Source organism: Aeromonas popoffii (assembly GCF_037818705.1).
In the GTDB taxonomy this organism is placed as follows: Bacteria; Pseudomonadota; Gammaproteobacteria; order Enterobacterales; family Aeromonadaceae; genus Aeromonas; species Aeromonas popoffii.
In genome coordinates, this window is sequence record NZ_CP149129.1 from 699,881 (window position 1) to 755,586 (window position 55,706).

The window sequence follows — 55,706 nt, forward strand, 5'->3', positions numbered from 1 at the left end:
AAGGGCAGTGGCGGCACTACGCCGCCGGATGGCAACCCTCCTTACAAAGCAGGTACGGCCTACAAGGCGGGGGACAAGGTGAGCAATCAGGGGGGCAACTACCAGTGCAAGCCTCACCCCTACAGCGGCTGGTGCGCGGGTGCGGCCTGGGCCTATGAGCCTGGTAAGGGCACGGCCTGGGAGGATGCCTGGATCAAGCTGTGACGACTGTATTCGTTCAATAAAAAAGGCCCGTCAGGGCCTTTTGTCATGGGAGGACGCGTCATCAGAGCGGCTTTTGCCACAGGCTCAGCAGCAGATCCTGTTCCAGCTCGTCCGGTCCCTGCTGGGTAAAGGCGTGGCGCTGTTCACCGCTGGCGCGCCAGCCGAGGCGGCTGGTTTCCAGGATGAAGCTGCGCAGGGAGTGATCCATGGTCATGGCGAATTGGCAACGCTCCTGGCCCAGAGGGGTGAGGCCACCGAGAGTGGGCCAGCTCAGCGGGTGCTCCATGCTCACCGGGTTGAGGCTGACCCTCAGCTGCCACTGGTGGCGTGGGCCCGGTTGCAGGTAAAGCAGGTAACCACCCGGTGCCAGCCAGCTGACCAGCTGCTCTGTCTTGATCTTGAGATCGTTGACCAGCAGTACCTGGGCCGTGCCCGGTTGCAGCGGGGCGCGCGCCGGATCGGCGATGACGAACTGGCCCTGCGGTTGTACCTTGTTGGCGGCGAAGATGGCGTTCTTGGCCAGATCAAATCCGCCAAATTGCCACTCGGGCAGGCGTTCGGCCAGGGCGCGGCAGTAGTAGCCTTCGCCGCAACCCAGGTGGATCAGCTCGCGGGGGCCGAGCGGGGCGAGCAGGGCTGCCATGGCATCCACCAGCGGCGCCTGGTGACCCTGTTCCAGGAAGTTGCGCTTGGCGCGCATCAGGGCGCGGCTGTCACTGTCCTTGGGGTTCTTCTTGCCGGGAATGAGATCCAGATAGCCTTCCGGAGCCGGATCGAAATGGTGCTTGTTGTCGCAATAGACCCCGCGGGATGCTTCGTGAAGATGCAGGGGGCTGCGGCAAAGGGGACATTGAAGATGCATACACACTCGCTTGGTTGAGGCCGGGGAAGGGCGTGCAGGATTATAGGGGAGACGATCAGAAAAGGCTGCCGTGGCAGCCTTTTTTATCCAACGGTCCTGTGCTGAGCCGTCAGGGAACCCTGTCAGCGGGTGCCAAACACCACTATTGTCTTGCCGTGGGCGGAGATCAGCTCCTGCTCTTCGAGCATCTTGAGGATCCGGCCGACGGTTTCGCGGGAGCAGCCAACGATCTGGCCTATCTCCTGACGGGTGATCTTGATCTGCATACCATCCGGGTGGGTCATGGCATCCGGCTGTTTGGCCAGATTGAGCAGGGTCTGGGCGATCCGGCCGGTGACGTCCAGGAAGGCCAGGTTGCCGACTTTCTGACTGGTGTGCTGCAGTCGAGTCGCCATCTGAGCGGAGAGACGCATCAGGATTTCCGGATTGACCTGGATCAGCTGACGGAACTTCTTGTAGGAGATCTCGGCTACTTCACAGGAGCCCTTGGCGCGCACCCAGGCGGAACGCTCCGGAGTCTCGCTCTCCTCGAACATGCCCATCTCGCCCAGGAAGTCGCCCTGGTTCAGATAGGAGAGGATCATCTCCTTGCCTTCATCGTCCTTGATCAAGACGGCCACAGTGCCCTTGACGATGTAGTAGAGGGTTTCCGCTTTCTCACCCGCATGGATCAGGGTGCTCTTGGCGGGATACTTATGAATGTGGCAGTGCGACAAGAACCATTCCAGGGTGGGATCGCTTTGCGGTTTGCCAATGACCATGAGAATTCCTCTGTAGTGTCTTTTTATGGACTCGTGCGTCCGGGCAAGCTGCCAACCTTGCCATTCCTTGTATTAGTCGCAGTAGGATAAGAGCCTTTGTCTGTGCTGACAAGGATTTGAGGGCTTTTGCCAGATCCCCTTGTTGCCCATTGCGCTATCTCGCCCATTTTAGGGAAGATGGCGGCATCAGATGTTGATTTTGATCTAGTTAGCCTGCAAGTTCGCGAAAATAGCGGACATGTGCCGCTGCCGCGTCGTCTGGGGTATGCTATGTCACTCAGAACTGTCGTTATTTAAGAGGAAATGTGAGATGAAAGCCAAGGTCAGCTGGGTGGAAGGCATGAAGTTTGTCGGCGAGAGTGAGTCCGGTCATCAGGTGACTCTGGACGGCGCCAACCCCGGCGAAGGTGCCAGCCCGATGGAGATGATCCTGCTGGCGGTGGGCGGTTGCAGCTCAATCGACGTGGTCTCCATCCTGGAGAAGGCGCGTCAATCCGTGACCGCTTGCCATGTGGAGCTGGAAGGGCAGCGAGTGGAGTCGGTGCCGCGGGTATTCGAGAAGATCCACCTCAACTTCGTCGTGACCGGCAAGGGGCTGGCGGAGAAACAGGTGGCCCGTGCAGTGGATCTGTCGATGGAAAAGTACTGTTCCGTTTCCCTGATGTTGGAAAAAGCGGTAGAAATTACCCATAGTTATCAAATTCTTGAAGCCTGATAGCCACGACTCTGCCGATTGAATACCACCATGACATAAGGAAAGTGCAATGAAAAACATAACCCTGTTACTTCCTCTGCTGGGGCTGGCGGCCTGCAGCATGCCGCAACCAACCCAGTACCAGTACAGCCAGTACCAGTGCGGGGAAGAGCTGTTGGCCGTGGCCTATGATGCCCAGGCCGAGATGGTGCAGTTCCCCTATGCCGGTGTGTATCACAAGCTGGGACGGGTGGAAGCGGAGTCTGGTGACAAGTATTCCGACGGTGTCACCACCTTCTGGAGGCAGGAAAAGCAGGTCCTCCTCACGCAAAAAGGGGTGACCCTGCTGACCTGTCAGCGCAAGTGATTGTCATTGTGTGATCGCAACGGCCTGCTCGCGCAGGCCGTTCTGTTTTATGAGGAAGGGCTTCGAATCAGCGGGTCGGCAGGGTGTTCAGCATCTGGCTGGCCAGTTGCTGGCTCAGCTGGCGGCGTGACGCCTCCGGGATGGCCACATCGCTGGCGAGGGAGATGGTGCTGCTCCACACCGCCTGCTGGGTGCGCCGGTCGAGCAGCACTATGGCCAGGGTGCCCTTGCGATCGCCCGCTTTGGCCTGCAGCCCGGGGGTCATGCCGAGGCGGGCGAAGATCTCGCCATCGCTCAGATCCTTGCTGCCCGCGACGCCGATGGCGACCCAGACATCGGCCTCGGCGAGGGGCACACTTTGCCAGCCTTTGCTGCCGAGCGCCTGATTGACCGCCTGCTGCACCGGCTCCAGCCAGCCCTCGGCATTGTCACCCGCATACTGGAACTGCTCGGCCAGCGCGTAGCGCGGCGTCGCCCCGAACGGCCAGTTGGTCGCGGGTCGCACCACCATGGTGCCCGGCTCGACGGTCGGTGCGGCGGGGCCGCTGCTGCAACCGCCCAGCAGGGCGGCCAATACCACAGAGAGAAACGCTAGCCGCATCATAAACTCCTTGGCTCAGGTGATCTTGCCGGTTTCGAGCAGTTGCTGGATCAGCGGGCGCAGGATCAGCTCCATCGCAAAGCCCATCTTGCCGCCCGGTACCACTATGGTGTTCATCCGTGACATGAAGGCGCCATCTATCATCGACAGCAGGTAGGGGAAGTCCACTTGCTTGATGCCACGAAACCGTATCACCAGCATACTCTCGTCCAGACTCGGGATCACCTTGGCACTGAAGGGGTTTGAGGTATCCACGGTCGGCACCCGCTGGAAGTTGATGTGGGTGCGGGAAAACTGCGGTGTGATGAAATTGATGTAGTCATCCATGGAGCGGACGATCGAATCGGTCACCGCCTCGCGCGAATGCCCGCGCTCCGAGGTGTCGCGAATGAGCTTCTGGATCCACTCCAGGTTGACGATGGGCACCACGCCGATGAGAAAGTCCACGTGGCGGGCCACGTTGTGATCCTCGGTGACCACGCCGCCGTGCAGCCCCTCATAGAACAGCAGGTCGGTGTCGGCTGGCAGGTTCTGCCAGGGAGTGAAGGTGCCCGGCATCTGGTTGAAGGGCACCGCCTCGTCGAAGCTGTGCAGATAACGCCGATACTGACCGCTGCCGTTCTGGCCGTACTCCTGAAAGAAGGACTCCAGCAGGCCGAAGTCGTTGGCCTCGGGGCCGAAATAGCTGATGTGGCGCCCCTGTTCGCGCGCCTTGCGGATCGCTACGTCCATTTCCGGTCGGGTGTAGCGATGAAAACTGTCCCCTTCCACGACCGCCGCTTTGTAACCCAGCTGATGAAACATGGAGCGAAAGGCGTTGGTGGAGGTGGAGGTGCCGGCACCGGACGAACCGGTAACCGCAATAATGGGATGCTTGGCCGACATAGAATTCTCTCTTCCTTGGGCGTTCCGTTATAAAGGCATGTTCCGAGTGCGGTCAAGTGCGCCGCTTGTCAGTACAGCTGCCCGACTGGTTCTCTGGCGTGACACTTGTTCCTTGGCGCGCAGCGACGAAGGGGAGATGAGACGAGTAAGCAGGGGGATCCGCATTATAAGAAAAGGGCTGACGAAGCAGCCCTTACACAGGGAGGATAGGGGGTACCCACCCGTGATGGATTAATGTGAGTTGTGCTTCTTGCTCGCCGGTTTTATCCCCACCATCACGGCCCCCAGCAGGATGAAGATCACCCCCACCGCCTTGCCAGGCTCCAGCGGCTCGGCAAAGATGCTGACCGCCAGCAGGTAGACCAGCGCATAACTGGTGCTGAGCAGGGGGTAGGCAATGTTGAGCGGGGTGGAGTGCAGCGCCGCCAGCCAGCAGAGCAGCGACAGGGCGTAGCAGCCCACCCCGGCGAGGATGACCAGCAGCGGTAGCCGTTGCAGCAGGCAGATCCAGAGCAACATGCCGCTGCCGAGGGCCACCACGCTGGCGATGAGCCAAGGTGACAACAGCTTCTGCCATCTGCTGGATACTGGCCTCGTTGTCCGGGCTGCCGATGTTGATGATCTGGCCATCACAGCGGTTGCCCTTGTTCTCTATGATGCGAAACAGCGCCTCGATGCCGTCCTCTATGTCGGTGAAGCAGCGCTTCTGGGCCCCGCCATCCACCAGCTGGATCGGGGTGCCGTCCACCAGGTTCAGGATCAACTGGGTGATGGCGCGGGAGCTGCCGATGCGGGCGGAGTCGAGGCTGTCGAGGCGCGGCCCCATCCAGTTGAAGGGGCGGAACAGTGTGAAGCTGAGCCCCTCTTTCTTGCCATAGGCCCAGATCACCCGATCCAGCAGCTGCTTGGAGACGGAGTAGATCCAGCGCTGCTTGTGGATGGGGCCGACGATGAGGCGGGATTCATCTTCATCGAAGCTGTGATCGTCGCACATCCCGTACACCTCGGAGGTGGAGGGGAATATGATGCGTTTGTGGTACTTCACGCAGTAGCGGACGATCTTGAGGTTCTCTTCAAAATCGAGCTCGAACACGCGCAGCGGGTTGCGGGTGTATTCGATGGGGGTGGCGATGGCCACCAGCGGCAGGATCAGGTCGCACTTCTTGATGTGATACTCGATCCATTCGGTGTGGATGCTGATGTCCCCCTCTACGAAATGGAAGTTGGGATGGCCGATGAAGCGCTCCAGTGCGCTGGCGCCTATATCGAGCCCATAGACCTCATAACGGCCATCCTTGAGCAGGCGCTCGGTCAGGTGGTTGCCGATGAAGCCATTGACCCCGAGGATCAGCACCCGGGTCAATCGCTCCTTGCGCAGGGTATTGCTGGCCCTGGCGCCGAGCCGCATGCCTGCCACCAGACCCAGTTCACGGGCGAGCTGGGGGCCACGCACATAGAGGCCGCCTTCCATCTGGCCTGCCACGATTTCCAGCACCCCTTCACCACAGGCGATGCGCAGCGGATCCTGGCTGAGGATGGTGCCGGGCAGCTTGTCGCTGGTCTGCTCGAGATGAGTTGCCTTCCACACCGTCAGCTTGCGATCGCCGGCGAAGCTGAAGGCGCCCGGATAGGGCTGGGTGACGGCGCGCACCAGGTTGTAGAGCGCCCGGGCCGAGTGCTCCCAGTGCAGCTCGCCATCGGCCGGGGTGCGGCGGCCATAGTAGCTGGCCTTGCTCTCATCCTGCGGGGTGAGCGAGATGTCGCCAGCGCGCAGCTTCGGCAGCTCGGCCTCGAGCAAGGTCTTGGCGGCGAGGCGCACCTTACCGTGCAGGGTCAGCGCCGTGTCGGCGTCTTTTATCCCGACGGCCTGCTGGGCGACGATGTCACCGGCATCGGGCCGCGCCGTCATCTGGTGCAGCGTGATGCCGGTTTCGGTCTCGCCGTTGACCAGACACCAGTTGATGGGCGCACGGCCGCGGTAGGCGGGCAACAGGGAGCCGTGCAGGTTGAAGGCGCCGACGGTCGGAATGTCCAGGATCGCCTGCTTGAGCATGTTGCGATAGTAGAAGGAGAAGAGGGCTTGGGGCGCCAGCTCCTTGATGCGCTCGACCCAGAGCGGATGGTTGACATCCTCGGGGGAGTAGACCGGCAGATCGTGCTCGGCGCAGAGCTGGGCTACCGAGCCAAAGAAGCGGTGCTCGCCGGGATCGTCGGCGTGAGTGAAGACGGCCTGGATCCTGTAACCTGCCTCGAGCAGGGCCTCGATACCGGTACAGCCGATATCATGGTAAGCAAAGACGACAACGTTCATTATTCAGCTTCCTGTTGCGAAGGCGTGGAGGCGGTGCGCACGACCTGATGGATGAAGTAGCGGGGACGGGCGCGCACGTCTGTGTACATGCGGCCTATGTATTCCCCGAGCAGCCCCATGCCCAGCAGCTGTACGCCGACGAAGGTGAAGAGAATGGCAAAGAGGGTGAAGACGCCATCGGCCGCCCAGTCTGAGCCCATCACCAAGCGCATCAGGATCAGCAGGATGGAGAAGGTGAAACCTATGCCCGCCACCACGCTGCCGACGATGCTGAGCAGCCGCAGGGGGGTGGTGGTCATGCAGGTGACCAGGTCATACATCAGGTTGATGAGGTGCATCAGGCCGTATTTGGACTCCCCGTGGGCCCGCTCGGCATGGCCGACTTCCAGTTCTATGGTGCGGCGGGCGAAGCTGTTGGCCAGGATGGGGATGAAGGTGCTGTGTTCCTGGCAGCAGAGCATGGCGTCTATGATGTGGCGGCGGTAGGCCCGCAGCATGCAGCCGTAGTCGCTCATGTGCACGCCGGTGGCCTTCTGCACCGACTTGTTGATGAGTCGGGAGGCAGTCTTGCGAAACCAGGAGTCCTGGCGGTTGCGACGTACCGTGCCCACCACGTCATAGCCCTGCATGGCAGCCTCCACCAGACGGGGGATCTCCTCCGGCGGGTTCTGCAGATCCGCATCCAGGGTGATCACCAGATCCCCCTTGGCGGTCTCGAAGCCAGCCATGATGGCGGCATGCTGGCCATAGTTGCGATTGAGCAGCACCCCGACCAGCTTGCTGCCGGCTTTGGCTGCGGCCTCGTTGATGATCTCGGTGGAGCCGTCGTGGCTGCCGTCATCGATCAGGAGCACCTCGTAATCCTGGGGCAGCCGTTCGCAGGCGGCGGTGACCCGGCTCAGCAGCATGGGCAGGCTGGCCTCCTCGTTGTAGACGGGGATGATCACCGACACCAGCTTGATATCTGTGTTGTTCACGTGTCGTTACTCCAATATGTCGATGAGTGCCGCGACCACACGGTCAACGTCGGCCAGCGTCATGTCCGGGAAGAGTGGCAAGGTGCACAGGCGCGATGAGTTCCACTCGGTATGAGGCAGGCTGAGTGCCGGGTAGCGCTCGCGGTAGTATTTCTGGGTATGGGCGGCCCGAAAATGCAGCCCTGTGCCGATGCCGCGCTCCTGCAGCGCCTGCATCAGCTGATCCCGGTCCAGGTCGCAGCGCTCGGGGTCGACCCGCACCATGAACAGGTGCCAGGCGTGCAGATGGGAATAGGCGGGCACGGCGAGCGGCATCAGCGGCAGGCCGGCCAGTTTTTCCTGATAGCGGGCCACCAGCTCGGCCCGTTTGGCATTGAGCTCGGGCAGGCGCGCCAGCTGCACCAGGGCGATGGCGGCGTTGATGTCGGTCAGGTTGTACTTGAAGCCCGGGGTGATCACTTCCGCCTGTGGCTTGCGGCCCAGGCTCATGCGATCGAAGGCATCCACCCCCAGCCCGTGAAACTTCAGCATGCGGGCCCTGTCGGCCAGCGCCTTGTCATCGGTCACCAGCATGCCCCCTTCGGCGCAGGTCAGGTTTTTTGATGGCATGGAAGGAGAAGATGGCGGTGCCGGTGGCGCCAATCCAGCGATCCCGATAGCGGGTGCCGACCGCGTGGGCGGCATCTTCGATGACGGGGATGCTGTGCTGGCGTGCCAGGTCGAGGATTGGGTCCAGATCGACGGGGGCACCGGCGTAGTGGACTGGTATGATGGCACGGGTGTTGGCGGTAATGAGCGGCGCTATCAGTTCGGCGCTGGTCATCAGTGTGTCTTTGTCCACGTCGACGAAGACGGGCTCGGCGCCAAGCAGGGTGATGAGGTTGATGGTGGAGACCCAGGTCTGGGAAGGGGTGATCACCTCATCCCCCGGGCCTATGCCCAGCGCCATCAGGGTGACGTGCATGCCAGCGGTGGCAGAGTTGAGCGCAACGGCATACTGGCAGCCGTATGTGTCACAGAATTGCTGCTCCAGCTGGTGACTCTTCGGGCCCGTGGTGATCCATCCCGATTTCAGCACCTCACAGACAGCGCTTATTTCGGTGTCGCCGATGGCTGGCTTCGAAAATGGCAGAAAGTCTTGCATAAGAGATCCAACAATGAATATTAATCAGTGCCCATCAGAACAGGCGGCCTTAAACATTAATTTCAACATAGCGTATATAAAATTGGCCCCACAATGGCTCAGCAACAGCTGGTAACAATTCACTGTCAAAATCCATATAAAAGCGGGGTGGCAAGGGGGCAGAAACAGCTGGTAACAATTAAACACTGCGACCATTTATAGGGGTGTGGTAAATATTTAAAATCCGAAAAATGCTCATTTTTCAACACTGCATCATCTCTGACATTCTGGTTGTATCAATATGAACATTACTGTATTTGGAAGTGGTTACGTGGGGCTGGTGTTGGCCACTGTACTGGCCGATATTGGTCATCAGGTTATCTGTGTCGATGTCGATGAACAGAAGGTGGCTGACTTGATGGCCGGCCAGGTTCCCATCTATGAACCCGGGCTGGAAGCGCTGCTGCAGCGCAATATCAAGAGCGGTGCTCTGGTGTTTACCACGGATGTTGTGCTGGCCGTCAAACACGGTGAAGTGCAATTTCTGGCGGTGGGCACGCCGTCGGGGGACGATGGCTCCGCCGATCTTTGCCATGTGCTGGCGGTGGCCGAAACCATAGCCCTGCATCGCGATGCCCCCGTCATCATAGTCAACAAGTCGACCGTCCCGGTGGGCACGGCCGAGAAGGTGATGGCCAAGGTGAATGTCATCTTGCAGCAGCGGGATGTCTCCTTTGCCTTCGATGTGGTTTCCAACCCCGAATTTCTGAAGGAGGGCTCCGCCATTCAGGATTGCCTGCGGCCGGATCGCATCGTGGTCGGCACTCGCAACGAGGCTTCCCGCCAGCTGATGCGCGAGCTTTACGAGCCGTTCAATCGCAACCATGATCGCATCCTGTTCATGGATGCGCGCAGTGCCGAGCTGACCAAGTATGCCGCCAACTGCATGCTGGCCACCAAGATAAGTTTCATTAACGAGATGGCCGGTCTGGCCGAGCGGGTCGGCGCGGACATCGAGATGGTGCGCCAGGGCATAGGGTCGGATCAGCGTATCGGCTATCAGTTCATCTACCCTGGCTGTGGCTATGGCGGGTCCTGTTTCCCCAAGGATGTCAAAGCCTTGCTGGCAACTGCTCAGGAGCTGCAATATGACACGCCGCTGATCCGGGCGGTGGAACGGGTCAATGAGCAGCAAAAATCGCGGCTCTACGAGCTGTTGTCCGGCTTCTTCAGCGCCCAGGGCGACTCACTGGCGGGCAAGACCATCGCCCTGTGGGGGCTGGCGTTCAAACCCAATACCGATGACATGCGCGAGGCGCCGAGCCGCGCCCTGATGGAGGCACTCTGGCGCGCTGGCGCCACTGTGCAGGCCTATGATCCCGAGGCCATGCAGGAGGCCCAGTATCTCTATGGCAACTGTGACAACCTGAGGCTGATGGGCACCAAGGAGGCCGCCCTGTTCGGTGCGGATGCGCTGGTGATCTGCACCGAGTGGAACCACTTCAAGGCCCCCAACTTCGTCACCATCAAGCAGGCGTTGACATGGCCGCTGATCGTGGATGGCCGCAACCTGTTTGACCCGGGTCGCATGAAGGAGCATGGTTTTCATTACTACGGCATCGGTCGTGGCGAGTCGGTAAATAGATAATAGAGGCGGACGTTGAATGAAAATTTATCGCTCATCTCACCCATCTCTTTTTACCAACCAGCAGAGTCGGTTTTACCGTCAAAAATAAACAGAGACGCACCTGATCTGACCTGGCTGAATAACGCTATGAGCGTGAAATTCTATGAGGTTATGGCATGGTCACATCTTGTAAATAGGGTGATGTGAGCGCCTTCTTTATACTCATGTAATGGCTATGGATTATCCCCTGACCGGGAAATATGAGGGCAGGTTTATCCCGGGATGACCGGCATCTTATTTATCTGTCTTTCATCAGTGCGAATTTATTTATTCGGAAGGTGTGGTTCGCTTAATTACATTGTTATAAAGGTACTCATACTTACCCCAAATGGCCTGTCGATGATTCGGCGGGCCATTTTTATATCCGGGAACGGTCGGATTTGTGACGCCATCTTGCGGGTCGCTGGCAAGGTCATGATTGGGATGGCAATCACCTGGCTATTCCGGTATATCGTCCATCGGTGCGCTGCTGAAGGTCGCTTTTGACACTATGTTGATGCTCTCGTGCAGTTCGCTGTAGACGATCACGGCCAGGCCTTGTTGCAACTGTTGTCGGACATCGTCGACCTTGTCAGCCAGACTGACGTCATGCTCGCCGTACTCGGTGCCTTCCCGCAGGACGAAGTGTTCGAGCAGGTTGTTGAGGGTATCGGAGTCCAAGTCTTGCCAGGGGATAATCATGGGTTCATCTTCAGTGACCAGAGAGGGGTTATTGTCTATCTGTTGCCAGCAAGCGCAAGGGATTTATGGGGCTGTCAGCGGGTGTACGCAGGTTGTCTGATGAACAACGTCGCCTCTCCACTCACTTCGATCATCAGTTGTGCCAGTCACGCCGCCATGGCCTGAGCCAGGGGTTGCATTGGTTCTGGGCCGTCAACCAGCGGGCGATCCTGTTCCTGCTTGCCCGCTTCTATGTCTATCGGGATGACTATCTGGTGATCGCCTGCATGCAGCCCGGCGCCGTGATCTATCGGATCAAAGGGACGGGGCGCAACGGCTATCGACTCGCGCCCTGAGCCTGATCCTTCACCCATTGGCTGATGCGCTCTTCCAGCCAGAAGCGGGGGCGCCAGGGTGTGCCGTGCAGGAAGCCTACATGGCCGCCCCGTCGGCTCAACTCGTAACGCACCATGGGTGAGAGCTGCTCCGGCTGCGGGATCACGGCCTCTGTCATGAAGGGATCGTCGGCTGCATGGATCACCAGAGTGGGAATGGGAATGCGGGCCAGCAGCCCCAAGCCGGAACAGCGCTGGTAGTAGTGGTCGGCGTTGGCAAAGCCGTGCAGCGGGGCCGTGACCTGCTCGTCGAAGTCGCGCAGGGTGGCAATCTGTTGCACCTGCTGCAGCTGCCAACGTTTGCCCGCCTCGGCCTGGCGCCGGATCTTGTTTTGCAGGTTGTCGCGCATGGTGCGCAGCAGATAGCTCTGATAGACCCGGGAGAAGCCCTTATTGACCCGATCGGCGCAGCTGTCCAGTCGCAGCGGCGCCGAGATCACCACGGCCGCCTGCAGCTCACGCGGGCAGGCCCGTGCCAGCAGATTGACCAGCATGTTGCCTCCCAGCGAATAACCGATGGCGATCAGTGGCTTGCCGGGAAAGCGCTGGCCCAGTTCGGCGATCAGGGCCTGTGCATCCTCAATGGCGCCGGAGTGATAAGCCTGCAGGTGACGGTTGGGTTCGCCGCTGCAGCCACGAAAATGCATCAGTACGGCCTCGTCCCCCTGTCGTTGCAGATGGGCGAACAACCCCTTGGCATAGTGGGAGTGGATGCTCCCCTCCAGCCCGTGAAACAGCACCATCAGTGGCTGCGCGTTCTGGTGGATGTCGCCGCTCCAGGCGAGATCGACGAAATCCCCGTCCGCCAGTTCGAAACGCTCGGCCACGAAGCGGGCCGGCGCCCGTCGCAGCCACTTTGGCAATATGGTTTGCAGATGGGGATTGCGCGCCCACCAGGGGGCGTGGAAGTGACTCTCTATGAGCATGATGGGGTCCGAAACAGGCAACAAAGTACGGCGAGAAGGGGGCTTCTCGCCGCCTTGTCAGGCCAGCAGGCTGTCATGGTGCTCGGCACCGCGCAGCATGGCCTGGATCAGCTCGTTGGCCTCAAACTTGGTCAGCGCCTCGTGGGCGCCCACCTGGTGGGCCCGTTCCACGCTGATCTCGCTGGAGAGCGAGGTGTGCAATATGATGTAGGCTCCCGCCAGCGTCGCGTCGCTCTGCACCTCAAAGGCCAGCTCGTAGCCGTCGAGCCCCGGCATCTCTATGTCGCTCACCAGGATATCGATGGGGGTCTTCTGGCTGGCGCGAGCCTGCATCAGGACCAGCGCATCCTTGCCGTTGGTGCAGACCTCGTAGGGAATATTGATGTAGTCCAGCGCCGCCATCAGCTGGCGGCGGGCGACGGAGGAGTCGTCCACCAGCAGGATCCGCATCGGCTTGATCCGCTCACGCTGCACGTCGGTCAGCACTGGGTAGAGGTGGCTGGGATCGTCCGGGTAGACCCGTGACAGTATCAGCTCCACGTCCAGCAGCTGGATCAGCTGGTCGTTGACCCGGGTGACCCCGGTCACGAACACGTTATGGCCGAGCGCGGCGGGCGGGGATTCGATGTCTCGCCAGTTGCACTCGGTGATCTTGTCGATGCCGCGCACCAGAAAGCCCACCAGGGTGCGGCGGCAGTCGGTGATGATGATGAAGCAGTTTGGCATCTCCTCCTTGCTGATTGGGCGATAGCCCACCGCCATGGCCATGTCGATCACCGGAATGGTGGTGCCCCGCATGCTGGCGGCGCCGAGCACGGTCGGGTGCGAGTGTGGCATGGCCGTGAGCTGGGTGTAAGGCACTATCTCCTTCACCTTGAGGGTGCCGATGGCGAAGGATTGTTTGGCCGAGAGATGAAACAGCAACATGCCCTGGGATTGGTTGGCTTTGCTTTTCATGGCAGATGTCCTGTGAGTCAAAACGGTATCAGTCAATTCAGGCCCCTAGCATAAAGGATTATTGGAGAAATGACCCTCTTGTTATTAGCGGCCGCTTGCCGCAAAGCTGGACTCATTTAACCCATTTTTTTCGCCTGGCCTACCCGGTTTTTGGCCCGCCGGGTCAGGCGGGTTGCTGTTCATCTAGGCTGGCGCCAAGCCAGCGTTGGCAGGCCTGGGCGAGGGCCTCTTCGTCCCGGTAGCCGAGCTTGCTCACCACCTGCGCCCGCTTGCCGCCGCTCTTGAGCAGGCGCACCGCCTGCAGCAGCTGCCATTGGGCGCTCAGGGCATCGGCCGCGAGGCCCGGATCCGTGATCCCGCGCTGGGAGAGACAGGCTTGCCAGGCGGCGTCACTGCCTGCTTGCTGGCTGATCAGTGCCCGCCAAGCGCCTTGCAGCAGCTGATCCGCATGTTGCGACAGGGGGCAGGCCTGCAACTCGTCGAGTATCACCTGCAGACGGTGACCATAGGCCCCTTGCCAATCGCGGGGGCGCTGCCATTGGGCCAGGCTGTCGAACAGGGCATCCAGCAGCGGGGCCGGTTGCAACCAGCCCGCCTGGGCTGGCTGGGCAACCCGCAGGGAACAGGTCAGCAGATCATGGTGGCAGCCTGCCAGCGGGCTGAAGGCGGCGAGGGCATCGGCGCAGAGCCAGAAGCTGTTGCCCGCGGTCAGCAGCAATTCATGCTGGCCGAGTCGCAGCAGTGCCGCGCCCCGGGTTATCCGCAGCAACTGGCCTACCGGCGTGCGTTTGCGGCCGCCGACCTGCAGGTACGGGGAGGAAAAATGCTGGCATTCGATGGCGTGATGCATGTAAAAACCCTGATATGATGCTGCCTGGAGGTAACAAGAATGGAAACCAGACGTAAAAAACGCTTCATTGCCGGTGCGGTTTGTCCGGCGTGCGGCAAAATGGACACCATGATGCTGTATATGGAGCATGGAGTCGAGAAGGTGACTTGTGTCGACTGCGGGGACACCCAGGTGCAGACCCAGGCCGAGGTGGACAAGGTGACCCGGGAGACCAAACAGGTGATAGGCGTGTTTCGTCCCGATTGAGGACCCAGCCGCAATACCCGGGAATGAGGTGCGAGTCAGGCCTATGCGGTTTCACATTGATGACTTTTTCATCACGACTGAGTCGGGCTCACCATATGCTTGGCCACCTTTTTGAGGTATTCTGGGCCCGTTTTTTTCTATCCGCAGGATCCCTGACATGAAAGTAGCTCCCCTGAGCGTGGTTACGCTGGAATACACAGTCACCGACGAACACGGTGAAGTCATCGACACCACTGTCGGTAAAGAGCCTCTGGTGTATCTGCACGGTACCCGTTATCTGGTCTCCGGCCTTGAAGCCGAGCTGGAAGGCCGCAGTGTGGGCGAGGCGTTCGACGTCACGCTGGCACCGACCCAGGCCTATGGCGAATACGACGAAAGCCTGGTGCAAGAAGTACCTGGCGAGCTGTTTGACGGCATGGAAGTGTCTGAAGGGGATACTTTTGTGGCCGAGACTGACGATGGTCACCGCCCGGTGACTGTCATCGAAGTGTCCGAAGAGTTCATCAAGGTGGATGGCAACCATCCGCTGGCTGGTGTGACCCTGGGCTTCAAGGTCGAGATCAAGGACGTGCGTGCCGCCACGGCCGAAGAGCTGGCTCACGGCCACGTTCACGGTGCCGGTGGTTGCGGTCACGATCATGGTCACTACCATGACCACGATCACGGCCATGAGCACGGTGGTTGCTGCGGTGGTGGCCATGGCCACGATCACGGTCATGACCACGGCGACGAGCAGGGTCAGGGCGGTTGCTGCGGTGGTGGTGGCTGCGGTGGCAAGGGTCACCAGCACTGATCTGCGTTATGGGCATAGCCCGATAAAAAAACCCGCGTCTAACGCGGGTTTTTTATGGCTGGGTGGCGGTGCGCGTTGCAGCTCAATAGTGCGGGGGCGGCGTCTCTTCGGCCATGCTGGCGATCTGGCTCGGCTGCACGCTTTGCAGCTTGTCCACCAGCAGCTGGATCTGATGCTTGAGTCGATCCAGCTCACGGCCCTGGGTGGTAACCTCGTCGTTGAGCTGCTCTACTGTGTACTCGGCGAAGGCGAGGCGGCTTTCCAGGGTTTCGAGGCGATCGTTAAGTGGCTGACTCATGGGCCTTTGGGTCCTTACTTGATTGTCCAGATTTCGGCCAGGCCACTGGAGCTGGCGCTGACAAGGTGGCTATTGTCGCGCAAAGCCACGCCGTAGACCACTGCGCTCGGAGGTTTCACTCTGGGGTGGGGGGAGACGCGCCAGCTTTGCAGCAGGTTGCCATCGCTCACCCGCCACAGGGAGAGCCTGCGAGAAGGGGAGCCTGTGATGAGCCAGTTGCCGTCGTTTGCGAAGCGGGCGCTGGTGTAGACCTCGAAGCGGTGAGCGAACTGCAGCCGGCTCACCTCCTTGCCGGTGTTCAGATCCCAGATGCTGGCCTGGCTGCTGTCGGCGGTAAAGGCGAAACGGCCCTGGGGATCCAGCCTTGCTATCACCACCCGGCCGGCGTGGTTGAAACGCCATATGACCTGGCCGGAGCGGGTATCCCACAGATAGGCGCTGTAGTCGTTGCCGCCGGTGAGGGCGTAGTGGCCATTGGCGGAGAGATCCACCGTATTGACCTGCTCGGTGTGACCGAGGAATTGCAGCCTGCGGCCGGTGCGGGTATCGACCACCTCCGCCTTGCCATCTTGCCGGCCGATCAGCACCTGACGGCCATCGGCTGACAGGGCTATGTCCCTCAGCCTGGATTCAGGAAGCGAGTAGTAGCCTTGGGATTGACCATCTTGCAGACGCCAGATGGCGAAGGTATCCAAGGTCGCAGTGACGGCATGGCTGTTGTCTGGCGAGAAGCGGGTGATGATGACGAAGTTGTCCTGATTGTCGGATTGGCGCCAGCGCCAGCGCTCTTTGCCCTGCTCCAGGTCCCACACTACTGTGCCCTGGCCCAGGCTGGAGACGATGGCCTGCTTGCCGTCGCTGGTGAGATCGGCGCTCAGCAGTCCCTGGTTGGCGAGGGTAATTTGCCGGTCCGGTAGTGAGCTCTGTTCGCAACCTGTCAGTATCAGGCAAATACCGATGAAATAAATGGCACTTTTTATCATTTTTCCTGTCTCATGCTTTCGTTACCTGCGATCACGGCGTTAGTATAAGGCGCTTGTCACGATAAACCTCTCATTTCACGAAGGAACCGAGAGCGGTATTTAGAGTTTTGGAGAAACTGATGAACAATTTTCTGAAGGTGTCCCTGTTGGCTGCGGCAGTTGCCGTGAGTCTGACTGCTTGCCAAAAAGACGAGAAGACTGCTGCGAATACCGCAGAGGTCAAGGCAGAAGCCAGCAAGCCGGCCGAGGCCCCCAAGGCTGATGCCAAGAGCTTCGAAGAGCAATCCGGCTATGCAATTGGCCTCTCCATGGGTCGTTATATCGCCAATACCCTGGAACGTCAGCAGGAACTCGGCATCAAACTGGACAACAGCATCATCCTCAAGGGGGTGACTGATGGTCTGGGTAAAGAAGCCAGCATGACTGACGAGGAGATCCAGAAGGTTCTGCAGCAGTACGACGCCAAGATCAACGAGTTGACCAAGGCCAAGTCTGACAAGGATGCCGTGGATAACCAGAAGAAGGGCGAAGAGTACCTGGCTGCCAACGCCAAGAAAGAAGGCGTGAAGAGCACCGAATCCGGCCTGCAATACCTGGTCGAGAAGATGGGTACCGGCGCCAAGCCGAAGGCCACTGACATCGTCAAGGTCCACTACACTGGCACCCTGACCGACGGCACCAAGTTCGACAGTTCAGTCGATCGCGGCGAGCCGGCCACCTTCCCGCTCAACCAGGTGATCCCTGGCTGGACCGAAGGCGTGCAGCTGATGCCGGTGGGTTCCAAGTTCAAGTTCTTCCTGCCGTCCGAGCTGGCCTATGGTGAGCATGGTGCAGGTTCCATCCCGGCCAATGCCGTGCTGGTGTTCGATGTTGAGCTGCTGGCGATCGAGAAGCCGGCTGCTGATGGCGACAAAGCCAAGAAGTAAGCGCTCATCGTTGAAAAAAAACGGCTCCTTAAGGAGCCGTTTTTACTTGTATATCTTCGTAAATAGCGGGATAAAAGAGAGCGTCGCCAACTGTGCTAAGATGGCGGACAAGACCTGAAATAGACAACAAAATCAATTGCAAGGATGGCTCCCGTGGCTGAAAGCAAACCTCGAGTCCTGTTGGTGGAAGATACCCGCAGTCTGGCGGTGGTTTATGAACAGTATCTGGCCCAGGATGGCTATGAGGTGCTGCTGGCCGATTGTGGCCAGCAGGCGCTCGCACAGTTGTTGACCAGCCCGCCGCCTGTGGTGCTGCTTGACCTCGAACTGCCCGACATGTCCGGCATGGATATCCTGCAACAGATTACTGAGCAGCAACTGCCCTGCTCCGTGGTGGTGATCACGGCCCATGGCTCGGTGGATGTGGCGGTGGAGGCGATGCGCCTCGGCGCTTTCGACTTCCTGACCAAGCCGTTCGACGGCAAACGGCTGTGTGCCACCGCTCGTAACGCCCTCAAGCACCAGCAACTGAGTTCGCTGGTGGCCCAGTACCGGGAGAACTTCGAGCGCAGCTCGTTCGCCGGTTTCATCGGTGCCTCCATGCCGATGCAGGCCGTCTATCGCATCATAGAGAGCGCGGCGCCGAGCAAGGCGACCGTGTTCATCACAGGGGAGAGCGGCACCGGCAAAGAGGTGTGCGCCGAGGCCATTCACCAGTGCAGCCCCCGCAGCGAGCAGCCCTTTATCGCGCTCAACTGTGCCGCCATTCCCCACGATCTGATGGAGAGCGAGATCTTTGGCCATGTGAAGGGATCCTTTACCGGTGCCCAGGGGGATCGCAAGGGGGCTGCCAGTCTGGCGGACGGTGGCACCCTGTTTCTGGACGAGATCTGCGAGATGGATCTCGACCTGCAGAGCAAGCTGCTGCGCTTCATCCAGACCGGCACCCTGCAACGTGTCGGCAGCGGCAAGCTGGAGACAGTGGACGTGCGCTTCGTTTGCGCCACCAACCGGGATCCCCTGATAGAGGTGAAGGCGGGACGTTTTCGCGAGGATCTCTATTACCGTCTGCACGTGATCCCCCTCAGCCTGCCACCGCTGCGTGAGCGGGGCGAGGATATACTGCTGCTGGCACGCAGTCTGTTGCAGAGCTACACCAGAGAAGAGAACAAGCGCTTCAAGGATTTTGATGCCGAGGTGGCACGGGTGCTGCTCGATTACCCTTGGCCCGGCAACGTGCGCGAGCTGCAAAACGTAGTGCGCAACATAGTGGTGCTCAACGATCGCGAACTGGTGAATCTGGACATATTGCCACCGCCGCTCAGCGGCCGCAGGGGCGGGGTGGTGGCCATGGCGCCAGCCAGCACGGCCAGCGGTGTTGCCATGCCTTCGCTCAATACGCCGATCCGCCCACTCTGGCTGGTGGAAAAAGAGGTGATCGAGCAGGCCATCGCAAGCTGTGACGGCAATATCCCCAAGGCTGCGGCACTGCTGGAGATCAGCCCTTCCACTATTTATCGCAAGAAGCAGAGCTGGGAAGAGGCTAGCCTGGTTTGAGTGGCGAGGCATGGTCAATGTCCCGCCATCGAGCATGCAATCGCCAGTGGTAATGGTAATACTCCCAAGGCGGCGATTCTGCTGGAGATCAGCCCCTCCATCCTCTCATTTATCGCAAGAAGCAGAGCCGGGAAGAGGCTCGCCTGGTTTGAGGCAGGTGTCGGGATGGCATCCATGATCCCAGCTTGATGTGTATGCGTGCGGGGCGGGCAACTGGCCGCCCCGCTGCTTTGCTAGAGGCGGTTTGTCAGAGCTTGGCCAGCTGCTTGAGCCTGGCCAGCCGCTCTGCCCCGTTGGCCCTGAGCCAGCCATCCTGTGACAGCAGAAACCAGGCGCGGGCGAAGTATTCGGCGGCGGCCGGGTCAGACAGTACCAGTGCATTTTCCCCCAGCTCTTCGAACACATAGCCATCCTCGGGGGCGCCGGCGGCGGCTATATCGTCTTTCAGCTGTGTCAGCTCGGCATGCGCCTGTTCGTGCTGCCCCTGGGCCCGGCTCAGGCGGGCCAGACTCCAGCGGGCGATAAAAGCCTTGGCCTGGTTGTTGTGCTGCTCGTGCCAGGTCAGACACTTTTGCTGGGATATACTTGCCTCATCGAAACGACCCAGTTCGAACAGGGTCCAGCCCTGGTTGTTGTAGAGGGTGGCGAGCCAACCGCGTACCTGCTTGTCTTGGCTGCGCTCGGCCAGCTCCATCGCCAGCTGGTTCCAGCGGCTCTGCTCCTCCAGCGGGGCGGCGATGGCGATCATGTGCGCTGCATCGATGGCGAGAGACAGCTCCTTGTGCTTGAGCCCAAGCTGCCAGGCCTGTTCAAACTGCGTCTTGGCGCTGGCCTTGTCGCCGGTGGAATTGAAGGTGCGGCCGCGTTCCAGCAAGACGCGCAGGCGGGCCCGCGGGGTGGCCTCGGTGAGGCGGAGTTCGATGTCGTCGAGCAGCTGGTGCGCCTCGGCAAACTGGCGTTGCAGCGAATGGGTGCGGGCTATCTGGGTGAGCAGCTCCAGTTCGTACTGCAGATCGGTGGTGCGCGCCTCGGGAAGCAGAGTGTTAAAACGCAGGGCGCTGGCGGCGGGATCCCGATAATCCCACTGCGCCATGAAATCGGGTGGATTGTCCATTGGGCCTCCTTGCTGGCGATCCTGTCACCAAGATGCCTGCAGGCCACTATTTGCACAAGGGGCACCCGTCACAGAGTGCCTCTTGAGTCATGCCAACACCCGTTGTCGGCCGGTCAGTAGACCATGGCCAGGCTCATCAGCATCAGGCCGAGGGCGGCAAAGGCCCCCTCCTTGATGGCGAGGCGCGGCACCAGCGCCTTGGGCAGGGCCGGGAACAGGCTGAGGGCGAAGCCGAGCCCCGGCATCAGCCAGTGAAAGGCCGGGTTGCGCAGGCTCGGGTCTGCCGCACCATTGATGATGATCAGCAGGATGAAGAGGGTGAAGGCCGGCAGAATAAACCAGCGGGCGCTGCCAGCGGCAACGGCGCGCAGCGGCGAGATGCGATAGAGCACCAGGGTCACGATAAACAGCACCAGAGGTGCCAGCAGATAGAGCGGAGCCGGGTTCATGGTTGGTGTTCTCCAGACGGTGGGTAAGTGGGGTCGGGGTTCAGCCATCGCACAGAGCCGGCGGGATGAAATCAGCCCTGGCCGGCGAAAAGCGGTGGCGCGGGTTAAAGCTTGGAAGGAGAGCCTGGGCAAAACCTTGCCATCAGGGGATCAACGCAACCAGAACCAAGCGGCGGCAATGCCCAGCCAGCTCAGCAGCAAGAGTAACCAGGGCAGGGGATGCTGGCGGGAGACCTCAATCAGCTCGATCTCGCTCTCCTCTACCTGGTCGGCTTGCGGTTGCGGCTTTGCCTTGCTCTGCAACTTCTTCTGGCGACTGGCCTCCCGGGCCCGTGCCTTCATCTGTTTCTTGTACTCGTCTATGCCTTTCTGGATCCCTTGGGCGATGAGCTGGGTCTGCTCCTTGGTCTGTCCCGGCTTCTGATTGGCGCGGGCGATCTTCAGCGCATCCTGCTGGGTCTCTGGGGATATTTTGTCGTACTTCGCCATCAAAGGGTCTCCTCGGCATCGATTGGCGGGGAGTATGCCATAAAAACGGCGCCCTCAGGCGCCGTTGTAGCAGGTTGTGAGCCGGATCAGGGCTTGTAGTAGGTCACGGTCGCATAGGGCAGCGGATTAAGGGTGCCCAGGGACTCGGCGTACTCCATGAACATCTCGTTCTCACCGACGCCAGAGTCGACATAGTCACCCTTATTGGGCAGCTCTTCACGCTTGAGCAGACCACTGTAGCCATCCTTGCCGGAGGCGATATAGGTGTTGGCACCGACACGGTACACCTGGTCGTCGTCCAGCGGCTGCCACTGGCCGTTGGCGTCCAGCAGCTCCAGCTTGGTGATGCGGGAACCCTTGGGCAGTTTGCCGTCATAGGTGTAGCTCAGGTGGCCGACGTAAGGGAAAGCACCGCTGGAGGCGCCGATCCCTGTCTCGTGGCCGATGGAATAGTCAACGGCGTACTCCAGGGTGGCGCGCACGTCCTTGCCCTTGAGGTTGAAGGCTGCGATCTTGTTGCCAAACGGCAGCAAGGTGCCCATCACGTAACCGACGGAGAGCGGGCCCGCATTCACATCAGTGCGCACACCACCGGCGTTCTGGATGGTGAAGTCGACCTTGGTATTGAGCTTGTTGAGCTTCCAGTAGAGGGATTCGGCCACCAGAGGATCGATAAGACCCGCGCCATTCGGGGTGGTCGGCACGCGCACATGGGGCAACGGGGTCGGCACATCGGCGATGATCTTGGCCTCGAGCGCGGCCACGACCGGTTTGTACTCGGTGTCGATCACATCGCGCATGGCGGTGTTTTCCGGCACGATTTCGATGACGGGTGACTTGGTGATGAAATCGACCACGTTGGTCTGCTCGCTGCCGCTCAGGGGCTCTTTCTTCTTGGCCGCGTCCTTGGTGAAATCGTCGCCTGTCATCAGGGTGTTACGACCCTCACACTTGGTGATCTGGCCTTCCTTGCTCAGGGAGACGTTGACCAGGCCATAGCCTTTGGCCCATTCACCGGCCTGCACGATACAGGTCTTGCCACCGTCTGGGTTGCTCACCAGCTGGGCATAGGTGTTGTCGTCGTCCGGATTCTGGTTGTGGGCGGTGTAGCCTATGGTGTTGATCTCGTTAATGTCGCCGAGGAAGGTCTGGGAGTGACCACCGACAATCAGGTCGATACCGTTGACCGCCTTGGCGACGGCCTGGTCATTTTGCAGACCGATATGGGTGACCATGATGATTTTGTTGGCGCCTTTTGACTTGAGGGTGTCGACCATTTTTTGGGCGGTCTCAATCATCGGCAGGAATTGGGTATCGGTATCCGGTGAAGAGATATCATGCATATTTTCCAGCACCAGCCCGAAAATACCCACGCTCTCGCCATTTATTTCCTTAATGACATATTCATGAATATTTTCACTGTCTTTCAGGGTGGCGCTACTGGATTTCACCATGTTGGAAGCCAATACAGGGAAATTCACCCGTGAGGCGAAATCTTTAATGGCCTGATTGCCCAAATCAAATTCGTGGTTGCCCAGCACCATGGCATCTATGCCCATGTCGGAGAGCAGGCGAGACTCCTCTTCCCCCTTGAACTGGGTGAAGTAGAGGGTGCCCTGGAAGGCATCGCCGCCGTTGAGCACCATGAAGTTGCGGCCTTCATTGGCAGCTTGGCTGCGCAGCTCGTCCAGCTTGAACTTCAGGCGGGGATAGCCGCCCAGCTGGGCGTAGAATTTGAACAACTCTTGGCCGGTGGGCTGGATGGCCAGCGCATTTTCGGTCGGGTCCAGGTGGGCGTGGGTATCATTGATGTGGGCAATGGTCAGATCCAGCGGAATATGTTCCTTGCTGCTGTTTTCTGAATTGCAGGCGGTCAGCCCGAACAGGGTAATAGAGACGGTGACGGCCAGTAGCGTCTTCTTCATCGGTAATCATCCTCTTGTTGTTATTGTCCTGTATATCGTTCCCGCATGACAGGAGTGTGGCGATTCTAGGCAAAACGCAATAATTGGAAATAAAGAGAGCTGATTCCTTTGAGCTACTGCACATTTAATAAATGAGCAAACGTTTGCGATATTGCGTGATGCCATGACCACAGACTAATGACAAATGTCATATCGCCGTATCTGGGGCTGACTGTATCGGAGGATCAGGCTGTGCCGGGCCGCTTACTCGGTGGTGATGGCGGGCAGCAGTCGCAGAAACTGCGCGGGGGTCAGCGGGCGGCCATAGAGATAGCCCTGCAGGTAGTTGACGTTGCGCTCGGTCAGGAAGTCCGCCTGCTCCTGGGTCTCGACCCCTTCGGCTATGGTCTCCAGCCCCAACCGGGTGGCCAGGCTGATGGTGCTGTCCAGAATATGACGGGAGAGGGCATTGGTACCTATCATGGCGACGAAGCTCTGATCGATCTTGAGATAATCCACGTGGAACTGCTGCAGATAGGTGAGACTGGAATGGCCGGTGCCAAAGTCGTCCAGCCCTATCTTGACCCCCATCTGCCGCAGCTCGCCAAACAGCTGGTCAGTCAGCTGGCAGGGGGGGATCAGCTCCCGTTCGGTCAGCTCCAGCACCAGCGTGATCGGATTGTCGGCGAAGGCGGCGAGGAAGGTGCGGCAGTCATCGATCAGGCTCAGATCCTGACAGTGTTGGGCGCAGATGTTGAAGCTGAAGTGAAAGCGGGTCGGTAGCTGCGCCGCATGGGGGGCGAACTGCAGGCGTACTTGCTGCATCAGGGTCTGGGTCATGAGGATGATGAGGCCGCTCTCCTCTGCCAGTGGGATGAAGAGATCAGGCCGGATCAGCCCCTGGCGGTGGTGTTGCCAGCGCATCAGCACCTCGCAGCCATGCAGCTGGCCACTCTTGCTGAAGACAATGGGTTGCAGATAGGGGACGAACTCCTGCTTGATGATGGCGCGCTTGAGCTCCAGGGTCGGGGTCGAGATATGGCTCCACCAGCGATAGGTGGCGAGGCCAGCCAGGCCTCCCAGCGTCAGGATCAAGATGATGATGGAGCCCTGCGTTTGCAGGGGTAGGGCCAGCACGGCATGCAAGGGGAACCCTTGGTTGAGGCTGTAGTCGAATGCTGCCGAATTGAGCCGATAGTTGAATCCCCGCAATCTTGGGGGCTGGCCGTCGTGGATCTTGCCCTTGACGTCGAGCCACTGGTCGCCGATCTGCACCCAGCTATGGGCTCCGGCGAGCCGCCACTGCAAGGGGTTGCTCAGGTGATAAGGGTTGATGGCGACCAGCACCGAATGATCTCCTTCATTCAGGTGATAGAACAGCAGCGAGGGCTTGTTCCCGAGCCGGGTGACGGCGGTGAGCTTGAACCGCTCTTGCGGGCCGTCTTGCAGCTCATTGCTCAGGTCTATCTCGTCGAAGATGGAGGAGCAGTAGAGGCGGCCGTGGCGGGAGAGGTTGACCGAGCGCACATAGGGGGAGGTGGCGACCAGTACCCGCAGCTCGCGGGCAACCTCGACACAGGGCCTGTTCGCCAGTGGCAGGGCGGCCCTTGCCGCCAGGATCGAGTGGTGCAGGGCGCTGTCGATCTGCACCATGGCGCGCTCGGTGGCATTCTGGGCTTGCTGGCGAGTCAGAGCCCAGGCTTGCCAGTAGAGGGTGGCGAGGGAGATGAAGATCAACGAGGCGCAGCACAGCAGGCTGGCCAGCAGACGGGGCATGTTGCTGCGACGCAGAAAAGAGAGAGCCATGGACCACGCCTCAGTGAACGGAAATTGAACAAAAAAGGTCGGTCATACTACACAATCAGCCATCGTTCTCATAGCCACCACAGTGTGTCAATGGCAGGGGCCCGGGGGAGGGAGGCGGAGAGAGGAGATGGGGACTCAAAAATAACAGAGGCGGCCCAGGGCCGCCTCTGTTGTCATCGTAGACAAGGGAGTGCTTACAGCTGCTCGATGCCGACTATGTGCCAAGGTGCATTGTCCTTGGCCAGGTTGCGTTCGAGGTGCCACACCTCCTTGATGTCCTCCTCGACCTGCTCCTGGCGATCCATGTAGCGGCCGCTGAAGCGCACGCTGACCTGGGCCCAGTCGCTGCCGTAGTCGGCACGCACCAGCTGGGTATCCACATACATGACTTCGGTATGCTGCTCACCGGTCAGCTCGGCACGTTCCGCTTTGAGCTGTTCGAACAGCTCAGGGCTCACGTACTCGCGTACCTTTTCCAGATCGTTTTTATTCCAGGATTCTTGCAGGGTGCGGTAGTGATCACGGGCACCTGACAGGAAACCGTTCATGTCAAAACCTGGCGGCAGACGGAAGGGCACGTCGCTGTCGGCAAAGCCGGTCGCTTGCGGCGCACTGTTGCTCTGCTCGAACTGCTGGGGGGCGGCCGATGGCGGCTGATAGCCGGCGTAGGCGGCCTGTGGCTGGGGCGAGGCCGCCTTGCTCCTGCGCATGGCACGGAACAAGAAGACGGCGCCCAGCGCCAGGGCGGCGATCAGCAGCATGTCCATGCCTTGCAGACCTTCAAATGCACCGCTACCCAGCAGGTAGGCGAACAGACCACCGGCCAGCAGACCGCCGAGCAGACCACCCATCATGCCACCCTTCTTCGGTGCGGCCTGAGCCCCGACCGTCGGGTTCTTGCTGTCGACGGGCTTGGCCGCCGGCTGGGCCGGAGCTGTCTTGTAGTTCTTGCCAAAGGATTTACCGCCGCCAAACTTCTTGGCTTCGGCCATGGGTGCCCCCAGGCCAATGGCCAGGATCACGGCAAACAGGGTCAGCATTTTTTTCATTTTGACTCTTTTCACTCTCATCAGTGGGTGGGGCAAGCTCAGCGCGGCGCATGGCAGGCTGCCTGTCCCGCGTTGTATTGCAGCTTGCGACTATGATTAACATGCTTGTCATGAATTATTCATGAACAGATTGTCCCGATCGGGGGCATCAGAGGAGAAGCGCAATGAAAAGTCGACGACCGAGCCGCAAGGAGCGCAAGTTGCGCAACAAGGCGAGAGCCAAGCCCCATGACCAGATCCTGGTCTGGCCCTTTATCATGGTATGAGGCGGGGGTGAGCCCCTGGCATAGTTCATCGGCAAGTGGTGCCAGCCACCATCAGGAGGAGGGTTGCACCAGACAGAGGTGAATAGCGTGCATTAGCACTCGCGATGGCGGGGTTTCTTTTGTAAAATTCCCGTCCCCTTCCCGCTGCGGTTTTTATGTGTATGGCAGAGCAAGTGACGGCGAAAAAAGACGCCAAGACACAACAGCTGAAAGTTCCTCCCCACTCTTTTGAGGCCGAGCAGTCTGTACTGGGCGGCCTGATGCTGGATAACGACGCCTGGGATCGGGTCGCCGAACGGGTGATCGACAAGGATTTCTACAGCCGTCCGCACCGGCTGATCTTCCAGGCTATGACCCGCCTCTCCAATGTGGGCAACCCCATCGATCTCATCACGCTGCAAGAGGAGCTGGAACGCTCGGAGCAGCTGGAAGAGTCCGGTGGCTTCGCCTATCTGGTGGAGATCGCCAAGAACACCCCAAGTGCCGCCAACATCAACGCCTACGCCGAAATCGTGCGTGAGCGGGCGGTCGTGCGGGAGATGATCTCGGTCGCCAACGAGATAGTCGAAGCAGGCTATGAGCCGCAGGGACGCACTTCGGGCGATCTGCTCGATCTGGCCGAGAGCAAGGTGTTCCAGATCGCCGAGCAGCGCACCAGCGCCAACGAGGGGCCGCAGCCGCTCAAGCTGATCCTCGAGCAGACGGTCGACAAGATTGAAGAGCTGTTCAAGACCCCCCACAACGGGGTGACCGGGGTCTCCAGCGGTTATGGGGATCTCGACAAAATGACGGCAGGTTTGCAGCGATCGGATCTGATCATCGTGGCGGCCCGTCCCTCCATGGGCAAGACCACGTTTGCCATGAACCTGTGCGAGCATGCGGCGCTCACCGCCGAGAAGCCGGTACTCATCTTCTCGCTGGAGATGCCCTCCGAGCAGATCATCATGCGTATGCTCGCCTCGGTCGGGCGTATCGACCAGACCAAGGTGCGAACCGGTCAGCTCGACGACGAAGACTGGGCGCGCCTATCCTCCACCATGGGGCTGCTGCTCGAGAAGGGCAAGATGTATATCGATGACGCCTCCGGCCTCACCCCGACCGACGTGCGCTCCCGTGCGCGCCGCATTGCCCGTGAGCACGGCGGCCTATCCATGATCATGATCGACTACCTGCAGCTGATGCGGGTGCCCGCACTCTCCGACAACCGGACCCTGGAGATAGGTGAAATCTCCCGATCCCTCAAGGCCTTGGCAAAAGAGCTGCAGTGCCCCGTGGTGGCGCTCTCTCAGCTCAACCGAAGCCTGGAACAGCGCGCCGACAAGCGTCCGGTCAACTCGGATCTGCGGGAATCCGGCTCCATCGAGCAGGACGCGGATTTGATCATGTTTATCTACCGTGATGAGGTGTATCACGATGACAGTCCCGACAAGGGGATTGCCGAGATCATCATCGGCAAGCAGCGTAACGGCCCCATCGGGCGAGTGCGCCTCACCTTCCAGGGTCAGTTCTCCCGGTTCGATAACTATGCTGGTCCTGCTTTTGATGATGACTACTAATCCGGGGGATGGCGCTTGTGTGGGTGCCGCCTCCGGTTCCTGAAACAGTTTTCCCGGTTCGACAATTATGCCGGTCCGGCCTTAGACGATGACAATTAAGGGCTGACACCACACGGTGCCTGGTGCATTCACGCGCCATCATGCCCTCGTAAGGGAAAACAGATGAAAGCGGCTATTGCCCAAATCAATACAGCGGCCCTGCGCCACAACCTCGCCGTGGTCAAACGGCATGCCCCCGATTGCAAGATCATTGCCGTGGTCAAGGCCAATGCCTATGGCCATGGCCTGCTGCCGGTTGCCCGTACCCTGGTGGATGCGGATGCCTATGCGGTGGCCCGCATCGAAGAGGCGCTGATGCTGCGCTCCTGCGCCGTGGTCAAGCCTATCGTGCTGCTGGAGGGCTTCTTCTCCGCCGACGATCTGCCGGTGCTGGCGGCCAACAACCTGCAGACAGCGGTTCACACCTGGGAGCAGCTCGAAGCGCTGGAGCAGGTTGAGCTGCCTGCCCCCGTGGTGGCCTGGCTCAAGCTCGACACCGGCATGCACCGCCTCGGGGTGCGCAGCGATGAGATGCCCGCCTTTATCGCACGTCTCGCCAAGTGCAAGAACGTGGTGCAACCGTTCAACATCATGACCCACTTCAGCCGCTCCGATGAGCTCGATCAATCCACCACCCGCGAGCAGATTGATCTCTTCAGCCGTCTGACGGCGCCGTTGCTGGGTGAGCGGGCCATGGCCAACTCGGCGGGGATCCTGGCCTGGCCGGACTCCCACTGTGACTGGATCCGTCCCGGTGTCATCCTCTATGGCGTATCCCCCTTCCCCCATTCGGTGGCGGCGGATTACGACCTGCAACCTGTGATGACCCTCAAGACCCAGCTCATCGCTGTGCGCGATCACAAGGCGGGTGAGCCGGTAGGTTACGGTGCCAACTGGGTTTCTGATCGTGATACCCGGCTCGGTGTGATTGCCATCGGTTACGGCGATGGCTATCCGCGCATGGCGCCCAACGGCACCTCAGTGCTGGTCAATGGCCGCATAGTGCCGCTGGTGGGCCGCGTCTCTATGGACATGACCACAGTGGATCTGGGGCCGGGCGCTACCGACAAGGCCGGTGACGAAGCCGTGCTCTGGGGTGAGGGACTGCCGGTGGAGCGGGTTGCCGACGAGATTGGCACCATCCCCTACGAACTCATCACCAAGCTCACCTCCCGGGTCTTTATGGAATACGTCTAGGCACGGCAAGCACCAAACGTAAAGAAGCCCCGCATGCGGGGCTTCTTTACAACTGTCTGCAGGAGTTTTACTGCCTGTGCATCCGCACAAACTTCTCCAGCAACTGCGCTTCGGTCTCCACATGCGCGGGATCCCAGATGATGCAATCGATGGGGCAGACGCTGATGCAGGTCGGCTTCTCATAGTGACCGACGCACTCGGTACAGCGACTGGGGTCTATCTCGTAGATCTCCTCCCCCAAGCTGATGGCCTGGTTCGGACACTCGGGATCGCACATGTCACAGTTGATGCACTTGTCGGTGATGAGCAGGGACATATCAGGCCGCCGAGTGCGGCTGACGGGTGTCCTGGCGATCGCCGAGGTTGCGCAGCAGTATGCCGTAGTTGATGTCGATCTCTTTAGGAACAGGCACATAGACCACGTGACCGTTGCCCGGCGCTGTGTCGATGAGCTCGCCCTTGCGGTTCTGCATCTGCTCCAGGTTGAAGCTGACGTTGCCCTGCGGTGTCATCAGTTCCAGGCTGTTGCCCACCAGGAACTTGTTCTTCACTTCCACTTCCACCATGTCGCCCTGGCGACCAGTGATCTCGCCGACGAACTGCTGGGTGTCGGAGACGGAGTAGCCGTAGTCGTAGTTCTGGTACTCGCTGTGGTTGTGACGGCGCAGGAAGCCTTCGGTGTAGCCACGGTGAGCCAGGTTCTCGAGGGTGCCCATCAGGGTAGGATCGAACGGACGACCGGCGACCGCATCGTCGATGGCCTTGCGATAGACCTGAGCGGTGCGGGCGCAGTAGTAGAAGGACTTGGTGCGGCCTTCAATTTTCAGCGAATGCACGCCCATTTTGGTCAGGCGCTCGACGTGCTCGACGGCGCGTAAGTCCTTGGAGTTCATGATGTAGGTGCCGTGCTCATCCTCGAACGCCGTCATGTATTCACCGGGACGGTTGGACTCTTCCAGCAACACCAGCGCGTCGCTCGGCTTGCCAAGGCCCAAAGTGTTGTCCGGACGCACGGCGATGGGCTCCTGACGGTGGACTATCTGGCCCACGTCATCTTCCTTGCCCTCGTGCACCTTGTACTCCCAGCGGCAGGAGTTGGTGCAGGTGCCCTGGTTGGGGTCACGCTTGTTGATATAGCCGGAGAGCAGGCAGCGGCCGGAGTAGGCCATGCACAGGGCGCCGTGGACGAAGACTTCCAGCTCCATCTCCGGTACCTGCATGCGGATCTCTTCGATCTCGTCGAGGGACAATTCGCGGGAGAGAATGGCACGGGTCAGGCCCATCTGATGCCAGAACTTCACCGTGGCCCAGTTGACTGCGTTGGCCTGCACCGAGAGGTGAACCGGCATCTCCGGGAAGGCTTCGCGCATCATCATGATGAGGCCCGGGTCTGACATGATCAGCGCATCCGGCTTCATTTCCACCACGGGACGCATGTCGCGGATGAAGGTCTTGAGCTTGGAGTTGTGGGGCTGGATGTTGGCCACCACATAGAACTGCTTGCCCAGCGCATGGGCTTCGTTAATGCCGAGCTGTAGATTCTCGTGATCGAATTCGTTGTTGCGTACCCGCAGGCTGTAACGCGGCTGGCCCGCATAGACGGCGTCGGCGCCATAGGCATAGGCGTAACGCATATTCTTGAGGGTTCCGGCGGGGGAGAGCAATTCTGGTCTGAACATGTTGGACTCTTAGTATCTGATTGCAAATCAGGACGGCGCCACCTGATGGCGCCGGATTGGTTGAGCCGTGGTACGAGACGGCGCTCGCGACACAACTACCCGATGGCGTACATCATTATGCAAGATTGCATGGGATGCACCTGATATACGGGGTGCGAGATTGTACTCGCCCCCACGCCATCATGCAATTTGACAGGCAATGGTTGCCGGCGCGAGCCGTGAGTAATGTCAGGGTCCGATCAGGCCCAGCGAGAGAGGGGGCATGGCGTAGGCGTAGCCCTGCTGGTAGTCGCGGCCGATTCGATATGTTGCAGTGTCTCGACCCCCTTCACATACCCCCTTCATACCGAGTCGCGGCAGGTATTCCACCAGACCGGTCAGCATCCGCCGCTCCTGGGTGCCGAAGTCATCGCAGGCGATGTGGGCACCATGAGCACGCAGTACCTCGATCAGCGCCCTGAGCTTGCTGTGCAGCGGGGCGTGCTCCAGCACCTCGAACCAGATCTTCATGCCCACCTTGTGCGTCTGGCTCTGCACCAGCAGCAAGACGGTGTTGGCGAACTGGGTGCATCGTCAGGCTGGCACCATCATCCATGATGATGGTGCGCGATCTGGCGCAGCAAGCATGGCATCTGGAGGAGAAGATCCGCAGGGAGGGAGCCGGGCAGTGTTAAGCCGAGTTGGCGGATTTCAGGGCTCTGTTACAGCAGATAGTCGATGAGCTGACCGGGTTGTTTGCCCGGTCTTGAAAGGGGATATCAGCGGGAGACGGCGTCTAGATAGGAGAGCATGGGTTCCCTGCCCGGGTCGGTAGCGTGCACGGCTTGTGCCAGCCAGGCCCAGTCGAGCAGGGGCCTGTCCGCTTTGAAGCGCTGATAGGCCAACCCCTGATCGACAGTCAGGAACAGGGTCGTCGGCAGTCCGATGCGATTGGTGTAGCGCACCATGACTTCACCTCGATAACTGGTCAGCCGTTGCTGCAATTGTGGTAGCGTCAAGTCGTTTGCCTGTCCTGCCTCATCCCAAATTTCAAACATGGTTATCCATGACTCCGAACTGTGTGAGCACTACTGTTTCCAAAAAGAGCAGCCGATGCAATTGTCAGATCTGACAGTGCCAAATGGAGTCATTTTTACAAAGCAAAAACCCGGCGCTAGGCCGGGTCTTCTAAAGGATGGTGGAGGGAGAAGGATTCGAACCTTCGAAGGCAGAGCCGTCAGATTTACAGTCTGATCCCTTTGGCCGCTCGGGAACCCCTCCACAGGGGTAAAGCATAGGTTATTCAGCCATTTCAATCGGGAAAATGGTGGAGGGAGAAGGATTCGAACCTTCGAAGGCAGAGCCGTCAGATTTACAGTCTGATCCCTTTGGCCGCTCGGGAACCCCTCCACGGGGTATTTCCTGATTGTCACTACTTTTGCACTTGAATGGTGGAGGGAGAAGGATTCGAACCTTCGAAGGCAGAGCCGTCAGATTTACAGTCTGATCCCTTTGGCCGCTCGGGAACCCCTCCCCAAGTGCGAGGCGCATACTATCAGATCCGGCAGCTTTGTGAACCCCTTCTGGTGATATCTGGCGACAAAAAAGTGCGAGCCGGTCATTTTTTGATATGTTTCGCTCATTTTTCATCCTTATCAACGACTTCTATGTCGATTCCCGGCATGAATACGGCGAGAGCCCCGTGCCGGCAGGTACTGATGAGGCAGGTGGGTTCTGCACCGAACCTCAGCATTTTATACTGAAAATATGACCTCATCTTGTCACTGTGATGGTTGACTGGTTCATGGATGGAGATTGCGGCTACCGCATCTTACTCTCACTATGTTGTTTAAATGTTGAATTGGACGGTGGGCTCTTCATATGCAGGCTCTCGATATCGCTGTGTTGCGCGGCCAGTTTCCCGCCCTCAATCAACTGGTTGATGGCAAGATCCCATCTTTTTCGACGGCAAGGGTAGCGTTCGGATTCATCATGCCGTGATCACGGCCATGACCGACTATCTCGGCCACTTCAGACCGAGATGGTCGAGTATCTTGGCCAGCATCAGGTATGCAGCTGGGCCGGCCACTTCTATGTGCTGGCTGATGTGCAAGTGCAGCTAGCGGCCCACTATAGCGTGGTGAATGTCCTGCAGCGGCAGTATGTGGCGGACAGCCCCGAGCTTGATGGCCTCCTTGGGCATGCCGAATACCACGCAGGAGGTCTCATCCTGGGCGAAGGTGTTGGCGCCCGCCTCCAGCATTTCTCTTAGCCCGCGTGCACCATCATCCCCCATTCCCGTCATGATGATGCCGGTGGCATTGCCACCGGCAAATTTGGCCACAGAGCGAAACAGCACGTCCACCGAAGGGCGGTGACGGTTGATGAGAGGGCCATCGATCACATCGACGTGATAGTAGGCCCCGCTGCGCTTGAGCATCATGTGCTTGCCCCCCGGCGCTATGAGCGCCAGACCCGGAATGACCCTGTCATTGCTCTTTGCTTCCCGCACTTCTATCTGGCACAGGTTGTTGAGTCGCTCGGCGAAGGAGGCGGTAAATTTCTCCGGCATGTGTTGCACTATGACGATGCCGGGACAGACGCGAGGCAGAGTCGTCAGCACGGCTTCCAGTGCCTGGGTGCCGCCGGTAGAGGTGCCGATCGCCACGATCCGCTCCGTGGTCTGGGCCATGGCATGCGGGCTGGCTGCGGGCATGATGGCGTCGGCATTGAGTTTGGCGGCGACAGTGGCCAAAGGCGCCTTGCCCAGTCGTTTGACATTGGCCTGGGCGGCGGCACGCACTGCCATGGCCAGCGCTTGCGCCGACTCCTGCAGAAAATTTTTGAGCCCGACCGTGGGTTTGGTGATGATGTCCACTGCGCCGGCAGCCATGGCCTGCAGCGTGGTTTCCGCCCCCTTCTCGGTCAGGGAAGAGCAGATCACTACAGGGGTCGGGTGCTCGGCCATGATCTTGGTGAGGAAGGTGATGCCATCCATGCGCGGCATCTCCACATCCAGCACTATCACGTCGGGCCACTCTTTTTTCAGCTTCTCCAGTGCAAACAGCGGGTCAGACGCGGTGGCAATCACCTTGATATCCGGTTCCTGTTCCAGAATGGCCTGCAACACCTGCCTGACCACGGCGGAGTCATCCACCAGCATGACTTTGATCTGTTTCATAGCCCAGTTCCCTTAACGATGAGGCAGCCGGTGGTGGCGTACCCAGACATTGCCGTTGGTCAGTTCAAAAATCAGGCTTCTGTGTCCTGCATGTCCGAGATGGTGGGCCTTGATCGACAGCCCCAGGTGCTGAGTCAGTTGCCAGGCCGCCTTGATGTTTTTAATTGCCACATTCATGGTGTTGAGTGTCTGCTGTTCGATAAACATGTTGCCGCCGCCGAACAACTTGACCTCGTATTCGTGAATGGGGGCGGGGTACTTGCTTATTTCATTGATAAACAACTGGATTGCCTCATCTGCATAGCGGCCATCCAGCACGTCATCGTTGTGACCACGGCTTGGCAGCATGTAGTGGCACATGCCACCCCGTTTCTGTTCCGGATGCCACATGGTAATGGCCACGCAGGAGCCAAGATGGGTGCGGATGATGGTGTTATCCTGACCAAAAAAGAACTTTCCCGGTTGCAGCACTATCTCTTTCATTTTGAAACCCTCAGGGTTTCAGATAGATGGAGGGTGATACCAGTTGCAAACCGTGGGGCAGGCCGTTCAGGCTCTCCGCATGGCTGACGATGAGATAGCCTCCCTTCTTCAAGCGTGGTACCAGGCGCTGTAGCACCTGCCCCTTGGTTTCCCGATTGAAATAGATCATCACATTGCGGATCAGAATGATGTCGAACATACCGATGTCAGGCAGATCCTGATTCAGGTTGATGTGGTGAAATTGCACCTTGTCCCTGAGCTTGCGGTCGATGATGAAGGTGCCCTCCTGAAAGCCGACGCCCTTCAGGCAGTACTTCATCAGGAAGGAGAGCGGAATATTATGGGCCCGCTCGATGGGATATTGCCCCGATCTGGCCTGCTCCAGCACCCGGGTCGAAATATCCGAAGCTATCACCTCCCAATTGCCCTGGCTCAAGGTGTCAGCCAGCGTCATGGCCAGACTGTAAGGCTCTTCGCCGGATGAGCTGGCCGCGCTCCAGATGCGCACCGCCCGCTCTTTTGGCAGCCGTGCCAGCACCTTTTCGCTGAGAAACTCGAAGTGCTTTGGTTCCCGGAAAAAGTAGGTCTCGTTGGTGGTGAGCAGGTCCAGTGCGATTTGCAGCTCTGTCCCCCGGTTATTCATGATCAGGCTGAAATAGTCGCCGTAGCTCTCCAGTTCGTAGTGACAGAGCCGTTTTGACAGCCGGCTGGCGACCAGCGCCTTCTTCGCCGGTGACAGATCGATGCCCGCCGTTTGGTGGAGCCAGCGTTGAAACTGTGTAAATTCATCATCATGCAACTGGGTCTGATACACGACCTGACTCCCTGTGGTGATCGGGGCGTAGCGGGTGAGCCATGCTCACCCGCTACCTTGCTTAGAACCGAACAAAATCAGCGTCGTTGTGGGGGCGAGGGGAACCATTGAAGCCATCTTGTCCATTGCCGTCGGTGATGAAACGTCCTCGGGTTGTGGCCCGGGGGGTTGTGGTTTTGTGACCCGTGCCGCCCTTGTGTTGCTCCAGGGTAAAGAACTCCATGGCCAGTTGCAGTTGCTCGGCCTGGCTGCTCATCTCCTCTGCTGTGGCCGCCAGCTCCTCGCTGCAGGATGCATTCTGCTGGGTCACCTGGCTTAGCTGATTCATGGCGATATTGATCTGGCTAACGCCGGTGGATTGTTCGGCGGAGGCCGCGCTGATCTCCTGTACCAGATCCGAAGTCTTGTTGATGGAGGGCACCATCTGATCGAGCAGGCGGCCCGCTTTTTCCGCCATGTCGACGCTGCTGGAGGCCAGCTCGCCTATCTCCTGAGCCGCCACCTGGCTGCGCTCCGCCAGTTTGCGGACCTCGGCGGCGACCACCGCAAAGCCCTTGCCGTGATCCCCCGCACGGGCGGCTTCGATGGCGGCGTTGAGGGCCAATAGATTGGTCTGGTAGGCGATGTCATCAATGATGCCGATTCGTTTGGCGATCTGTTTCATGGCATCGACCGTGAGCTTGACTGCTTCACCGCCTTCCACGGCCTCCTTGGCCGCCTTGCTGGCCATGCCATCCGTGACCTGAGCGTTGTCTGTGTTCTGGTTGATGCTGGCACTCATCTGTTCGATGGAGGCGCTGGTCTCCTCCATGCTGGATGCCTGCTCACTGCTCGACTGACTGATAGATTGGGCGGTGGCGCTGACTTGTTCCGAGGCACTGGAGAGGTTATCGGACGCGCTCCGCACCTCGGTCACTATGTTGGTCAGCGAGATGATGGTTTGATTGAGGGAGTCCTTGGTCGTGCCAAATACCCCGGGGTAGTCGGCCACGATCGTTTGGGTCAGATCTCCCCGAGCCAGGCATTGCACCACCCGGATCACGTCGTTGAGACTGGTGTCTATCACCTCTGCGATGCGGTTGATGCCTTCCCCCAGGGTCTGGAAGAAACCACTCTTGCCCACCAGATCCATGCGTTTGTGCAGCTCCCCGTTGATCACCGCCTGCACAATCTCCGACATCTCCCGCTCGATCGCGACCTCCTTGGTGCGATCAGACCACTCGACCACGGAGCCCAGCCGCTCGCCATCATCGCTGAACACTGGGTTGGCAATGAGCGAGAAGGTGCGGCCACCGAGCAGGATCTGGGTCTTGTAGGTATTGCTCAGCTTGGCCAGCATGCCGCGCTGATGGCCGGGATTTTTGTGAAAACTGTCGATGTTAGCCCCCATCAGGGTGGACGAATTGAAGCTGAAGAGATCCTTCTTGATGTCGGACTCGGCCAGGCTAAGCATCTCCTTGACCGATTCGTTCATGTAGATGATGTTCAAATCTGTGTCGGCAATCATCACGTTGGTACTGGCGCCATCCAGCGCTCTTTTGACTCGCAGGCTTTCGGCGGCGGCGAGTTTGGCCGCCGCGTTGGCCGCTTTCACCTCATTTTCGATGGCGATCTCCTTGGTGCGATCAGCCCACTCCACCACTGAACCGAGCCGCTCTCCGCTATCGTTGAAGACAGGGTTGGCGATCAGGGAGAAGATGCGGCCACCGACCGAGATCTGCGTGCGGTAGGTTTTGTCCAGCTTGGCCAGCATGCTGCGCTGGTGGGACGGATCCTTGTGAAAGGTGTCTATATTCTTGCCCATCAGCTGTCTGGTATCGAAGTTGGGCAGATCCTTGCGGATGTCGGACTCCGCCTGCCCCAGCATGGCGAGCACGGCTTCATTCATGTAGACGATGTCTAGGTTGGTATCGGCGATCATCACATTGGTCGAGGCACCATCCAGAGCCTTGCGCACCCGCAGGTTCTCGTCATACAGGGCCTGGTTGGCGCTGATGGCCGCCAGCCCGCTGTTGAGCCGCTGGCCCAGCAGCGTGATTACCTGGTTGAACTCCTGACAGAGTTCCCGCAGCGGGCCATCCAGTGTGCCCAGTTCCAGCAGGAACGGCTGTTCACCCTGCGCGATCCCCTGCGAAATAGTGCGAGTAGCCCCGATCAACTGGGTCAGTTGTGCTTGTTGCAAGGTATGAGCGCTACCGTTGCCGAAGAGATTGCCAAAGAATGATTGAGTCATGGGCCTGATCCTTGTGCGACATGTCATTGCTGTGTGGTGTGAGCGACACTCTCGTTGTTGTTGATGTTTGGGTTATGGCGTTGGCTGTTTCTGTTCCAGCAGCCGTTCCTGCTGCTGGGTCAGTTCACTTAGTTGTGTCATCTCGTCGATGGAGAGCACCTTCTCGGTATTGATGAGGATGACGAACTTGCCATTCACCTTGCCCATACCGCTGATGAAATCGGCCCGGATGAGGGCGCCAAAACTGGGCGGTGGCTCTATCTCGTTGCAGGGAATGGTCAGCACTTCCGAGACCGAATCCACCACGACCCCAATGTCCTGATTGCCGTGCTCGGGATCATCCGGGTGCATCCCTTCGATGATGACGATGCAACTACGGCGGGTGATGCTGGAGGGGGCATTGCCAAAGCGAGCGTTGAGGTCCACCACCGAGACCACTGCCCCCCTGAGGTTGATCACGCCGCGGATGAAGCTGGGCATCATGGGGATGGGAGTGATGTTGCCGTATTCGATGATTTCTTTGACCCCGAGAATGTTGATGGCAAACATCTCACCCTTGATCAGGAAGGTCAGATACTGGGCATCGCCCTGATTGTCATGAGCCAGCGTGACTGGCTGTGGGACCACTTCGGTTGACATGCTCATGAGTCTCTCCGGTTAAAAGCGGACAAAATCGGCTTCATCAACCTGGGGTTGAGGTACCGTGTTGCCGTGCAGCGGGTGGTGGGCGGGCATGACAAACGTGCCTCTGGGGGACGCTCCCCTGTGCGTACCCTCGCTGAGTTTTGAGGGCCTGACCAGGTTATCCAGCGAGAAGAAGTCCATGGTCTGCTGCAGCTCGTTGGCCTGGGAGCTCATCTCCTCGGCGGTGGCGGCCAGTTCCTCGCTGCTGGCCGCGTTCTGCTGGGTCACCTGATTGAGCTGGTTCATGGCCATGCTGATCTGGTTAGCCGCGCTGGCCTGCTCGCCGGACGCAGCATTGATCTCCTGGACCAGGTCGGATGTCTTGCGAATGGAAGGCACTATCTTGTCGAGCAGACTGCCCGCTTTCTCTGCGGTATCGACGCTGCTGGAGGATAGTTCCCCTATCTCCTGCGCCGCAATCTGGCTGCGTTCAGCCAATTTGCGTACCTCGGCGGCCACTACCGCAAAGCCCTTGCCATGTTCACCGGCGCGAGCCGCCTCTATGGCGGCATTGAGCGCCAGCAGGTTGGTCTGGTAGGCGATGTCATCGATAATGCTGACTTTACGGGCTATCTGTTGCATCGCCGCCACGGTTTGCTGTACCGAGTGACCCCCTTCGGTCGCTTCGAGGACGGCGCTGCTCGCCATGTTGTCGGTCACCTTGGCGTTGTCGGTGTTCTGGTTGATGCTGGCACTCATCTGCTCGATGGAGGCGCTGGTTTCTTCCACGCTCGCTGCCTGTTCACTGGTGGCCTGACTCAGGGACTGGGCCGTGGTGCTGACTTGGCTGGAGGCATTGGTGAGGTTGTCAGCGGCGTTGCGTACCTCTTCAATGATGGCTGTCAAGGCGTCTATGGTGCTGTTGAGACCATCTTTGGTCTGACCAAAAATCCCCGGGTAGGGCTGATCTATCTTTTGGGTGAGATCCCCGCGCGACAGGGCGGTGGCGATGCGCATGACATCCTTGAGGCTGGTATCTGTGACGTTGGACAAGCGGTTCAGCAGCTCGGACAAGCGTTTGGTATAACCCTGCCGATTGTCCAGCGCTATCTTGTAGCTGAAATCCCCTTGCTCGACGGCGGCGGTGACCAGGGTTTCTATGTCGTTGATGAGTGCTGTCAGCTTGTTGACCATATTCTGCATGGCCATCAAGAGTTGACCCGCTTCATCGTTGGTTCCTATGGTAATGGTGACGTCGAGGTTCCCCTCCGCCAGATGGTTGGCCACCTGCAGCGCCTGATTGATGGGGGCAATGATGCTGCGGATGAGCACTATACCAAGCCAGGCCGCCGCCACTATCCCTGCCGTGACCACTACCATCATGGTGAGCAGCATGGCGTCGTACCAGGATTGAGCCTGCTCATATTCGGCTTTGGCCACATCGAGTTGCAGAGTGACCAGCTCAGTTATCTTGTTGCCGATGGGATCGATAGAGCTGTAAAGCTTGCCGTCAAAATCATTGAGGGTACCGGCGATGACTCCGTGCTGGGTCGCTAGAAACTGCTCCAGTTTGGTGATATCGCGATCCGCCGCGTTGAACAGGGTGCCCGCCTCAGCCGATAGTTTCTGCTCGGCTGCGGTCAGCTTGGTGGACTGATAATGCTGCCACTCTTGCTTGATCTGCTGCTGGGCCCGCTGGACCTGTTGCAATGCCTCTTCGGCGCTGATGAGGCCCACATTGGCCTTGTTGACGTTGTCGATGACGGCGACGGCGTAGTTGTCTGAGATGGTTTTCAGCTGTTTGAGCGGCACCACGCGGTCGTTATAAACCCGTTGCAGGCCCTGGTTGCTGCTTTGCATGTTGTAGAGTCCTAGCCCGCCAACGCCTAGTAGCAGCAGGCATAGTAGGCAGAGCAGGATGGTGAGTCGCATTTTAATGGTGGAGTTTCTGAACATAATGGGCTCCTGGCGTTAATTGACTCTTGGTTGAGTTTGCTGGCGAGGAAGGGCGTACTGGCTCAGCTGGCTCAGTTCCTGATCGATGGCATGTTGAATGAGGGAGGGAATATCCAGGATCAGGGCAACCTCGCCACCGCCCAGAATGGTGGATCCGCTGATCCCTTGCAGGCGTTGAAACAGCTTGCCGAGCGGCTTGATCACGGTCTGAAACTCCCCCAGCAGTTCATCGACTACCAGCCCGGATTTTTTGCCGCCGTGACTGACGACCACTATGTTTTCCCTGCGCCCTCTCGCCCCTTCGATATCGAAGTATTGCTGGAGTCGTACGAATGGCAGCACCTCGCCGCGCAGGTTGAGGTAGTTGCGTCCCTGAGTATCGGCCAGCGCACTCTGGGTCAGCTCAACGCACTCGATTACCATGTCGAGGGGGATGACGTAATGTGTGGTGCTAACCCTGACCAAAAAGCCGTCGATGATTGCCAGGGTCAATGGCAACCTGATCTGCACTCGGGTGCCCTGTCCTGGCTTGCTGTCCAGCTCGACGCTGCCGCGCAGGGCCGTGATGTTGCGTTTGACCACGTCCATGCCAACCCCTCGACCCGAGAGGTTGGTGATTGTCTCTGCGGTGGAAAAACCGGGCTCGAAGATGAGCTGGTAGATCTCCTGATCTGTCAAGGCCGCATTGGCGGCGACCAAGCCCCGTTCTTGCGCCTTTTGCAGAATTCTTGCTTTGTTGAGTCCGGCGCCATCGTCCTTGATCTCGATGACGATGCTGCCGGAGTCGTGATAGGCATTGAGGGTCAAAGTGCCCCTCGCCGGTTTGCTGGCGGCGAGGCGCTGCCCCGCCGATTCGATGCCGTGATCCATGGAATTGCGAACCAGATGCATCAGGGGATCACCTATCTTTTCCACCACGGATTTGTCGAGTTCGGTGTCACCGCCTGTGATGACTAGCGCAATGTTCTTGTTCAGTTCTTGGCTTACGTCGCGCACGACGCGCTGGAAGCGGTTGAAGGTGTCCCCAATGGGTACCATGCGCAGGCGCAGGGCGCCATCCCGGATCTCCTCGACCAGCATGGCGATGGTGGAGTTGGCCTCCTGCAACTGGCTGTCCCGTGAGCGTTGGGCTAACAGACTGGCGCCCGAGCTGGCGACCACCAGCTCGCCAACCAGATTGATCAGATCATCCAGCTTGTCGGCATGTACTCGGACGTAGCGCCCCTCTTTGGTTTTATTCTCCTTGTTCTGGTGTTGTTTCTTGAGTGCGGCCTCTACGACCACTTCGTTGACTGCGCCCTGTGCAATCAGGATCTCCCCCAGCTTGCTGCTGTCTGTCTGCGGGCTGTCATGCTGGGTTTGCAGGCCGAGCGCTAGCTCGCTGGCGGTCAGAGCTCCCGTTTTGACCAACAATTGCCCCAGCATATCGTTGTCTTCTGGCAGGTCATTGATGAGCGCTATGTACTCGGCAATTTTGCTGTGAGGGGGCAGTATGGTGATGCGGCAGTCATCGCGTACGAATTCGAACACGTCGCTCAGGGCTCCCTTGTCGGCCTGGGTGTCGACATCGAGTTCATAACCGAGGTAGCAGTTCTCGGGATCGAAATGTTCCCAGTCGGGAAGGGCGTCGTGAAGGGTTTCGATGGCGCAGAGGGTGCCCATGGTGCCGAGGTAGCGCAGAAACGAGGTGGGATCCATGCCATTGCGCAGCACATCCGGGCCAAAGCGCAGCGAGATGTGCCACAACGAGGTGGTGCTGACATGACCCTCTTCCTTGCTGAGCGGCTCTGCGTCTGCTGATGGGGTGCATTCCGTCAACCCGGTCGGGCGGGTCGCCTGATGGCGTGCCAAATTTAGCCGCAATTGAGAGTCCAGAGCCTGTTCGTCACCCCCCAGAGACGCGCCTTGCTCTGCGACCAGATAGACCAGCCGCTCGATATGATCCCGGCTCTCCAGAAGATCCTTGATAAGCGTCGTGGTGATCGCCAGTTGCTGATTGCGCACCTGATCGAGCAAGTCTTCAACTATGTGGGTGAAACTGACGATGGGCTGCAAGCCAAACAGGCCGGCGGATCCCTTGATGGTATGTGCCGCCCGAAAGATAGCACCGATCAGCTCGCTGTTGTCCGGGTCGTTTTCCAACGTCAGCAGGGCGGACTCCATCTCTTCCAGCAGTTCGCGTGCCTCGGCGATGTAGGTTTGCAGGGCCTGATCAAGATTGATGCTCACGAATGACTCCTTGTCACTGGGACTGCCTAGGCGTGATCAGCGTGGGGCATGAGGGTTGGATCGCCAAAGAAGGCTGTCAGTTGACACAGCTCCAGCGCGTCGAGCACCGCATGGCTATGCATTATTAGGTGCAGTGGATAACCGCCCTGTTGCGCCGTTTTCTTGGCAGCCAGCAACAGCTGCAAGCCGGCACTATCCATCTCGGATACTTGGGACAGATCTAGCTCCAGCGCCTGCTGGCGGTAAAGCAGGGGGGTGAGTGCCAGCTTGAGATCGGCGGCTGTATAGATGGTCATATCCCCCGAGACTTTGACCAGCGTCTTGTGTTCACCCGTCTCTATGTGCAGCGGCATTGGTGGCTCCTGACTCAGGGCATGATGAGCTTGGCGACGGCCGCCAGCATCTGATCGGGTTGAAATGGCTTGACCACCCAGGCTTTGGCCCCTGCAGCCTGTCCCTCCTGCTTCTTGCTGTCTTGGGATTCGGTGGTCAGCATGATGACGGGGGTGAATTTGTAGCTTGCCAGTTTCTTGGCCTCCTTGACGAAGCTGATGCCATCCATGTTCGGCATGTTGACGTCGCTGATGATGAGATTGATCTTCTTGCCGTCGAGTTTCCTGAGGGCATCCTTACCATCGCAGGCTTCCATCACCTCGTAACCGGCTCCCTTGAGCGTCATGCCGACGACTTGGCGAATGGTTGCCGAGTCATCCACGATCAGGACTGTTTTGGACATATCTGTCTCCTAGAAAAAAGTAACGTCTGCGCTGCGGGATGAATTCACCATGGGCCGCTGACTGCGGCCATGATGAATGTTGCGTTGTTCATCTGTGGCGTAGGAGAGTTCCATGTCTGCCAGCCAGCTCTCCGCATCTATTTGGATGGGGCCGGACTGGTGTGTTCTATTACGTGAGGAAATCAGATGGTCATTGAGGCTGTCCATGTTCTGGCGTACATGGTTGAGGATTTGACTGACCCTATCCTGGAACTGTAGCGAAACGATGACATCGGAGATCTCGCGGTGGATCCCCGAGCTTTCGCTCTGCAGCAGGGCTGCCGACTCCGCCAAGCTGGTGGTGGCCATGCGAAAGCGCTCCAGCACCTGCTCGATAGCGTGCTCCGAGTCACTGACGGCTGCTTGATCCCGCGCGGCTGCGCTTTCTGCTATCTGGAAGGCTCGGCCAATGCCGCTATTGATGGTTTCGACCTTGTCCGTCATCTTCTGGGCCGTTTCGCTGGAGAGGCGCGACAGGGTGCGCACTTCATCGGCCACCACGGCGAAGCCGCGACCGGCCTCGCCAGCCCGAGCCGCCTCTATTGCAGCATTGAGCGCCAGCAAGTTGGTCTGGGAAGCAATTTTGGCCACATCGAGCGCCATGGTATTGAGCTCTATGGTGTAGGCGGTAAGCGTCTTGATTTCCGCCAGCATGGCATCGCGATTGGATTGCGCGGAATGCATGATGGCGAGCACCTGGTTGAGCTGAGCCTGGCTCTCGGCCAGTACGGCGGCCATGCCCGCCGATTTTGTCCCGCCCAGATTTCCGGCGGCATTGTGAGAGGCGGCTACCGCCTCTTCCAGCTTGGTGGTGAGCCCGGAGAAGCGCTGGGTCAGATCGATCATGGCCCCTTCGGTCTGCTGACGAGAGCTCTCAATTTGCTGTGACCAGATGGGGACGGCTTTCTCGCACACTTGCTCGAGCCCAATAATGGAATGGCTGAGCTGGGCGGCAGACCAGGTATGGGCAGCCTCCTCGTCGTGATGGCTTGCCTCCGGCTTGTTGTGATAGTGATGGGAGCACCAGAGGGCTGCGCCCAGGGCCAGCACGCCGTTGGCCAGCAGATAAGACAGAGGGCTGCCAGCGAGAACTAGCAGCAGGATGCTGAGCAGGCCTATGCCTAGGCAGCATGCCCAACTCACGGGGTCCCAGAATGCAATTGTCTCTGCCGTCTTGTGATCTGTCATACGCAAACTCATCCCTGCACGTGAGTCGAGGCGGGAGCAAGCTGTTATCCCACTGGTGTCAGAGAGGATGAACCACGCCCGAACCCATTAATTACAAATGGCTCAATAAGGTTAGCGCAAAAAAATAACTTGGTTGCAAGTCGCCCCAATTCAGCGGGGACTACTGATAAAGCTGGAATATGGAGGCAGCCGACGGGGGCTTTGGCGAAATGAGATCGCTGTGACGTGGCGGATAACGAAGCGTGGGGATAGCGGGGAGGCAAGCACAGATAAAAAGGAGCCTGATAACTCAGGCCCCTGATAAGGATTAGCCCTCGTTGGCGTGGGCCTTCTGGCAACCTTCTACCGCATGGGCAATCAGCTCAAGTGCGCTCTTGTTGCACGGGGGCAGTTCGGCATCACAGGAGTTGATGGGGGTGACGCGATCGCCCCACTTGATGATGGCAGCGCCCCAGGTCAGACCGGCACCGAATGCGGCGGTCAGCAGATAGGAATTCGGCTTGACGCGGCCTTGCTCCAGCGCTTCGCACAGGGCGATGGGGACTGTGGCAGCGGAGGTATTGCCGTAGTTCTCTATGTTGACCATCACCTTATCCATGGGCGCGTTCATGCGCTTGGCCAAGGTTTCGATGATGCGGATGTTGGCCTGGTGCGGCACGATGAGATCGATTTGCTCAGGTGTAATTCCGGCTTGGGTGAGTGCGCAACTGGTCGCTTCACCCATGCCGCGCACCGCGCGCTTGAAAATCTCCTGGCCTTCAAAGTTGAAGGTAAACAGACCGTCGATATCGGCAAAACGCACCCGATCGGTACCAAAGTTAGGTACGTGCAGGATCTCCCTTGCTTCGCTGTCACAGCCGAGTTTGTTGGCAATCAGGCCGCACTCCTGCTCGCTCGCCTCGATGATCACCGCACCAGCGCCATCACCAAACAGCACTGCGGTATCGCGGCGGGTCCAGTCCAGCAGGTAAGTCAGGCGCTCGGCACCGATCACCAGCACCTTCTTCATCATGCCGGTTTGCACTAATGAAGTGCCGACCGAGAGGGCGTAGACAAACCCGGTACAGGCCGCATTGAGGTCGAACACGGCCGCATTGACGGCGCCCAGTTTCTGCTGCACCGCAGAGGCTGCATTGGGCGCGAGCGTATCAGGTGTCGCCGTTGCCAAGATGATGCCATCGAGATCGCTGGCTGCCAGGCCTGCACAGGCCAGGGCGCGGCGACTGGCCAGGGTGGCGAGATCCGAGGTGCTGACATGGGAGATCCGGCGGGCCTTGATACCGGTACGCGGATAGATCCATTCATCCGACGTATCCATGATGGTGCTGAGGTCATCGTTGGTCAGCACTGAGGGAGGCAGACATTTGCCCCAACCGGTGATATTGGCGTATTTCATCTTGTTACCGCTTCTCAAAGTGGATCGCCCGCGGGCGGAAAATCGCGCAATTATGCCGCACGGACCAACCACTGTCATCTTGTGGCCATGGTTATCTGGCAGGGAAGAGGCGTAAAACCGCCGAAAATAGCGGGAGATTTTGCTTAAAGTCGAGGACTCGCCTGCCCTAAGATAGGGTTTTCCACCATCCTATGGGGCCGCCCCTTGCACAAAGCCAACCTCAATCTGCTGCCCACCCTCAAGGTGCTGCTGGAGACCCGTAACATCAGCCGGGCAGCTGAGCTGCTGCACCTTAGCCAGCCCTCCATCAGCAAGCAGCTAAGTCAGTTGCGCAACGAGTTTGGCGATGACTTGCTGGTGCGGGAGGGGCAGCGTTGGCTACTGACGCCACGGGCCGAGACGCTGGCGGCGGCCTTGGCGGATTCCCTCGGTGCGCTGGATCGGCTCTACGAAGCACCGGGTTTCGACCCCGGTCGCTGCGAGCGGGTGTTTCGGCTTGCCTCGTCCGATTACGTGGCCCAGCACATCCTGCCCGATATCTGCGCCGCGCTGGCCAAAGAGGCGCCGCTGGCGGCGCTGGAGTACAGCTTGTGGGACAAGCGCCAGTTGCCACAGCTGTGGCAGTCAGAGCTGGATCTGGTCTCCACCATCACGGATCTGGTGCCGGAGCAGATCCGTGGCCTGCATCAAGGAGAAGACCGGCTGGTGGTGCTGATGGGGAGTCACCATCCGTTGGCGGGCAAGGTGCTGAGTCTGGATCACTACCTCGCCTGGCCCCATCTGCAGGTGAGCGGCGGCGGCGACAAGGACAGCCCGGTGGAGCAGGTGCTGGCGCCGCAGGGGCTTACCCGGCGCTGGTTTGCCAGGGTGCCCTTCTTTCAGGCCGCAGTCGAGGTACTGCTGCGCACCGACTGTCTGATGACCACCCCGGCTCATATCGCCTGGCAACTTTCACGTGAGCACGATCTTACATTCTGTGATCTGCCGTTTGCCACCCGCCCCCAGCAGTATCATTTGCTGTGGCACCAGCGCCATCATCAGGATCCGGCTCACAAGTGGTTTCGCGATCTGGCCTACCCCTTCTTGCGCGAACACCTGCAAAGCACTGTCGCCGAGGGTCGCAAGCTGTTGGCTGGCGTCAGCTAACCGCAGTCGGTTGCGCCAACCTATAGCCAATGGCTATGGGATCTATTCATAACTTTCACTTCTGGCATAACTGGCCACCCCTTACCCTGAGCTCCGCTGCTGATATTCGGTTTACAGATAGGGAAAGATATGGAATTGACGAGTTGGCTGGCACTGGCCGCAATCTGCGTGATGGGGGCCATCAGCCCGGGGCCGAGCCTGGCGCTGATCATCCGTAACACGGTGCAGGGAGGGCAGGGCCACGGGGTGGCGACGGCCTTGGGTCATGGCTTCGGGGTCGGGATCTATGCACTGATTACCGCGCTGGGGCTCTCCGTGCTGATCACCCAGACCCCGCTGCTGTTTGATCTGATCCGCTACGGTGGCGCCGCGTTTCTCGCCTGGCTCGGCATCAAGGCGCTGCTTGCCAAGCCCGCCAGTGAGTCGGTCGAGGAGGTGGTACACCAGCTGCATGGTCGTCAGGGCGCCTTTGAAGGCTTTATGGTCGCCTTTCTCAACCCCCAGCTCGCCATCTTCTTTATCGCCCTCTTCAGCCAGTTCGTACGGGCCGACACCGGTTGGAACGAGGGGGGGATCATGATGCTCACCGCAGGTGGCATAGATGCTATCTGGTACGTGCTGGTGGCGCTGTTGCTCTCCCGCGGGCCGGTGCTGGCCTGGCTCAAGGCCAAGTCCTCCGTCATCGACAAGGTGAGCGGCCTGGTGCTGCTGGGGCTGGCCTTGAAGGTGGTGCTCTGAGGTTCACTTGTCAGTGGCTCGCGCGATGACAGGGCAGGGCTGCTGAATGAATATCCGGCTCCGCGGCAGGGACTGTGAGCACGGGACGCTGAATCCTGTATTTCGCAGTGATCTTAAGCGGGATCAAGGCAAGCAAAGGGTGACTGACCTAGAGTGACCGGCATTTTCTGTCTGCCGATAGACTCAGAGACCATGCACCCACAGACCCATAGCCACGTACTGAACCGCCTCGAACTGCTGGCTCCGGCCAAGAACCTCGCCTACGGCATCGAAGCCATCAACCATGGCGCCGATGCCGTTTACATGGGTGGCCCTGCCTTTGGCGCCCGCAGTGCGGCGGGCAACTCCCTCGAAGATATCGAAGCGCTGGCGCGCCACGCCCACCGTTTCGGCGCTCAGGTGTTTGTCGCCTTCAACACCCTGTTGCACGATCACGAGCTGGAGCAGGCCCGGCGCCTGACCCACCAGATTTTTGAGGCGGGGGCCGATGCGCTTATCGTGCAGGACATGGGGCTGCTGGCGCTGGACCTCCCTCCCATCGCACTCCATGCCAGTACCCAGACCGACAACCGCACGCCGGAAAAGGTGAAGTTTTTGCAGGATGTGGGCTTCTCCCAGGTGGTGCTGGCACGCGAACTGTCCCTTGCGCAGATCCGCGAGATCAGCGCGGCAACCAACGTGCAGCTGGAGTTCTTTATCCACGGCGCGCTCTGTGTCTCCTACAGCGGTCAGTGCAATATCAGCCACGCCCGTACCGGCCGCAGCGCCAACCGCGGTGAATGTGCCCAGCTCTGCCGTCTGCCCTGCTCGCTGCAAAAGCCGGACGGTGAAGTGCTGGTGGCCGACAGTCACCTGCTGTCGCTCAAGGATATGGACCAAACCGACAATCTGGAGGCGCTGATTGCCGCAGGCATTCGCTCGTTCAAGATTGAAGGGCGCCTCAAGGGGCTCGATTACGTCAAGAACGTCACCGCCTGGTATCGCAAGAAGCTCGACGCCATTCTGGAGCGCCGATCCGATCTGGTAGCTGCCTCAGCGGGGCGTTGCAGCTACAGCTTCAATCCGGATCCGAAAAAGAGCTTCAACCGTGGCAGCACTGACTACTTCCTCAATGGCCGAAAGCCGGGGATCGACTCCACCAAGAGCCCGAAATACGTGGGCGAACCGCTGGGGCGTGTCACCAGAGTCACCAAGGATGGCATAGAGATTGACGGCAAGCAGGTCAGCCTCAACAACGGCGACGGTCTGGGCTTCTTCAAGCCGAACAACGAGCTGGTGGGGATGCGCCTCAATAAAGTCGAAGAGAAGGCGGAGAGTAAGCTGTTGCTCCTGTCAGAACGTATGCCGGGGCTGAAGGTGGGCTCCGAGCTCTACCGCAACCACGATAGTGCGTTCAGCAAGATGCTGGAGAAGGCGAGCGCGGATCGCCGGATCCGGGTCGATATGGAGCTCTCCGAGTGCGATGAGGGCTTGTGCCTCACGCTCACCGACGAGCAGGGCATCAGTGTCGCGGTGACGCTTCCCTGCGACAAGCAGCCTGCCGACAATCCGGAGCGGGCACTGCAACAGGCGCGCGATCAGCTTGGCAAACTTGGTAACACCCTGTTTGTGGCGCGCAAGATTGAGTTGGTGGTAACGAGGCCGCTATTTATTGCGGCATCACAGCTTAACGGGCTGCGCCGGGATGGCATTGCCGCGCTGGAGGCCGCGCGTGTGGCCAGCTACCAGCGCCCAGAGCGACGCATCGCTCTGCGGGATATCAGCTATCCCCAGCACCGCCTCTCCTATCTGGGCAATGTGCTGAACAGCGCGGCCGAGCAGTTCTTCCGCGAGCATGGGGTCGAGCGCATTGCTCCCGCCTATGAGGCTAACAAGGAGGAGGGAGAAGTGGTGCTGATGATCACCAAGCACTGCATCCGCTACAGCCAGAACCTCTGCCCGAAAGAGGTGCCCGGTCTCAAGGCCGAGCCGCTGGAGCTCAAGATGGGTAAAGACACCTTCCGCCTGCGCTTTGATTGCAACCGCTGCGAAATGCAGGTGATGGGCAGCTTGAAACGCTGATCCAATTGCCCCTTTCTCCGTCCGGAAAAGGGGCAACTTTTTATCGCAGGCTCTCTGTCCACCCTCCTTTAATTGCCAACCTCCCTTTAATTGCCCCTTTCCAGCGCCAGCAGCGCCTTTTTAATCTCCAATCCCCCCGCATAGCCGGTCAGGCTGCCGTTTTGGCCGATCACCCGATGGCAGGGAACGATGATCGAGAGCGGATTGCGGCCATTCGCGGCGCCGACCGCGCGGCTCGCACTCGGTTTGCCGATGGCACGGGCAATCTCGCTGTAGCTGCGGGTCTCACCATAGGGGATGTCGCACAGCGCTTGCCACACCGACTGTTGAAAGGCGGTGCCACGGGCGGCAAGGGGCAGGGAGAACCGCTGCAAGCGGCCGGCAAAATAGGCGTCAAATTCGGCGAGGAAGGGGGCCAGCGCCGTGTGGTCTTGCTGCCAGCCACTCATATCGGGCAGTGCCCGCAGGCCCGCCACAAAGTCCACGTGCACCAGACCACGTTCATTGATGGCGACCAGCAGATCGCCAAAGCGGGTTGGCAGGATATCGTAGCGGATCATGGGGTTATCTCCTGTTGTTGGTTATCTGGCTGTTTTTCGTTGCCGGTGGCATGGATCAGCAAATTGGGCGCTTCACTCATGGCGTGCCACAGCCAGCTCGCCGCATAGCTGCGCCACGGTTGCCATGCTGCGCTTTGCGCCAACACCTCCTTCACCGGCAGTTTGGTGCCACCTCCGAGCGCTTTTTGCAGCACCAGATCGGAGGCGGGGAAAGCATCAGGATCCAGAGCGCAGCGCAGCCGCCAGTACGAGACCGTCCAGGGGCCTATGCCCGGTAGCGCCAGCAACTGCTCATCACTGGCTGTCGTGAGGGTCAGCTCGCCGCTGGCCAGCGCCTCTGCCACGCCCCGCAGGGTACGAATGCGGCTGCTGGGCATGCCGATGCCGTCGAGATCGAGTTCGCACAGCTGGGCGGGGATTGGCAGTTGCGCAACTCCGAATTGCGCCTCGGTGCGGGCCACCAGTCGCCCGAGCAGGGTGATGGCCCCCTTGACCGACACCTGCTGGCCGACGATGGCGCGCAGCATCACCTCGTACTCGTCCCAGCCACCCGGCAGCCGCACGCCGGGCCAGCGCGCCTGCAAACGGGCGAGCAGCGGATCCTGACCGAGCAGATCGCCGATCCGCTGCATGTCGGCATCGAGATCCCACATCCGGCGCACCCGATACAGCAGATCAGGCAGCGCTGCGAGCGGCAGATCATGGACGGTGAGCTGCAGGCTGTGCCCCTTGCCCTGCGCGATGCGCACCAGCGCGACCTGATCGCCGACCCGGTAGCGCCGCTCATACACCTCACCCTCTACCCGCTCCAGACCGGGGATCGCCCGCAGCCGGTAAAACGCCAGCATGGCCGCCACGTCATACGGGGGGCGATAGGGCAGTTGCAGCGTCAGGGTTGCGCCGCGCGGATCCGAGTGCATCTGGTCTGGTGCGTCATCGTGTGCCTCTTGTTGGCGCAGGGTGCGAGGGGCCAGCCCGTAGGCGTTCAGCCAGGCGTCGTTGAAACGGCGAATGCTGGCAAAACCTGCGGCAAACGCGATGTCCGTGATGGGCAGTGCGGTTTCGGTCAGCAGCCGTTTTGCGAGCAACAGGCGGCGCGTCTGCTCCACCTGTTTCGGTGACGCGCCGAGGTGCTGCTCGAACTGGCGGCGAAGGGTGCGTTCGCTGATCCCGGCCTCGTTAGCCAGTTCGGCGAGCGTACCGTCTGCCAGTTCGCCGCGATCGATCCGCATCAGCAAACGGGCGAGTTCGGGCGGCAGATCGCCACGGGCAGCGGGGGCCTGCTCGGGGCGACAGCGCAGGCAGGGGCGCAGGCCATGTTGCTCGGCAGCTGCGGCGCTTTGGAAGTAACGCACGTTGTGCTCGTGCGGTGGCCGTGCGGGGCAGACGGGGCGGCAATAGATGCCGGTGGAGAGCACGCCGGTAAAGAAGCGGCCATCGAAACGCGCATCGCGGGCGAGCCGGGCGGCGTGGCACTGTTCGCGGCTGAGGCTCGGGGTCCCCTCATCCTGATGGTTGTCACTGGCGGGTTGCGAGTTCATGGTCCGGGCGCTCTGTACTGGGTGCATGAATGAGAGAGTAAAGAGGAGAAAAGGCGGTGACTAGCCAGAAACGGACAGTGATTGAAATAAAGATGTCGCCGGGGGCGCCCCGAGCCACTTTGAATCCGGTTGTTTGTCAATGAAAAACGGGGCAGCCAAGCTGCCCCGTTCTCCTCTTCACTCGCTGGCGCTGCATCCGTTATTTCAGATAGCGCTGCTCCAGATGCTGGCGTAGCCAGCGCGGGTTCAACGCCTCGCCAGTCGCGCGGCGAATGAGCTCGTCCGTGCTGTGCTGGCTGCCCTGTGACCAGATGTGGCGGCCAAGCCACGCGAGTATCTCCGGCAGGCGACCCGCCTCGATCACGCTGCTCATGTTGCCCAGCTCCCGCTCCAGTGCGAAGCGCAATTGCGCCGCATACATGGCGCCGAGCGTGTAGCTCGGGAAGTAGCCGAACGAGCCGTCCGTCCAGTGAATGTCTTGCATGCAGCCATTCTGGTCGTTGCCCCTGGTAGAGAGGCCGAGCCACTGCTGCATCTTGGCATCCCACAGCTCGGGCAGATCGGCCACTTCGATGCGCCCCTCGATGAGGTCGCGCTCCAGCTCGTAGCGCAGGATCACGTGCGCCGGGTACGTCACCTCGTCCGCATCGACGCGGATAAGGCCGGGCTCGACCCGGTTGTAGAGCTTCGCCAGGTTCGCCGGCGCAAACGCCGCTTGCTCGCCAAAGTGCGCGCGGATGCGCGGCACCAGCAGAGCCAGGAAGGCTGCATCGTGGCCGAGCTGCATCTCGCAGAACAGGCTTTGGCTCTCGTGAATGCCCATGGACCGCGCCTCGGCCACCGGCTGGCCCAGCAGCTGGCGCGGCAGCCCCTGCTCGTAGCGCGCGTGACCCGTCTCGTGCACGATGCCCATCAGGCTGGAGACAAACTCCCGCTCGTTGTAGCGGGTGGTGATGCGCACGTCGGTTGGCACGCCGCCGCAGAACGGGTGGCTGCTCACATCGAGCCGGCCGTGGGCGAAATCAAAGCCGAGCAGCCCCATCACCTCCTGACCGAGCGCCTGCTGGCTTGCAATCGGGAAGGGGCCTTGCGGGATCAGCAAGGATTCGCTTTTCTGCTGTTCGCTCACCGTCTGGATCAGGCCCGGCAGCCAGCTGGTGAGATCACCGAAGATCTGATCCAGCCGCGCACTCGTCATGCCGGCTTCATACAGCGCCAGCATGGCGTCGTAGGGGCGCACCCCGAGTGCCTCGGCGCGAAGGTGCGCTACTTCCCGCGACAGGGCCACCACCTCCTTGAGATTGGGGGCGAAGCCTGCCCAGTCGTTATTTTTGCGCTGGCTGCGCCAGGCGTGCTCGCACTTGCTACCAGCCAGCGACAAGGCTTCTACCAGATCCGTGGGTAGCAGGCTCGCATCCTGCCAGTGGCGTTTTATCTCGGCGAGGTTCGCGCGTTGGAGCTCATTCAAGTACTCGCTCTCGGCCTTGGCGATCCAGTCGCCGAGCTCGGGAGCGGTGCGTTTTTGATGGATCAGCACGCCGAGTTCGGCCATGGCCTCGGCGCGTGCCTCGTTGCCGCCCTCCGGCATCATGGCGGCCTGATCCCAGCCACAGATGGCACTGAGGTGGGAGAGCCGGTGCAGCTGTTGCTGATGTTGTTCAAGTTTTTGATATGACATGGGATTGTCCTTGTTATCGTCCCTGATGGTATGCACCCCGTACCTGGCATGATCGGGGCCGTTCGATGCTAACACTGCCATCGCGCGTTTTACCACCCTGGCCGAAGGGGCCTGACCAGATGACAGGTGCTGACTAGCCGAGGCGCTTCTGGTGTCGCTCGCGGTTCTCCGCCTTCTGGCGCTCGCTTTTTTGCAGCAGCACATAGAGGGCGCCGCTGCCGCCGTGGCGGCGCTCGGCGCTGTGCATGGCCATCACGGCCGGCAGTTGTGGCAACCAGGTACTGACATGGCTTTTCAGCACCGCGCGCGGCGTGCTGCGCTCCCCCTTGCCGTGCAGGATCAGCAGGCAGCGGATGTCCCGCACCTCGCAATCCGCAATGAACTGCACCAGGCTCTGGCGCGCTTCGTTGAGTGTCTTCTGATGCAGATCCAAGCTTGCCTGCAGCTCGTATTTGCCGAGCCGCAGCTTCTTGTAGACCCCCTCCTGCACACCGTCGCGCTTGAAACCGACGATGGCGTGGGGATCGAGCATCTCGACCGCCTCCATGCTGAGGTGATCCAGGGTCAGTTGCTCGGCGGTCGCGGCCTGGCGGCGAGCCAGTTGCGCCTCGGTCGGGGCGGATGTGCCCGTGAGAGAGAGGGTGTTGTCGCTACGAATGGGCCGCACGTCGGCCACTTCCTGCAGAAACAGTGAGAGTTCGTCGTCATGAGACACGGCAGGCTCCCCGCATTGGAATGAGCGGGCATTATAGCGGGGGAGTCGGGGTCAGAAAATGGGGGCACAGCTAGCCAGTCTGGAGGACCACTGTCAGTCGTGCCGGACAGGCTGTCGTTGCCGGGCAAGCGTTAACAGGCGATCGCGGGATCGCCTGACGAGATGTGTTACTGCTCCTCTTTCGGCGGCTTGGCATTCATCACCTTGTAGATGAAATAGGCCGCGTAGGAACTGATCAGCAGGAAGGTACCGATAATCACCAACATGGACATGAGCCCCACGCTGTTGCCGAACATCAGGTTCATCCAAAATTCCATCTCATGCACTCCTGTCATCCCATTGATGACAAGCATGATAGATACCTCTTTGGGAGTGATGAGATGATCTCGATCAAGTCCCTTGGTGGTTATTTAATCGGCGGCCGGATCTGTGAGCCATCTCGCACTCGGCTAACCCGCTGGGCAGAGCCAGCGCTGCGATGGGGCCTCAATCGGTTGCCGTGCGTGGGCCCGGTGCTGTGAGTGGAGTGATGCGCCACCCCTGCTGCTCCAGCAGGGCGATCAGCCCCTGGTCACCATAAAGGTGCAGGGCACCTACCACAATAAAGCTCTCGTTCGGCAGGGTAGGCCACTTCTTCAGCCAGTTGTGGTTGCGCTCTGCCAGCAAGGTCTGCTCCAGCCAGGCTTGCAGCTTGGGTGGCGCCATCTCGGCTTTGAGCAGGTCGACCAGGGCTGCCTGATCCCCCTGCTGCCACGCCTTCATCACGTCGCGAAAGCCGGTTTCGAGCTGGGGCAGCTCATCCAGGGTGCTTTCCAGCATCAGGGTCTGGTTGTCACCGACACTGGCGAGGTAGCCGAGCTGTTCGAGCAGGGTCTCGAGGCCGATGATGGGCTTGCCGCTCTCGGTGGCGCGCTTGGCGAAGTGTTGATCCACCCCGAGCGCGCTGCTGAAATCGGTACGTTCCAGCGCCGCCTGGGTCAGAGTGATGGCCGCAAACCAGGGGCGCAGCGGGGCGATCATGTGCTCGGTCAGGCCATTCTGGCCGGCGGCTATGAGGGTGCGTTGATACAGATCGAGCGGCACGTGATCCTTGAGGGTTTTACCATCCACCAGCCGGGTGATGGCGCCCATCTCCTGCCACTGCGTCTGGCTGATGTGGGTGAGATCGACCTCCATCACCAGGGCACGGCTTTGTTGCCAGGCGCGTTCGACGGGATCGGGCAGCGGATAGAGCGAGGGTTTGCCCGCATGAATGGAGCCCAGCAGCCAGTGTTGCTGGTCACCCTTGCTCACCCGATAGAAGGCGGGGTCGGCAAAGGCGGTCAGCGGCAGCAGCAGGCAGAGCAGGAAGGCAATCAGCGTGCGGTGAAATTTCATGAGGCACCTTATGTTGGCGGGATGGCTTCTCTTCATAACATTAAGCCCTATGATAAGTCCTCATTCGTCACAGCCAAGAGGTTTCCCATGCCACATCTTCGTTTTCGGGCCGTTTCCGTCGATACCCTGCAGCAGATAAGCACGCCTTTGCTGGCGGATCTGTGCGCCCTGACCGGCGGCAAGCCCGAGTTTGTCACCCTGGAGCGGGTCGAGAGTACCTGGGTACGCAGCGGGGCGGTCGAAGCCGGTTTTCCGTTTGTGGAGCTGGTCTGGTTCGAACGACCGCAGGAGCTGCAAGATGCCGCCGCGGCGCTCATCACCCGTCATCTGAAGGCGGTGCTGGGGGAGCAGACCTATGTGGTGGTGCAGGTGCTGCCCATGGTCAAAAGCCACTACTACAGCGACGGTCAGCACTATTGAA

Annotated in this window: 52 protein-coding genes, 3 tRNA genes and 6 pseudogenes (1 of these 61 cut by a window edge); 17 read left to right on the forward strand and 44 right to left on the reverse strand. The window is 59.8% G+C overall.

Going from position 1 to position 55,706, the window contains the following annotated elements:
- Positions 1-204 carry the 3' portion of a glycoside hydrolase family 19 protein gene (locus WJM78_RS03300; RefSeq protein WP_339013558.1) on the forward strand. It extends 1,713 nt beyond the left edge of the window, so 204 of the gene's 1,917 nt are visible here — the last part of the coding sequence; its start codon lies beyond the left edge, outside the window; the stop codon is at positions 202-204.
- Positions 205-265: 61 nt separating this feature from the next.
- Here WJM78_RS03300 and WJM78_RS03305 read toward each other — a convergent pair whose 3' ends face one another.
- A complete protein-coding gene (locus WJM78_RS03305; protein WP_042035045.1) occupies positions 266-1,066 on the reverse strand; it encodes a putative RNA methyltransferase in 801 nt (266 codons plus the stop codon).
- A 122-nt stretch (positions 1,067-1,188) separates the two neighbouring features.
- Entirely contained in the window at positions 1,189-1,827 is a 639-nt protein-coding gene (gene crp, locus WJM78_RS03310; protein WP_042035044.1) for a cAMP-activated global transcriptional regulator CRP, read from the reverse strand.
- Positions 1,828-2,137: 310 nt separating this feature from the next.
- On the opposite strand from crp, the gene WJM78_RS03315 reads away from it, so the two are divergent.
- Both WJM78_RS03315 and WJM78_RS03320 read left to right on the forward strand, forming a co-directional pair.
- Positions 2,138-2,542, forward strand: a complete 405-nt coding sequence (locus WJM78_RS03315) for an OsmC family protein (protein ID WP_005311765.1) — start codon at positions 2,138-2,140, stop codon at positions 2,540-2,542.
- Between the two features lie 49 nt (positions 2,543-2,591).
- Positions 2,592-2,888: an MliC family protein gene (locus tag WJM78_RS03320; RefSeq protein WP_339013563.1), complete on the forward strand. Its 297-nt coding sequence runs from the start codon at positions 2,592-2,594 to the stop codon at positions 2,886-2,888.
- 67 nt (positions 2,889-2,955) lie between these two features.
- Here the strand turns inward: WJM78_RS03320 and WJM78_RS03325 are convergent, their stop codons facing one another.
- The 6 genes and pseudogenes from WJM78_RS03325 to arnB form a co-directional block, all read right to left on the reverse strand.
- Complete coding sequence (locus WJM78_RS03325) at positions 2,956-3,489, reverse strand: DUF4136 domain-containing protein (RefSeq protein WP_339015739.1); 534 nt, start codon at positions 3,487-3,489, stop codon at positions 2,956-2,958.
- A 15-nt stretch (positions 3,490-3,504) separates the two neighbouring features.
- Positions 3,505-4,374 (reverse strand): phosphoribulokinase, encoded by an 870-nt coding sequence (locus WJM78_RS03330; RefSeq protein ID WP_339013566.1) that lies wholly within the window; start codon positions 4,372-4,374, stop codon positions 3,505-3,507.
- A gap of 231 nt (positions 4,375-4,605) precedes the next feature.
- Positions 4,606-4,866, reverse strand: a pseudogene (locus WJM78_RS03335) (EamA family transporter); the annotation flags it as partial.
- Between the two features lie 64 nt (positions 4,867-4,930).
- A pseudogene (gene arnA, locus WJM78_RS03340) lies at positions 4,931-6,685 on the reverse strand (bifunctional UDP-4-amino-4-deoxy-L-arabinose formyltransferase/UDP-glucuronic acid oxidase ArnA); the annotation flags it as partial.
- Positions 6,685-7,662, reverse strand: a complete 978-nt coding sequence (gene arnC / locus WJM78_RS03345) for an undecaprenyl-phosphate 4-deoxy-4-formamido-L-arabinose transferase (protein ID WP_339013569.1) — start codon at positions 7,660-7,662, stop codon at positions 6,685-6,687. The gene arnC and the pseudogene arnA, both read right to left, overlap by 1 nt.
- A gap of 6 nt (positions 7,663-7,668) precedes the next feature.
- Positions 7,669-8,806: pseudogene (gene arnB, locus WJM78_RS03350) on the reverse strand (UDP-4-amino-4-deoxy-L-arabinose aminotransferase).
- 280 nt (positions 8,807-9,086) lie between these two features.
- Between arnB and WJM78_RS03355 the strand changes: the two are divergent.
- Positions 9,087-10,433 carry a UDP-glucose/GDP-mannose dehydrogenase family protein gene (locus WJM78_RS03355; RefSeq protein WP_339013571.1) on the forward strand — a complete coding sequence of 449 codons (1,347 nt, stop codon included), beginning with the start codon at positions 9,087-9,089 and terminating at the stop codon, positions 10,431-10,433.
- Positions 10,434-10,910: 477 nt separating this feature from the next.
- Here WJM78_RS03355 and WJM78_RS03360 read toward each other — a convergent pair whose 3' ends face one another.
- On the reverse strand, positions 10,911-11,153 hold the full coding sequence (locus WJM78_RS03360) for a YheU family protein (RefSeq protein WP_339013573.1): 243 nt from the start codon (positions 11,151-11,153) through the stop codon (positions 10,911-10,913).
- Positions 11,154-11,245: 92 nt separating this feature from the next.
- Here WJM78_RS03360 and WJM78_RS03365 point away from each other — a divergent pair, with 92 nt between their 5' ends.
- On the forward strand, positions 11,246-11,488 hold the full coding sequence (locus WJM78_RS03365) for a hypothetical protein (protein ID WP_339013575.1): 243 nt from the start codon (positions 11,246-11,248) through the stop codon (positions 11,486-11,488).
- On the opposite strand, the gene WJM78_RS03370 is transcribed toward WJM78_RS03365, so the two are convergent.
- From WJM78_RS03370 to WJM78_RS03380, 3 genes are all read right to left on the reverse strand, one after another.
- Positions 11,470-12,453 (reverse strand): hydrolase, encoded by a 984-nt coding sequence (locus tag WJM78_RS03370; protein ID WP_339013578.1) that lies wholly within the window; start codon positions 12,451-12,453, stop codon positions 11,470-11,472. The two genes, WJM78_RS03365 and WJM78_RS03370, sit on opposite strands and share 19 nt — an antisense overlap.
- A 57-nt stretch (positions 12,454-12,510) precedes the next feature.
- Positions 12,511-13,410: a chemotaxis protein gene (locus tag WJM78_RS03375; RefSeq protein ID WP_042035022.1), complete on the reverse strand. Its 900-nt coding sequence runs from the start codon at positions 13,408-13,410 to the stop codon at positions 12,511-12,513.
- Positions 13,411-13,573: 163 nt separating this feature from the next.
- Positions 13,574-14,260 (reverse strand): hypothetical protein, encoded by a 687-nt coding sequence (locus WJM78_RS03380; protein ID WP_339013581.1) that lies wholly within the window; start codon positions 14,258-14,260, stop codon positions 13,574-13,576.
- A 39-nt stretch (positions 14,261-14,299) separates the two neighbouring features.
- Between WJM78_RS03380 and WJM78_RS03385 the strand changes: the two genes are divergently transcribed.
- Positions 14,300-14,506: a YheV family putative zinc ribbon protein gene (locus tag WJM78_RS03385; RefSeq protein WP_339013584.1), complete on the forward strand. Its 207-nt coding sequence runs from the start codon at positions 14,300-14,302 to the stop codon at positions 14,504-14,506.
- Between the two features lie 157 nt (positions 14,507-14,663).
- Entirely contained in the window at positions 14,664-15,299 is a 636-nt protein-coding gene (locus WJM78_RS03390) for a peptidylprolyl isomerase (protein ID WP_339013587.1), read from the forward strand.
- An 82-nt stretch (positions 15,300-15,381) separates the two neighbouring features.
- On the opposite strand, the gene WJM78_RS03395 is transcribed toward WJM78_RS03390, so the two are convergent.
- Entirely contained in the window at positions 15,382-15,597 is a 216-nt protein-coding gene (locus WJM78_RS03395) for a SlyX family protein (RefSeq protein ID WP_042035015.1), read from the reverse strand.
- Between the two features lie 14 nt (positions 15,598-15,611).
- The gene (locus WJM78_RS03400; protein WP_339013591.1) at positions 15,612-16,580 is read right to left on the reverse strand and encodes a PQQ-binding-like beta-propeller repeat protein; all 969 of its coding nucleotides are present in this window, start codon (positions 16,578-16,580) and stop codon (positions 15,612-15,614) included.
- Between the two features lie 119 nt (positions 16,581-16,699).
- Here WJM78_RS03400 and fkpA point away from each other — a divergent pair, with 119 nt between their 5' ends.
- Both fkpA and WJM78_RS03410 read left to right on the forward strand, forming a co-directional pair.
- Positions 16,700-17,506: an FKBP-type peptidyl-prolyl cis-trans isomerase gene (gene fkpA / locus WJM78_RS03405; RefSeq protein ID WP_339013593.1), complete on the forward strand. Its 807-nt coding sequence runs from the start codon at positions 16,700-16,702 to the stop codon at positions 17,504-17,506.
- A gap of 153 nt (positions 17,507-17,659) precedes the next feature.
- Entirely contained in the window at positions 17,660-19,063 is a 1,404-nt protein-coding gene (locus WJM78_RS03410; protein WP_042035011.1) for a sigma-54-dependent transcriptional regulator, read from the forward strand.
- A 247-nt stretch (positions 19,064-19,310) separates the two neighbouring features.
- On the opposite strand, the gene WJM78_RS03415 is transcribed toward WJM78_RS03410, so the two are convergent.
- The 6 genes from WJM78_RS03415 to WJM78_RS03440 form a co-directional block, all read right to left on the reverse strand.
- Complete coding sequence (locus WJM78_RS03415; protein WP_339013597.1) at positions 19,311-20,177, reverse strand: tetratricopeptide repeat protein; 867 nt, start codon at positions 20,175-20,177, stop codon at positions 19,311-19,313.
- Between the two features lie 113 nt (positions 20,178-20,290).
- Complete coding sequence (locus WJM78_RS03420; RefSeq protein ID WP_042035006.1) at positions 20,291-20,626, reverse strand: hypothetical protein; 336 nt, start codon at positions 20,624-20,626, stop codon at positions 20,291-20,293.
- Positions 20,627-20,776: 150 nt separating this feature from the next.
- Positions 20,777-21,115: a DUF2956 domain-containing protein gene (locus WJM78_RS03425; RefSeq protein WP_339013601.1), complete on the reverse strand. Its 339-nt coding sequence runs from the start codon at positions 21,113-21,115 to the stop codon at positions 20,777-20,779.
- Between the two features lie 86 nt (positions 21,116-21,201).
- Positions 21,202-23,040, reverse strand: a complete 1,839-nt coding sequence (locus tag WJM78_RS03430; RefSeq protein WP_339013604.1) for a bifunctional metallophosphatase/5'-nucleotidase — start codon at positions 23,038-23,040, stop codon at positions 21,202-21,204.
- A gap of 243 nt (positions 23,041-23,283) precedes the next feature.
- Complete coding sequence (locus WJM78_RS03435; protein WP_339013607.1) at positions 23,284-24,825, reverse strand: cyclic diguanylate phosphodiesterase; 1,542 nt, start codon at positions 24,823-24,825, stop codon at positions 23,284-23,286.
- Positions 24,826-25,019: 194 nt separating this feature from the next.
- Entirely contained in the window at positions 25,020-25,874 is an 855-nt protein-coding gene (locus tag WJM78_RS03440; protein ID WP_042035000.1) for a Tim44 domain-containing protein, read from the reverse strand.
- Between the two features lie 427 nt (positions 25,875-26,301).
- Here WJM78_RS03440 and dnaB point away from each other — a divergent pair, with 427 nt between their 5' ends.
- On the forward strand, positions 26,302-27,696 hold the full coding sequence (dnaB, locus tag WJM78_RS03445; RefSeq protein WP_042034999.1) for a replicative DNA helicase: 1,395 nt from the start codon (positions 26,302-26,304) through the stop codon (positions 27,694-27,696).
- Positions 27,697-27,858: 162 nt separating this feature from the next.
- Positions 27,859-28,932: an alanine racemase gene (gene alr / locus WJM78_RS03450; protein WP_212513778.1), complete on the forward strand. Its 1,074-nt coding sequence runs from the start codon at positions 27,859-27,861 to the stop codon at positions 28,930-28,932.
- Between the two features lie 67 nt (positions 28,933-28,999).
- Here the strand turns inward: alr and WJM78_RS03455 are convergent, their stop codons facing one another.
- The 3 genes and pseudogenes from WJM78_RS03455 to WJM78_RS03465 form a co-directional block, all read right to left on the reverse strand.
- Positions 29,000-29,248: a YfhL family 4Fe-4S dicluster ferredoxin gene (locus tag WJM78_RS03455; protein WP_042034997.1), complete on the reverse strand. Its 249-nt coding sequence runs from the start codon at positions 29,246-29,248 to the stop codon at positions 29,000-29,002.
- A 1-nt stretch (position 29,249) separates the two neighbouring features.
- Entirely contained in the window at positions 29,250-30,611 is a 1,362-nt protein-coding gene (yegQ, locus tag WJM78_RS03460) for a tRNA 5-hydroxyuridine modification protein YegQ (protein WP_042034995.1), read from the reverse strand.
- Positions 30,612-30,839: 228 nt separating this feature from the next.
- A pseudogene (locus WJM78_RS03465) lies at positions 30,840-31,160 on the reverse strand (diguanylate phosphodiesterase); the annotation flags it as partial.
- Positions 31,161-31,164: 4 nt separating this feature from the next.
- Between WJM78_RS03465 and WJM78_RS03470 the strand changes: the two are divergent.
- Positions 31,165-31,360, forward strand: a pseudogene (locus WJM78_RS03470) (hypothetical protein); the annotation flags it as partial.
- Positions 31,361-31,369: 9 nt separating this feature from the next.
- On the opposite strand, the gene WJM78_RS03475 reads toward WJM78_RS03470, so the two are convergent.
- From WJM78_RS03475 to WJM78_RS03490, 4 genes are all read right to left on the reverse strand, one after another.
- Positions 31,370-31,648 (reverse strand): hypothetical protein, encoded by a 279-nt coding sequence (locus WJM78_RS03475; RefSeq protein WP_042034994.1) that lies wholly within the window; start codon positions 31,646-31,648, stop codon positions 31,370-31,372.
- Positions 31,649-31,786: 138 nt separating this feature from the next.
- Positions 31,787-31,871 (reverse strand) — tRNA-Tyr (locus tag WJM78_RS03480).
- A gap of 44 nt (positions 31,872-31,915) precedes the next feature.
- Positions 31,916-32,000: transfer RNA gene (locus WJM78_RS03485), tRNA-Tyr, on the reverse strand.
- 39 nt (positions 32,001-32,039) lie between these two features.
- Positions 32,040-32,124, reverse strand: a tRNA-Tyr gene (locus WJM78_RS03490).
- Between the two features lie 347 nt (positions 32,125-32,471).
- Here WJM78_RS03490 and WJM78_RS03495 point away from each other — a divergent pair.
- A pseudogene (locus WJM78_RS03495) lies at positions 32,472-32,623 on the forward strand (cysteine desulfurase-like protein); the annotation flags it as partial.
- Positions 32,624-32,709: 86 nt separating this feature from the next.
- Here the strand turns inward: WJM78_RS03495 and WJM78_RS03500 are convergent.
- The 11 genes from WJM78_RS03500 to WJM78_RS03550 form a co-directional block, all read right to left on the reverse strand.
- On the reverse strand, positions 32,710-33,771 hold the full coding sequence (locus WJM78_RS03500) for a chemotaxis response regulator protein-glutamate methylesterase (RefSeq protein ID WP_339013617.1): 1,062 nt from the start codon (positions 33,769-33,771) through the stop codon (positions 32,710-32,712).
- Positions 33,772-33,783: 12 nt separating this feature from the next.
- On the reverse strand, positions 33,784-34,254 hold the full coding sequence (cheD, locus tag WJM78_RS03505; protein WP_339013619.1) for a chemoreceptor glutamine deamidase CheD: 471 nt from the start codon (positions 34,252-34,254) through the stop codon (positions 33,784-33,786).
- A 10-nt stretch (positions 34,255-34,264) separates the two neighbouring features.
- Positions 34,265-35,068, reverse strand: a complete 804-nt coding sequence (locus tag WJM78_RS03510) for a protein-glutamate O-methyltransferase CheR (RefSeq protein WP_339013622.1) — start codon at positions 35,066-35,068, stop codon at positions 34,265-34,267.
- A 61-nt stretch (positions 35,069-35,129) separates the two neighbouring features.
- Complete coding sequence (locus WJM78_RS03515; protein WP_339013625.1) at positions 35,130-37,301, reverse strand: methyl-accepting chemotaxis protein; 2,172 nt, start codon at positions 37,299-37,301, stop codon at positions 35,130-35,132.
- A gap of 72 nt (positions 37,302-37,373) precedes the next feature.
- Complete coding sequence (locus WJM78_RS03520) at positions 37,374-37,946, reverse strand: chemotaxis protein CheW (RefSeq protein WP_339013628.1); 573 nt, start codon at positions 37,944-37,946, stop codon at positions 37,374-37,376.
- Between the two features lie 12 nt (positions 37,947-37,958).
- Entirely contained in the window at positions 37,959-39,881 is a 1,923-nt protein-coding gene (locus tag WJM78_RS03525; RefSeq protein WP_339013631.1) for a methyl-accepting chemotaxis protein, read from the reverse strand.
- Between the two features lie 15 nt (positions 39,882-39,896).
- Positions 39,897-42,110: a chemotaxis protein CheA gene (locus tag WJM78_RS03530; RefSeq protein WP_339013634.1), complete on the reverse strand. Its 2,214-nt coding sequence runs from the start codon at positions 42,108-42,110 to the stop codon at positions 39,897-39,899.
- 26 nt (positions 42,111-42,136) lie between these two features.
- Complete coding sequence (locus WJM78_RS03535) at positions 42,137-42,463, reverse strand: STAS domain-containing protein (protein ID WP_108537258.1); 327 nt, start codon at positions 42,461-42,463, stop codon at positions 42,137-42,139.
- Between the two features lie 14 nt (positions 42,464-42,477).
- Entirely contained in the window at positions 42,478-42,846 is a 369-nt protein-coding gene (locus tag WJM78_RS03540; protein ID WP_042034984.1) for a response regulator, read from the reverse strand.
- Between the two features lie 9 nt (positions 42,847-42,855).
- Complete coding sequence (locus tag WJM78_RS03545) at positions 42,856-44,085, reverse strand: methyl-accepting chemotaxis protein (protein WP_422388429.1); 1,230 nt, start codon at positions 44,083-44,085, stop codon at positions 42,856-42,858.
- Positions 44,086-44,380: 295 nt separating this feature from the next.
- On the reverse strand, positions 44,381-45,469 hold the full coding sequence (locus WJM78_RS03550; protein WP_212513772.1) for a ketoacyl-ACP synthase III: 1,089 nt from the start codon (positions 45,467-45,469) through the stop codon (positions 44,381-44,383).
- 204 nt (positions 45,470-45,673) lie between these two features.
- On the opposite strand from WJM78_RS03550, the gene WJM78_RS03555 reads away from it, so the two are divergent.
- The 3 genes from WJM78_RS03555 to WJM78_RS03565 all read left to right on the forward strand — a co-directional run bounded on the left by WJM78_RS03555 (position 45,674) and on the right by WJM78_RS03565 (position 49,414).
- Positions 45,674-46,615: a LysR family transcriptional regulator gene (locus WJM78_RS03555; RefSeq protein ID WP_108537256.1), complete on the forward strand. Its 942-nt coding sequence runs from the start codon at positions 45,674-45,676 to the stop codon at positions 46,613-46,615.
- Between the two features lie 129 nt (positions 46,616-46,744).
- On the forward strand, positions 46,745-47,353 hold the full coding sequence (locus WJM78_RS03560) for a LysE family translocator (protein ID WP_339013647.1): 609 nt from the start codon (positions 46,745-46,747) through the stop codon (positions 47,351-47,353).
- Between the two features lie 192 nt (positions 47,354-47,545).
- Positions 47,546-49,414 carry a U32 family peptidase gene (locus WJM78_RS03565; RefSeq protein WP_339013650.1) on the forward strand — a complete coding sequence of 623 codons (1,869 nt, stop codon included), beginning with the start codon at positions 47,546-47,548 and terminating at the stop codon, positions 49,412-49,414.
- Between the two features lie 86 nt (positions 49,415-49,500).
- Here the strand turns inward: WJM78_RS03565 and WJM78_RS03570 are convergent, their stop codons facing one another.
- The 6 genes from WJM78_RS03570 to WJM78_RS03595 form a co-directional block, all read right to left on the reverse strand.
- Positions 49,501-49,974 carry a methylated-DNA--[protein]-cysteine S-methyltransferase gene (locus WJM78_RS03570; RefSeq protein ID WP_339013653.1) on the reverse strand — a complete coding sequence of 158 codons (474 nt, stop codon included), beginning with the start codon at positions 49,972-49,974 and terminating at the stop codon, positions 49,501-49,503.
- Entirely contained in the window at positions 49,971-51,515 is a 1,545-nt protein-coding gene (locus WJM78_RS03575; protein ID WP_339013656.1) for an AlkA N-terminal domain-containing protein, read from the reverse strand. Before WJM78_RS03575 ends, WJM78_RS03570 begins: the two co-directional genes overlap by 4 nt.
- Before the next feature lie 199 nt (positions 51,516-51,714).
- A complete protein-coding gene (locus WJM78_RS03580) occupies positions 51,715-53,193 on the reverse strand; it encodes a carboxypeptidase M32 (protein WP_339013659.1) in 1,479 nt (492 codons plus the stop codon).
- 133 nt (positions 53,194-53,326) lie between these two features.
- Positions 53,327-53,908 (reverse strand): DNA endonuclease SmrA, encoded by a 582-nt coding sequence (smrA, locus tag WJM78_RS03585; protein WP_339013661.1) that lies wholly within the window; start codon positions 53,906-53,908, stop codon positions 53,327-53,329.
- A 167-nt stretch (positions 53,909-54,075) separates the two neighbouring features.
- Positions 54,076-54,261, reverse strand: coding sequence for a DUF3149 domain-containing protein (locus tag WJM78_RS03590; protein ID WP_422388430.1), 186 nt, complete (start codon positions 54,259-54,261; stop codon positions 54,076-54,078).
- Between the two features lie 133 nt (positions 54,262-54,394).
- Positions 54,395-55,285, reverse strand: a complete 891-nt coding sequence (locus WJM78_RS03595) for a TraB/GumN family protein (protein ID WP_339013664.1) — start codon at positions 55,283-55,285, stop codon at positions 54,395-54,397.
- Positions 55,286-55,372: 87 nt separating this feature from the next.
- Here WJM78_RS03595 and WJM78_RS03600 point away from each other — a divergent pair, with 87 nt between their 5' ends.
- Entirely contained in the window at positions 55,373-55,705 is a 333-nt protein-coding gene (locus WJM78_RS03600) for a DUF1904 family protein (RefSeq protein WP_339013667.1), read from the forward strand.
- Position 55,706 lies beyond the last annotated feature (1 nt).

Coding starts and splice junctions, on each gene's coding strand:
- alr (WP_212513778.1), top strand. CDS start 27,859: ATGAAAGCGGCTATTGCCCAAATCAATACAGCGGCCCTGCGCCACAAC.
- WJM78_RS03535 (WP_108537258.1), bottom strand. CDS start 42,463: ATGCCGCTGCACATAGAGACGGGTGAACACAAGACGCTGGTCAAAGTC.
- WJM78_RS03600 (WP_339013667.1), top strand. CDS start 55,373: ATGCCACATCTTCGTTTTCGGGCCGTTTCCGTCGATACCCTGCAGCAG.
- yegQ (WP_042034995.1), bottom strand. CDS start 30,611: ATGTTCAGACCAGAATTGCTCTCCCCCGCCGGAACCCTCAAGAATATG.
- WJM78_RS03390 (WP_339013587.1), top strand. CDS start 14,664: ATGAAAGTAGCTCCCCTGAGCGTGGTTACGCTGGAATACACAGTCACC.
- fkpA (WP_339013593.1), top strand. CDS start 16,700: ATGAACAATTTTCTGAAGGTGTCCCTGTTGGCTGCGGCAGTTGCCGTG.
- WJM78_RS03395 (WP_042035015.1), bottom strand. CDS start 15,597: ATGAGTCAGCCACTTAACGATCGCCTCGAAACCCTGGAAAGCCGCCTC.
- WJM78_RS03590 (WP_422388430.1), bottom strand. CDS start 54,261: ATGCTTGTCATCAATGGGATGACAGGAGTGCATGAGATGGAATTTTGG.
- WJM78_RS03565 (WP_339013650.1), top strand. CDS start 47,546: ATGCACCCACAGACCCATAGCCACGTACTGAACCGCCTCGAACTGCTG.
- WJM78_RS03540 (WP_042034984.1), bottom strand. CDS start 42,846: ATGTCCAAAACAGTCCTGATCGTGGATGACTCGGCAACCATTCGCCAA.
- WJM78_RS03375 (WP_042035022.1), bottom strand. CDS start 13,410: ATGAAAAGCAAAGCCAACCAATCCCAGGGCATGTTGCTGTTTCATCTC.
- WJM78_RS03360 (WP_339013573.1), bottom strand. CDS start 11,153: ATGATTATCCCCTGGCAAGACTTGGACTCCGATACCCTCAACAACCTG.
- WJM78_RS03385 (WP_339013584.1), top strand. CDS start 14,300: ATGGAAACCAGACGTAAAAAACGCTTCATTGCCGGTGCGGTTTGTCCG.
- WJM78_RS03305 (WP_042035045.1), bottom strand. CDS start 1,066: ATGCATCTTCAATGTCCCCTTTGCCGCAGCCCCCTGCATCTTCACGAA.
- WJM78_RS03595 (WP_339013664.1), bottom strand. CDS start 55,285: ATGAAATTTCACCGCACGCTGATTGCCTTCCTGCTCTGCCTGCTGCTG.
- WJM78_RS03520 (WP_339013628.1), bottom strand. CDS start 37,946: ATGAGCATGTCAACCGAAGTGGTCCCACAGCCAGTCACGCTGGCTCAT.
- WJM78_RS03400 (WP_339013591.1), bottom strand. CDS start 16,580: ATGATAAAAAGTGCCATTTATTTCATCGGTATTTGCCTGATACTGACA.
- WJM78_RS03575 (WP_339013656.1), bottom strand. CDS start 51,515: ATGAACTCGCAACCCGCCAGTGACAACCATCAGGATGAGGGGACCCCG.
- WJM78_RS03475 (WP_042034994.1), bottom strand. CDS start 31,648: ATGTTTGAAATTTGGGATGAGGCAGGACAGGCAAACGACTTGACGCTA.
- WJM78_RS03425 (WP_339013601.1), bottom strand. CDS start 21,115: ATGGCGAAGTACGACAAAATATCCCCAGAGACCCAGCAGGATGCGCTG.
- WJM78_RS03440 (WP_042035000.1), bottom strand. CDS start 25,874: ATGAAAAAAATGCTGACCCTGTTTGCCGTGATCCTGGCCATTGGCCTG.
- dnaB (WP_042034999.1), top strand. CDS start 26,302: ATGGCAGAGCAAGTGACGGCGAAAAAAGACGCCAAGACACAACAGCTG.
- WJM78_RS03320 (WP_339013563.1), top strand. CDS start 2,592: ATGAAAAACATAACCCTGTTACTTCCTCTGCTGGGGCTGGCGGCCTGC.
- WJM78_RS03315 (WP_005311765.1), top strand. CDS start 2,138: ATGAAAGCCAAGGTCAGCTGGGTGGAAGGCATGAAGTTTGTCGGCGAG.
- WJM78_RS03330 (WP_339013566.1), bottom strand. CDS start 4,374: ATGTCGGCCAAGCATCCCATTATTGCGGTTACCGGTTCGTCCGGTGCC.
- WJM78_RS03435 (WP_339013607.1), bottom strand. CDS start 24,825: ATGGCTCTCTCTTTTCTGCGTCGCAGCAACATGCCCCGTCTGCTGGCC.
- WJM78_RS03370 (WP_339013578.1), bottom strand. CDS start 12,453: ATGCTCATAGAGAGTCACTTCCACGCCCCCTGGTGGGCGCGCAATCCC.
- WJM78_RS03430 (WP_339013604.1), bottom strand. CDS start 23,040: ATGAAGAAGACGCTACTGGCCGTCACCGTCTCTATTACCCTGTTCGGG.
- WJM78_RS03415 (WP_339013597.1), bottom strand. CDS start 20,177: ATGGACAATCCACCCGATTTCATGGCGCAGTGGGATTATCGGGATCCC.
- WJM78_RS03455 (WP_042034997.1), bottom strand. CDS start 29,248: ATGTCCCTGCTCATCACCGACAAGTGCATCAACTGTGACATGTGCGAT.
- WJM78_RS03525 (WP_339013631.1), bottom strand. CDS start 39,881: ATGTTCAGAAACTCCACCATTAAAATGCGACTCACCATCCTGCTCTGC.
- WJM78_RS03380 (WP_339013581.1), bottom strand. CDS start 14,260: ATGCATCACGCCATCGAATGCCAGCATTTTTCCTCCCCGTACCTGCAG.
- WJM78_RS03325 (WP_339015739.1), bottom strand. CDS start 3,489: ATGCGGCTAGCGTTTCTCTCTGTGGTATTGGCCGCCCTGCTGGGCGGT.
- crp (WP_042035044.1), bottom strand. CDS start 1,827: ATGGTCATTGGCAAACCGCAAAGCGATCCCACCCTGGAATGGTTCTTG.
- WJM78_RS03545 (WP_422388429.1), bottom strand. CDS start 44,085: ATGAGTTTGCGTATGACAGATCACAAGACGGCAGAGACAATTGCATTC.
- WJM78_RS03355 (WP_339013571.1), top strand. CDS start 9,087: ATGAACATTACTGTATTTGGAAGTGGTTACGTGGGGCTGGTGTTGGCC.
- WJM78_RS03560 (WP_339013647.1), top strand. CDS start 46,745: ATGGAATTGACGAGTTGGCTGGCACTGGCCGCAATCTGCGTGATGGGG.
- WJM78_RS03500 (WP_339013617.1), bottom strand. CDS start 33,771: ATGAAACAGATCAAAGTCATGCTGGTGGATGACTCCGCCGTGGTCAGG.
- WJM78_RS03420 (WP_042035006.1), bottom strand. CDS start 20,626: ATGAACCCGGCTCCGCTCTATCTGCTGGCACCTCTGGTGCTGTTTATC.
- WJM78_RS03550 (WP_212513772.1), bottom strand. CDS start 45,469: ATGAAATACGCCAATATCACCGGTTGGGGCAAATGTCTGCCTCCCTCA.
- WJM78_RS03580 (WP_339013659.1), bottom strand. CDS start 53,193: ATGTCATATCAAAAACTTGAACAACATCAGCAACAGCTGCACCGGCTC.
- WJM78_RS03515 (WP_339013625.1), bottom strand. CDS start 37,301: ATGACTCAATCATTCTTTGGCAATCTCTTCGGCAACGGTAGCGCTCAT.
- WJM78_RS03570 (WP_339013653.1), bottom strand. CDS start 49,974: ATGATCCGCTACGATATCCTGCCAACCCGCTTTGGCGATCTGCTGGTC.
- cheD (WP_339013619.1), bottom strand. CDS start 34,254: ATGAAAGAGATAGTGCTGCAACCGGGAAAGTTCTTTTTTGGTCAGGAT.